This is a genomic window from Winogradskyella psychrotolerans (genome assembly GCF_018860545.1).
GTDB lineage: Bacteria > Bacteroidota > Bacteroidia > Flavobacteriales > Flavobacteriaceae > Winogradskyella > Winogradskyella psychrotolerans_A.
In genome coordinates, this window is record NZ_JAHKPN010000011.1 from 519043 (window position 1) to 576713 (window position 57671).

Genomic DNA, 57671 nt, shown 5'->3' on the forward strand with positions numbered 1-57671 from the left:
TCATGCCACCAACAGTTATTATGTGCCAAACGTAACAACCAAAGTATTGAGTTGTAAAACCAATTTACCACCAAATACAGCCTTTAGAGGTTTTGGTGGACCACAAGGTATGTTTGTTATTGAGTCTGCGATTGCAAAAGCTGCTTCTGAAATTGGTGTTTCTGCAAGACAAATTCAAGAAGCCAATTTGTTAGATGAAAATGACACGTTTTCCTATGGACAAATAGCAAAAAAAGTAGAAGCTAAAAACACATGGCATTCTGCTAAAAACATATTTAATAGTGACGCTTTAGAACAAGAGGTTTCAGACTTCAACAAAAACAATACAGCGTTTAAAAAAGGGGTATCGTTTATGCCCATTACTTTTGGTATTTCGTTTACCAATACACCAATGAATCATGCACGTGCTTTGGTTCATATTTATTTAGATGGAAGTATTGGTATTAGTACTGCTGCTGTAGAAATGGGACAAGGAGTAAACACAAAAATGATGCAAATTGCAGCTGATATTTTCTCGGTTTCTATAGAACACATTAAGATTGAAACTACCAACACCACAAGAGTGGCCAACACCTCACCTTCTGCTGCGAGTTCTACAGCCGATTTAAACGGAAAGGCCACTCTAATGGCATGTAATGCTTTATTGGAACGTCTCAAAAACGTGGCAGCTGCCTACTTGAAAGTGACACCTGAAGCCATTGTATTAAAAGACGAATTCGTTTACATGAATAACGAAAAAACAGATGTAGAATGGAAGCATCTGATAAGCATGGCTATGTTAGAGCGTGTCGCTTTAACTGAAAATGCACATTACGCCACACCAGAAATTCACTTTGATAAAACGAAGGAAAAAGGGCATCCTTTTGCTTATCATGTTTATGGTACAGCGATTACAACGACAACTATAGATTGCACGCGTGGGACTTACGAATTTGATTCTGTAAAAATCGTTCATGATTATGGCAAAAGCATGAGTGAAGGGATTGATTTAGGTCAGGTTGAAGGTGCATTAATTCAAGGTATGGGTTGGATGACTATGGAAGAAATTGCTTATAATGATGAAGGTAAATTACTCTCGAACGCGCTTTCCACTTACAAAATACCAGATATTTTTTCTGTACCAAAAAGCGTGGAAGTGATTCCTGTGGAAACCAAAGGACATGAATTAGCTATTTTAAAATCAAAAGCCGTTGGCGAACCGCCTTTAATGTATGGCATTGGTGCTTATTTTGCACTTCAAAATGCCATAAAAGCCTTTAATCCCAACTATGATTTAAAGTTTCACGCTCCAATGACTCCTGAAAAAGTCTTAATGAGTTTATACAGTTAAAAAGCCATGGAAGAATGTCTTATATATAGTAAGCGATGCTTTTTAGATGATGTATTTAAAGAAGCTACAATTCATGTAAAACATGGGAAAATTAATCGTATAAATGGAGGATATCATCAAGTTGAAAACATTCCGTTTTTAGACTATCAGAATCTCATCGTCATGCCTGGTATTATTGATACGCACGTGCATATTAATGAACCTGGTCGCGAAGATTGGGAAGGTTTTGATACAGCTACAAAAGCGGCAGCTGTTGGAGGTGTGACTACGCTAATTGAAATGCCATTAAATGCAAGTCCAGTTACTACAAACATCAAATCATTTAAATTAAAACAAGACGCTTCTAAAGGTAAGCTTCATGTGAATTGCGGATTTTATGGTGGTGTTATTCCAACAAACAAAAAGGATATTGAAGATTTAATAAAAGCGGGTGTTTTTGGAATTAAAGGTTTTCTATCCCATTCGGGAATTGATGAATTTCCTAATGTTTCAAAACTAGATTTGGAAGCTATTGCGCCTATTCTAAAACAATATGATATCCCTTTATTGCTTCATTGTGAATTAACTGACGATGATGTTCCTGAAGTGACAAATCCTAAAAATTATCAAGAGTATTTAGAATCAAGACCTCAACATTGGGAAACTAATGCTATTGATTTAGCTTTAGAGCTTCAAAAAGCCTTTGATATTAAAGTGCATATTGTTCATCTTTCGGCTTCAGAAGGTATTGAGCGCATTAAACTGCGTAAAAAAGAAACCAATAAACTGACTGTAGAAACCTGTCCGCATTATTTATATTTTAATGCAGAAACCATTCCGGATGAGTCACCCATTTTCAAATGTGCTCCACCCATTAGAGAAAAAGCTAACAATGACCAACTTTGGGACTTTTTATTAGACGATGGTTTTAACTTTTTAGCCTCAGACCACTCACCTGCTCCACCTGAACGTAAACAATTAGAAAGTGGAGATTTCTTTAAAGCTTGGGGAGGCATATCAGGATTGCAGTTTACACTTCCTATATTGTTTTCTGAAGGTAAAAAAAGAGGATTACCAACAGAAAAACTCATTTCATTGCTAACAAAGCAACCAGCAGAATTTTTAGGAATTAATGATAAAAAAGGTGCTTTAATCGCAGGCTTTGATGCTGATATTACAGTTTGGGATGACACTTTAGAAATTCCTATTTTAGAAGGCACTATACAACACAAGCATAAAGCAACACCATATATGAATGAAAAGCTCATTGGAAAAGTAATGCATACATTTGTGAATGGTGTTCAAGTAGTTGAAGACTCAAAATTAAAGACGCTTCAACAAGGACAATTACTACTTAAGAGGATATATGATTAAAATATTAATATTATTAACTTGGCTTACTATTTTTATAATTATAGTTGCTGGCACCTACAAAATTCAGAATCTCATCAGTGATTTTAAAGCTAAAGGCAAGGATGAAAAAGCAGAAGTCTTACAAACATCTCAAAATTGGTTTTACGCTTTAATTGTTATCGCTTCTATATGTGGTATTGGTGTTTTATATCTTTTTTTGAAAGGCACTATTTACGAAAGTCATTTTTTTGAATGGCTAAATTTAACGGTTCGCTTAATTCACATCACTTTCGGAATTGCTTGGATTGGAGCTTCATTCTATTTTGTGTTTTTAGAGAATGCCTTAAACAGAACTGAAAATGTAAGAGATGAATTAGCAGGTAACCTTTGGGCCGTTCATGGTGGTGGATTTTACTATGTAGAAAAATACAAATTAGCACCAAAAAAAATCCCGAAGCATCTGCATTGGTTTAAATATGAAGCTTATTTTACTTGGCTTTCTGGGTTTTGTCTGCTTTCAATCGTCTATTATTTTAATGCCAGCTCGTATTTAATAGATCCTGAAGTTTTAGATATTTTGCCTGTAACAGCTATTACTATTAGCGTAGCTTCATTAATAATTGGCTGGATATTATATGACCAAATTTGCAAACGTTTAAGCAATAATAAAGTCGTTTTTACCATGGCAATAACAGTTTTGGTATTTTTATTTGCTTGGTTTTATGCTCAAGTTTTTAGTGGGAGAGCGGCTTATATTCACTTTGGTGCTTTTCTAGGAACTTTAATGGCTGCCAATGTTTTTTTCATTATAATTCCTGGGCAAAAACGTATGGTCGCTGCAGCAAAGAAAGGCTTGCTTCCAGATCCTGCAGATGGAAAAGCAGCTGGATTACGATCGTACACTAATAATTATTTTACACTTCCTGTGTTGTTTGTGATGATTAGCAATCATTTTCCGAGTACGTTTGGAAATACCTACCAATGGATTGTTCTTATTGGTATTACTTTGGGAACAGCAGGAGTTAAACACTATCTCAATTTACGCGAAAAAGGACAGCTTTCTATTTGGGTAATGCCAATTTCTGTATTACTTTTATTTGGGATGGCGTTTATGACGGCACCTACACCTCCAAAATATGAAAACTGCCAAGAAATGGTTTCGTTTATAGACGTTCAAACCATTATTAATAATAGATGTACAGTTTGCCATTCTTCAAATCCAATAGATGCGATATGGAAAGTTGCACCAAATGGCGTGAAATATGATACGGCTGAACAGATTTATAATTTAAAAGATAAAATTTTTCAACGCGTCGTAGTAAGTAAAAACATGCCTTTTAATAATAATCAAACAGGAATGACCCAAGAAGAACGCGATATGATTAATTGTTGGATCAATCAAGGAGCACCAAAATAAAGCATATGATAACAATAGACCAACTTAATTCACTTTCTAATGAGGAAGCATTTTCTAAATTAGAGCAATGCTGTGTTTCCAAAACTTGGGTGAATGGTATGCTTGCAAGTAGACCTTTTGCGACGGAAAGTGAATTGATCACAAAAGCCGCATCAATATGGTATAACGATTGTGCATTAGACGATTTTAAAGAAGCCTTTACTGGCCATCCGAAAATTGGAAATATAGAAAGTTTAAAAGCCAAATTCGCTCATACCGCAAATTGGGCAGGAAACGAACAAGCTAAAGTTGCAGAAGCTAATACAGATACTATTGAAGCTTTAGCCAAAGCCAATGATGCATACGAAGCTAAATTCGGTTATATTTTTATAGTGAGCGCTAGTGGAAAATCGGCAGAAGAAATGTTAGCGATTATCAATTGTAGGTTGAATCATGACGAAGCCGATGAAATTTATGTCGCTATGAATGAGCAGCATAAAATTACCGTAATTCGATTAGTAAAACTCATTGAAAATCTTGCTGAAAACGCAGATTTAAGTAGTCATTTAACCACGCATGCTTTAGATACCTCTTTAGGAATTCCTGCAAAACATATGCTGATAACTCTAAAAGGTTTACGTAACAATCAATGGAAACCAATGAGTGTTGGCATTACGAATAACGATGGTAGGATTTCAGATGTGTTGCCTCCTGGTCAACTTTTAACACCTGGACATTACACGATGCTCTTTGACACAGCAAACTATTTTAAAAACAGTAATCAAAAAGGGTTTTATCCTGAAGTTTCAATTCAATTTGAAGTGACAGATACAAACCATTATCACGTACCATTATTAATTAACCCTTATGGTTATTCAACATATAAAGGAAGTTAATTAATCACACTAGATAAAAACATTAATTTAAAAATACAATATTATGGCATATACATTTAATCCACCAAAGCGTTACTTAATGGGTCCTGGACCATCCGATGCACATCCTAGAGTTTTAAAAGCTATGGCATCTCCTTTAATTGGTCATTTAGATCCACATTTTGTAACCATGATGGATCAAGTTAAGGATATGGTTCAAAAAACCTTTTTAACGCAAAACAATCTAACATTTGTAGTTTCAGCTCCTGGAAGTGCAGGCATGGAAACCTGTTTAGCCAATTTATTAGAACCTGGTGACGAATGTATTATTTGCATCAACGGTGTGTTTGGTGGACGTATGGCAGAAATTGCAGAACGTTGTGGAGCCACTGTACATAAAGTAATCACTCCTTGGGGAAAAGTCACTTCTGAGCAACAAATAAAAGACGCTTTAAAAGACTGCCCGAAACCAAAATTGGTAGCTTTAGTACATGCTGAAACCTCAACTGGTGCTTTACAACCGTTAGAAGAGATTAGTAAACTTGTGCATGCTGTTGATTCGCTATTAGTCGTTGATGCTGTAACCTCTTATTGTGGTGTGCCCTTAAAAGTTGATGAATGGGGAATTGATGCCATTTACACAGGCTCACAAAAAAACTTAAGTGCGCCTCCTGGATTATCTCCTGTTAGCTTTTCTCCAAGAGCAGTTGAAGTTCTTGAAAATAGAAAGACCAAAGTTCAAAGTTGGTTTTTAGACTTAAATCTCGTTAAAAATTATTGGGCTGGAGCTAAAAGAGCCTATCATCATACAGCTCCTGTTTCTGCCGTTTTTGCTTTACATGAAGCGTTAAATTTAGTAATGGAAGAAGGCTTAGAAAACCGATGGAAAAGACATTATGAGGTGCATGATTATTTACAACAAGAATTAGAAGCTCTAGGCTTTAAATATTTAGTGGACAAAGCACATCGTTTACCTAACTTAAATTCTGTTTATTTACCAGAAAGCGTAACAGATGAAGCTGCTTTGAGAACCAAACTATTAAACGACTTTAATATTGAAGTTGGTGGTGGACTTGGTGATTTTGCAGGTAAAATTTGGCGTATTGGAATTATGGGTGAAAGTTGTACGCATAACCATGTAAATATGCTAATTGGTGCTTTAAAAGAAATACTTTAGTAACATATTTTGTCATAATGAGCGCAATTGAAAATGAATTCTAGATTTTTAATTGCGCTCAAACTGACATTATAAATTGTTTTTTAGCTAGCAACGTTTTTTAACGTTAAAGCTAAAGTTTGCACTCCTTTATCTATTTCTTGAGGTGAACTGTATTCATCTGGACGATGACTTACTCCATCTTTACTAGGAATAAAAATCATGGTTGTTGGAAACAATTGTGCCATAAACAAAGAATCATGATAAGCATGACTCGTCATCACTTTCGTTGAATACCCTAAACCTTTGGCTGCTTTTTCCGCTGTATGCACTAAATTCTCATCACAAGTGGCAGGTGGATCGCAATTCAATAATTCTATTGAATATTTAATATGTCGCTTCTCGCAAATTTCAGCGATTTCTTGTTTTAAATCTGCAAGAGTTTTGTCTCTAGTTTTAATATTTGTATCCCGTAAATCTATTTCTAAGTATGCTTCTTTGGGAATACTATTGACTGCACGTGGAAGAATATCAAAAATTCCAGTCGTTGCCACAGTATCTTCACTTTCCGAATCTTTTGCAATGCGTTCAACAGCCATCATAATTTCAGCTCCTGCGACACCAGCATCTTTTCTAATCGGCATTAGCACAGCTCCTGCATGACCACCTTCGCCTATCAATTTTACAATCAATGTACTTGGTGCTGCAATCTTATCTACTATACCAATATCTAAGTTATCTTTTTCTAAACGTGGGCCCTGTTCAATATGTAATTCTATAAAGGCGTGATAGTAATCTTCAGACAGTTTCACCTCATTTAAATCGCCTTTAAATCCTGCTGCTTCTCTTATGTCATTAAAAAACCCACCTTCTTTATCTTTAAGCTTTAAGGCTTGTTCGGGTGTTAATTGTCCAGACATCATTCTGCTTCCCAAACAACCAATGGCAAAACGTGTTGGTTCTTCTGCAGTAAACAACACCAATTCTATAGAGCGTTTTGGTTTATAATCTAAACTTTTTAAATACCTAATAGCTTCCAAACCACCAAAAACACCAACGGTTCCATCATATTGTCCAGATAATGGAATGGCATCGATATGAGAACCTGTTCCTACAGGTGCTAATTCTGGTGCTGTGCCTTCCCAACGTGCATATGTATTTCCTATGGCATCAACTCTAACCTTTAAACCAATCTCTTCACACAAGCCTATAAAATAATCACGCGCGTCTAAATCTTCTTGCGTATATAAAACTCTGGTCACCGATGGAAATTCGCTTGATGAAAAGCGTGCTAAAGTATTGAGCTCTTGGTGTATTCTATTCATAGTTATTTATATTGTTGTTGGAAATCGGTTCACATTTTTATAATAAATATAGACGGCTGGTTCTGTTCCTAAAGCACCAAACCATTGTGGACAATAGGGTGCCATCCAAATGCTATCTCCTTTTTTAATAGGATACCATTTATCTGCTAATCGGTAAATCCCTTGACCTTCTAAATAAATTAAGCCATGCTCCATAATGTGCGTTTCAACAAATGGAAGATTGGCTCCAGGATTATAGGTAAAAATATTCACCGCCATATCCCAAGACAAATTATCTTGTTCTGGCAATAAATTTTGCATCAACAAATTAGGATCATCACAATAGATGTTTTGTTCAATTTTTGAATCGGAATTAATTATAATTTCCGGAACAGGAAAGCCTTCTAACGGTTCATAAACTTTATGAAAAGTTAATAGTTTCGTACCTGCTTCAGCTTTAGAAAACAGATAATCTTTTCCTATTGGTACATAAACATAAGATCCTTTTTTGAGATTTTCGTTTTGATTTTCAACCGTTACGTCACATGAACCTTCTAAAACATAGAAGAAAATTTGTGAGTCTTTAGTGCTGCCTTTCAATTGTCCTGAGGCTTCCATGGTTATTAAAAGCTGACAAAAATTGGCTCCCATGGCTTCGTTAATTACCACATTAACTTCACAATTATCCCAACCAGGAACTTTACTATTTACAAATCCATCGCCTGTTATCACAGCATGATCAGATTCTACAACTGACCTTGATAAGGCTGTTAGTTTTATTTTACTCATAACTATTTTAATTAAATTCTTTAATTAGTTCGTCCAAAAATTGATCTGAAACTTTTAGAGCGACTTCTATATCTTCTGGGCTCGCATATTCTTCTGGATTATGGCTAATTCCATCTGTACAACGCACAAATAACATAGAAACTGGTGCAACTTTGGATATCATAACCGCATCATGACCTGCTCCACTTGTGATTTCTATGGGTTTATCAATGCCCACTTTTTTAATACTTTTTCTAAGCAAGTCTTTTAAATGATTATCACAAATCACAGCCGGATTCATTTGCATGACTTTCCAACTCAGTTTGATATTTCTTTTTTTAGAAATCTCTATAGCTTTATGTTGAAGTTGGTCTTGTATTTCGATTAAAAAGTCGGAATCCGCACTTCTGATATCCAGACTATGACACACAAAAGCAGGAATGACATTAGATGTATTAGACAACATATTCATTTTCCCGACAGTACCTACCAATTTCTCTTGATGCTTTTTCCCGGTTTTTTCTACTTCTAAAATAAATTCTGAAGCTGCACAAAGCGCGTCATCTCTTAAATACATTGGTGAGGTGCCAGCATGTGCACTTATGCCTTCCCAAGTTACCTCTACTCTAATTTGACTCGCAATATTGCTAACCAAACAGATTGGTAAATTTTCTTTACACAAAACAGGTCCTTGTTCAATATGAATTTCATAATAACCTAACCAGTCTCCTTCAGGAATTTTATCATTAGAAATGGCTTCTACATTTCCGTAATATGTTTCTATGGCTTCAGATAACGTCACGTTGCAATCATCTGTTCTTAGCAACCAATCCGTATCAAAATTACCAGCCAAAACACTACTTCCTAGATAAGCCGTATTAAATCGTGAACCTTCTTCATCCGAAAAACAAACAATATTTAAATGAAAAGGTAATTCTGTGTTGTTTTCTTTTAATCGTTGTGCTATTTCAATTCCGAGTATAATCCCTAACGGGCCATCAAAATTACCTGCGTTATAAACCGTATCGTAATGCGAACCAATAACAAAGTGTTTTGCATTTTGTTGGTTGCTTTTTAACACCCCTCTTACATTGCCTAAACTATCGCAAAACACATGTAAACCTGCTGCTTTCATCCAAGACATTAATAGGTTCTTGGCTTCATTATGTGCAGGTGTTCCAAAAAAGCGAGATAAACACTTATCGTCATCGCTGATTAAGGACAATTGCTCTAATCGTTTTGTAATTCGTTCTGTTCTAATATTCATTTAGGTCTGAGAGATTCAATTTATAAAAATACTGTTATTCAAAATAGATACAAACTAAAATGTAGATTTCTTGGAAGGGCTTTTTTATGCTTCAATGACAATTAATTTTGGTAAACGTTAACCTCATCATAGCGTAACTAATGAGATGGTAAGATGTAGAAAGGTTTAATTATAACCTTGTAGGTATAAATCGACTTTTCACATCTACAAGGTTTTGGAGATCTTACAAGACTAATTCAGGTTTTCTAGATTTACTTTTGTGAGAATCCGATATTCTGTGATTGAATAGTGTTTCACAATGGCTTCAACCAAATAATTTCTAACTACAAGAATGAGATGCTTGTTTTTATCATTTAAACAATTAGGAATCAATCTCTCTGCTGACCAATGCAAACCTTCATTCCTTAATTCAAGCTTTCCAAGTTCATCTATAATGAGATATGTCGTCTTAGTTTCGGAATCCGCAGAAATTAAAAATTCATTCGCTTTATCAAAAGCAGATTTCAAAAATTTAAAGTTTCCTATTTTAATAATATCTTCAGTGTCGAGTTCCGTTTCAAGTTCAAATTCATTCTTAGATTTTACCTCTAGAAAATAACGTTTTCCTTCGGCATTATCTGGACATAACAAACCATCAACATCATTTCGGTTCTTACACCACTTCGATAAAGTTGTTGTTTTACCTGATCGAATCTCTCCTGTAAGAATATAAATCATTCCGAAGGCACTTTAAAATGAATACAATTAGAAATGCCATTGGCCATAAAATATTTGAACCGCGTATACCCTTTGAGGTGTTTGGTATCTTTCCAAGTATATGAAATTATCTGTCGGAAATAAGGAAACAAATCCATCGCATTGCTAATATCTTCTTGATATTTAGACTCCTTTTTTCGAAGAAACTTCTGAACTACTTTCAATAAGAAAGGGCCAATCACGACATACCAAAGCATTAAAATTAAGAAACTTCTCAAGACAATATAAATGGCTTTTTCCCATCCAAAAAGTGGACCTCCAAATATTGAAAAAGCTAAAACTATAATCGCAATCGTAACCAGCCAAACCCAAATGACTTTAGTTTTAAAGGCTACTTTTTTCTTGTGATTCTCAGAGGTTGCAGAATCTAATTCTAGGTAAAAGTCCGCTTCGGTTTTATTGGCAATAATTCCAATAACATTTTTAATAAAGACTCCTGCCAAAACACCACAAACCCCATAGACTAATAAATATAATGTCACTAAAAATGATGTTGTTGATGTGCTAAACATAAAATTAAGTTTACTCTGCACCCAAGCACCATAAATATTAACGGCCTCCCATAATTCTGTGCCATATACAATGGTCAGTATTATTAATTTTTGAAGCGCAGACTCTAGAAATGTCACCATTCCTAAGACCATCAAAGTGATACCTTTCCATGAAAAGTTAGAAAACAAAACGGCTCCGAGAATAGCTTGAAAACTAACAGCTACATAAGCTCCGAAAGGTGAATATGGACTCACGGCCATTTTTATAATCAATACAATCACCAAGGCTTTTAAGATGGCTTGCCATTTATTTTCGGCATAATAGGCTATTAAACTAATCAGTAAAATAGAGACACCTCCAACAATTAATCCTGTAAATGGAGAATTAAATACGTGTAAAAAACCACCTAAACCCGACTCGTTTAAAGCCCAAAGTGCTGTTAGTTTTTCTATGATGGATTTGTTGTTTTTCATGCATACTCCCCGTAAAAACGGGAATCTTTTTTAATTCTCAACGGTGTCTTTATAATGCACTTGAAGCAATTGAGCCACCACGCTAATCGCAATTTCCTTTGGTGTATCTCCTCCAATGTCTAAACCTATTGGACACACCACATTTGTCATTCCTTCAGGAATATGCATCTCATTAATCAACATATTATTGAATCGCACTTTTTTTGTTTTGCTTCCTATTAGTCCTAAAAATTTAGTTTCGTTTTGTAATGCCATAGTTATCAAATCAAAATCGATGGCATGATTATGTGTCAATACTAAAACATAACAATTAGGTCCCCATTTTACAGCATCTTTAAAAGTTTTAAAATTGGTTTCATTGGTTTGATGCGTTGTAATACTTTCGTCTAATTCTAAGTTAGAAAACCAATCTTGTCGTGAATCTATAAGGTTTACTTTAAAAGGTGTATCGACTAATAATTTTGTGATTTCAACACCGATATGTCCTGCTCCAAATAAAAATAATTCTGGTGATTGATTCATAGGTTCTATAATAAATTCCACTTTTCCGCCACAACACTGTTCAAATTCGGGTCCTAAGGTATACGTAGATTCAATAATTCTATTTTCTTTTAAAGCAACGATAGCTTCGTCTATGGCTTTAAATTCAAGTTTCCCTCCTCCTACCGTCCCATGGATATCTTTACCCTCAGTCACGAGCATACGCGAACCCACCACACAAGGAGTTGATCCTAAACACTTGGTCACCGTTATAAAGGCAACAGGTATTTGCTTTTGTTTAAATTCAGAAAGTAATTCAATCCAGTTTTGCATTTCTAATAAAAAAGAGAATTTAAAAGTAAGGTTTTTTTGATATAAATGGTATTATCCTCTAAAACTAGAGTCAAACCTTTTAATAGCAATCAAACTTTTAAAATTTTCTGTAATCTTTACAATTTAACTTCGACTTAATCATTATATTGATTTTTCAAAATCAAATGAAATATTATGTCAAAACCATATTACGACGCTGCGGATTTACGCAAATTTGGAAAAATAACCGAATGGAGTGAAGAATTAGGAACAAAATTCTTCGATTATTACGGAAAAGTTTTTGAAGAAGGCGCCCTTACTGCTCGTGAAAAATCACTCATAGCTTTAGCAGTAGCGCATACAGAACAGTGTCCATATTGTATCGACGCTTATACAAAAGATACGCTTCAACGTGGGATTACTAAAGAACAAATGATGGAAGCCATACATGTTGGTGCAGCTATAAAAAGCGGAGCCACTTTAGTACATGGTGTACAAATGATGAATAAAGTGAACAAATTAGATGGGTAAAAGAAGCCCCTTTTAATTTCCCCAAAGGGGAAAAATCAGCACTCAATTAATGAGCAAGCATTCAAAACCCGAAATAGATTAATGGCGACAGCAACAAAATCACTAAAAAAACAAGGCAGCGACTTAGCGCAAAGTAATAGACAACTCGAAATACTTTCAAACGGTATCTTTAAAAGTGGTGAATTACCAACTTTCAAGGATAAAATTTCTGAAACAAGTCAATTTCCACTTAAGGCTAAAAAACTAGAAATTTTACAAATTAACGTTGGTTATATGTGTAACCAAGTTTGCGACCATTGCCATGTAGATGCTGGTCCGGACCGAAAAGAAATAATGACTAGAGATACCATGAGACAATGTCTTGAAGTCATAAAAAATTCAGGTGCGCACACGCTAGATTTAACTGGTGGGGCACCAGAAATGAATCCTGATTTTAGATGGTTTGTAGAAGAAGCTGCCAAAGCGGGAATTAAAGATTTCATCGTGCGTTCTAACTTGACCATTATTAGAGCCAACAAAAAATATTATGACTTGCCAGAATTCTTTAAAAAACACAATGTACATGTGGTAAGTTCTATGCCACACTGGACGCGTGGAAAAACAGATAAACAACGTGGTGATGGTGTTTTTGATAAATCTATTAAAGCGTTGCAAGAATTAAATGCTGTTGGTTACGGCATGCCAGGAAGCGATTTAAAACTAGATTTAGTTTACAATCCGTCAGGCGCTTTTTTACCAGGTGACCAAGCTGCTATGGAAAAGGATTTTAAAAAGGCCTTAATGGAAGATTTTGGAATTGAATTTCATAATCTATTTGCCATTACTAATTTACCAATTGCTAGATTCTTAGATTATTTAATCGCTTCAGAAAACTATGAAGATTATATGTATTCTTTGGTCGAAGCTTATAATCCGGCTGCTGTAGAAAATGTGATGTGTACCAATACTATTTCTATTAGTTGGGATGGTTATTTATTTGATTGTGATTTTAATCAGATGTTAGAGTTACCCGTAAATAGTAAATCAAGACACATATCTGAATTTAACGAAGAATTATTAGAAGGACGAAACATCGTTATTTCCCAACATTGCTATGGCTGTACTGCTGGTGCAGGAAGTAGCTGTCAAGGGGTTGTAGCTTAAACCAATTCCTGCGAAAGCAGGAATCTCAGATTAAAATAAATTAAAATTTCTGCTTTAGCAGGAATAACCAATGAATAACAAAACCGCCATATTAATCTTTGCAAATTCAGCAGAAAAACAATTGACGTCAAAATCAGTTGCTTCTTCTGACTTCTTTAATTTGCTTGATTCTGATACTGTAAAAACAGTAAAAAAAGCGGGTTTACCCTATTTTCATATTTCTGAAAAAGAACAAATAGGACATTCATTTGGCGAGCGTTTTACCAACGCTATTGAAACCGTTTTTAATAAAGGGTTTCAAAATGTGATTACACTTGGTAATGACATTCCCAACCTTACCGCTAATCTTATTTTAAAAGCTAAAGATAAATTAGAGAATTCAGATTATGTTTTAGGACCTTCAAGCGATGGAGGATTCTATTTAATGGGTTTCAAAAAAGCACATTTTAGTAAAACAGACATCCAAAATTTACCTTGGCAAACGTCTAAATTAAGACGTTGTTTACATCAAGAATTACAACAACAAAACGAAAGTGTTTCTTATTTAGAAACGCTAACAGATATTGATGACACTTCAGATATAGAATTGGTCTTAAAAAGTTTTAAATCTTTAGATTTCAATATTAGAAAACTGCTTTTAAAAATTCTAAAAAAATTAAAAACAATTGCAATAGTCGCCTCTGTTTTTCATGGTAGAACCGTTTTCAACAAACACTACAATAAAGGCTCACCTGCCTTACTTCATATTTAAAATTGGGTTTTAATGTCATTAAGACCTAAAGATTTTTTCAGCTAAATAATCTCACATTTTAAAAAATAGCCATGCTTGTGGTCTACATATGAAGCACATTTACTTATGCTTACTGTTATGCTTTTGCTTTTTCAGTAATGCCCAAATTACAATTACCGGAACAGTTACCGAAGCCAGTTCAAAAACACCTTTGCCCTTTGTTAATATCACATCTAATTCAGGACAAGGAACGACCTCAAGCGATGATGGCACCTACACAATACTAGTTGACTCAACTACAAACAAACTCACCTACTCATTTTTGGGCTATAAATCACAAACTATTGAAGTTGGAAATCAAACTATTATCAATATTCAATTGCAGGAAGATTCTGCTGCTTTAGATGAAGTCGTAATTACCGCATTAGGTTTAGAACGCGATACCAAAGAATTGGGTTATGCTGTGCAAGCCATTTCTTCTAAAAAACTAACGGAAGTAAAAACAGTCAATTTTTTAGACAATTTACAGGGTAAATTAGCTGGAGTTACGGTAACCCAGGGTGCCACAGGTGTTGGTTCGTCTTCCAAAATTACGATTCGAGGCGAAGCGTCCTTTTCTAACAACAATCCTTTATTTGTAGTTGATGGTGTGCCCATAAATAATGAAACGGTTTTTAATTTTACAAATGAAGCTGCTGCCGGATTTCAAGAAATTGATTTCGGAAATGGTGGTATGGAAGTGAATGCTGATGATATTGGTTCTGTTACCGTTTTAAAAGGGCCAAGTGCTGCAGCATTATATGGCACAAGAGCATCTAATGGTGTTATTGTTATTGAAACCAAAAACGGAAAAAACAAAAGAGGTTTAGGTATTAGTTTTAATTCCTCACTTTTTGTAGACAGTGCTTTTAGATTGCCCGATTTTCAAAATTCGTATGGTCAAGGTAATTCTGGTCAGTTTGAATATGGTGACGGTCTTGGTGGTGGTATCAATGATAATATCACCTATTCTTGGGGACCACGTTTAGATGCTGGACTTTTAATTCCACAATTTGACAGTCCTGTGCAATTATCAAATAGCACTTTTGTAAGAGGTGGAGATACTGCACTTTACGATGGTTTAGACATCACAGCAACACCTTTTAAATCGAATCCTGATAACTTGAAGGATTTTTATAAAACTGGTGTTACCACTATTAATAATATTTCAGTTTCTAATGGGTTCGATTCAGGTAATTATAGATTATCTTTTACCGATTTGAGAAGTGAATCTATTATTCCTGGCGTGAATTTAGACCGACAAACCATTGCTGCTAAATTAAACTTTCAACCAAGTGACAATACCGAAATTAATTCATCTTTCAGTTATATAAATTCTAATAGTGACAATAGACCTTCTAATGGTTACGGCAGTGAAAATGCCAATTATTCGCTTGTAGCTTGGGGACCACGTTCTTTAAATATTCAAAATTTAAAGGATTATTGGCAACCTGGATTAGAAGGCACACAGCAATACTCATTTAACTATACTTTTTTTGATAATCCGTATTTCATATTAAATGAAAACACAAATTCCTTTAATCGTGACCGTATTTTCGGTAATATTTCCATTACCCAAGACCTAACTAAAAATTTAAGTGTTTCTCTTAGAACAGGAATGGATTACAGTACCGAAACTAGACAATTACGAAGAGCATATAGCAGTAATCGTTTTAGTAATGGTGCATATGCCGAGCACGATGTCATGTTTAGAGAAGTGAATACCGATTTTTTAATCAACTATAAAAATCAGTTTAATAATATTTCTGTAGATGTGTTTTTAGGTGGAAATAGATTGAACCAAATCGCAACTACCAAACAATCACAAACGGTTAGTTTGGCACAACCCGGAATTTACAATTTAAACAATGCAGCTTCACCTATTGAAGTCTTTCAATTTGAAAGTGAAAAGCGTATCAATTCATTTTATGGTATTACAAAACTGGGCTATAAAGACTTTTTATTCTTAGATATTACAGGACGGAATGATTGGTCTAGTGCTTTAGCCACACCTTTTTCGGTAGATGGCACTTCGTTTTTCTACCCTTCTATCTCTTCGAGTTTTATACTATCTAATGTTCTGAAATTACCAACTGTCATATCTTTTGCAAAACTGAGAGCGAGTGTGGCACAAGTTGGAAACGACACAAGTGCTTACCAAACTTCTGGTGCTTTTGTATCACAAACACCATACAATAGCGAACCTACGTTTAGCGACCAAGATTTTATTCCTAACTCTAATTTAAAACCAGAACGTACCACCTCTTATGAGTTTGGTACAGATTTACGTTTTTTAGATAACAAATTACGATTAGATTTTTCGTATTACAATGCCAACACTGAAGACCAAATCATTTCGTTACCTGTGGCTATTTCTTCTGGTTACAGTCAGCAAGTGGTAAATGGCGGAAAAGTAAACACGCAAGGTATAGAAATTATTTTAGGCATTACACCAATACAAACGGATAATTTTAACTGGAATACCACGTTTAATTTCGCTACAAACCGTTCAGTGATTAAAGATTTACCACAATCTGATGGACGCCTAACACTCGCTTACAGTAGAATTTATGATAGTTCTAACCAAACCGTTTGGTTTCAAGTTGAAGAAGGTGGACGCGTTGGCGATTTTTACGGAACAGGCTATCAGAAAAATGAAAACGGACAATTTTTAATTGATGATAACGGGAATTACATTGCTGATGACAACTTAAAAAAGCTAGGAAATTACAATCCAGATTTCACATTGGGATGGAGTAACAATTTCAATTATAAAAATTGGAATATGAGTTTTTTATTCGATTGGAGACAAGGAGGCGAAGTCGTTTCTAGAACACGTGCTTTAGGAAATGTTGGTGGTCAATTAGCAGAAACTAGTTACCGACCAGATGCCGGAATTGTTGCACATGGTGTCAATGTAAATACTGGACAAGCAAATACCGTTGCGATTACTTCAGAAAGTTATTACCGACAATTTTACGATAGAAATCACGAAGAGAATAACGTTTATGACGCTTCCTTTTTGAAGTTACGCCAATTCGCTATTGGTTATACTTTTGACTTAAAAGATGGATTTTTAGGTTTAAAAGAAGGTGCTGACATTAGTCTTTCATTAGTTGGAAACAACTTATTTGCTTTCACTGAAAATCCGCATTTTGACCCAGAACAATTAGCCGTTCAAGGCAATGGATTTGTAAGTGGTGTTGAAGACATGAGTTATGCTACAGCACGAAGTATTGGTTTTAAAGCCGTATTTAATTTTTAAAAAAGTAACATGAAAAATTTCACATATATACTTTCGGTTTTATTTATTGCAACAACAATGAGTTGTACCAAAGATTTTGAAGACATCAATACCAATCCAAACCAACCAAGTTCAGTCCAACCGAGTTTGTTGCTAAGACAGGTTATTTACGATTTTGGAGAAAACATGAGTTACGAAGGCTTTGTTGCTGGTGATTTATTAGCACAACATAGAACCGCTTTAGATTTCAATTTATTTGATAGACATGCTTTAAAATCACCACAATTAGGAGGTAATCCTTGGCCTATTTTTTATACCAATTTGAGAGATAATGAAATTATCCTAAATCAAGCTAGAACAACAGAAACCTTTGCTGTTTACGAAGGTCCTGCATTAATTTTAAAAGCCTATATGGCTGCTGGTTTAACTGATTTATTTGGAGACGTTCCCTATTTTGAAGCGTTCAATGGTGTTGAAGGTACCGTAACACCAGCATACGATTCTCAAGAAGACATCTATCTTAATGAAAACGGTATATTAGATAATTTAGATAAAGGTATTGCTGCCATTGAAGCCTATACTGATGTGATTCCATTGGAAGGCGATATTTTATTTGATGGCAATTTAACCGCTTGGATAAAATTTGCGAATGCCTTAAAAATTAAACATTTGGTTCGTATTTCGGATAAAATAGATGTTTCTAGTGATTTACAACCCCTTTTTGATGAAGGCAACTATATCACTTCCAACAGTGAGAATGCCATTTTCAATTTTACAAATACAGACCCAAACAGTTTTAGATTGGCACAATTACGCATTGGTGATTTCAACAATTTTGTCTTATCCGAAACAATGGAAGATATTTTGATTGGCTTGAATGACACGAGACTTTCAAGTTTATTTCGTCCGTTTTCAAATTCAAATACTAATGAATTTAATGGTTTGCTAAATGGAATCGATGCTTCCACTACCTCTATTGCTTTAGCAGATTATTCTTTAGCAAGTGCGGCTTTCAGAGAAGATACTTCAACTTTAGATGCTAATTTTATCACAGCTTGGGAAGTACAATTCGCCTTAGCAGAAGCGGCTGCCAAAGGTATTATTTCCGCAGATGCACAGATGTTATACAACGCTGGAGTTACGTTAGCGTTTGAGTATTGGAACACGGAACTACCTACAGATTACCTTTCTGGTCCTGCAGCTTATAATGCTTTTGGGTCAAACCCAATAAAACAAATCTTAACACAGAAATGGATAGCCAATGTGATTAATGGCTATGAAAGTTGGATAGAGTACCGAAGAACAGGTTTCCCTGAATTACAAACAATTTCGGCTAGTTTAAACGACGATTTAATTCCGATAAGAATGCCTTATCCTGCAGAAGAAGCAGCTTTAAATTTTGAAAATTACAGTGTTGCTGCAACCGCAACAGACAACAATAGTATAAACGTGCCGGTTTGGTGGAACGAATAAACATAGATGGATATAATTAACTGGCAATGGACATTGATAATTGCATCGAGTGTACTACTCTTTCTATTATCACCATTAGCGAAAACTACAGACGAATTTTTTAAGGCGGTTCATAAGAAGAAAGCACCAAACGCTTTAGTGCTTACCGGAAGCCTTATTATTTCTTGGATTTTTGCCAAGAGCATTACCAATGCCGCAAATCTAGGCTTAAGCTTTGGTATTGTTGGTGGTGTTGCGTATGCTGGTTATTACCTATCCTTTGCTGTCGCTGGTTTATTGATTTACAAAATGCGCGTTATTGGCGGATTTAAAAGTATTCATCAATTTTTAACTACCAAATTTGGAAAAGGAGCTATGGCTTTGTTTTCAATTTTAATTGCTATTCGTTTATTTAATGAAGTCTGGAGTAATACCATGGTTATTGGTAGTTATTTTGGTGAAACAGGAAGTTCTAACTACTACAAAGCCATAATCGTTTTCACCTTATTGACATTAGCTTATGCGATAAAAGGCGGTTTGAGTAGTTCTATTTTTACTGATGTGATTCAGATGGTATTATTTAGTATTCTACTTATGGTAATTCTATGGAATATCTTTTCAATAGACACTTTTAGCGTCAATGATGTCGTCACTTCTGGGACTTGGAGTTTTGAGTTGGGTTTAAACTTATTTTTCGCAGCCATTATTCAATCCTTTAGTTATCCGTTTCACGACCCAGTTTTAACAGATAGAGCCTTTATTAGTTCACCCAAAGTAACTCGTAAAAGTTTTTTATGGGCGAGTTTATTAGGTGCCATTTGTATTATATTATTTAGTGTTATTGGAGTCTATGCACAAACACAAGGTTTTAAAGGTCAAGCAGCTGTAGAAGTTGGTAAAGCCTTTGGAGTGGTTATTTTATTAGTCATTAATTTTATAATGATAACCTCAGCCGCTTCCACTCTAGACTCAACATTTTCGTCCTTTTCAAAATTATTAGCGATTGATTTAGGTATGGTTAACGATTTAACCTTTGGAAGAGCATCCATGGCTGCCATAGCGATTTTAGGCACACTACCTGTTTTTCTTGAAGCAGAAATTTTATCCGCAACCACCATATCTGGAACTATGGTTATTGGGTTAACACCTGTATTTTTATTCTGGAATATTAAAGTTCCAAAACTGAGTTTTTATCTCAGTGTTATTACAGGACTAGTATTTGGATTTTTACTCGTTTTTGAGGTATTCCCAGAAGCCTTAATTTTTACAGAAGGCAAGTATGCCGATTTACTTTGGGTTAATATTTGGGGAATTTTAAGTTGTAATATTTTATATTTCATACCGAAATGGTTATCTAAAAAAATGAGCGATTCACTTGTGTAAAAATTGTTATGAATAAAAACGTCGTTGACATAGGAAAACTTACAGGTAAAGTACTACTCTTTGGTGGTGTGTACAGCAACCTTCAAGCCCTTGAAGCACTAATTGCCGTGGCAGAATCTGAAGGTATTCCGCCTGAAAATTGTATTTGCACTGGCGATATTGTTGGCTATTGCGCCCAACCCGAAGAAACCATGCAAACCTTTAAAAATTGGAATGCCCGAAGCATTGTTGGTAATGTAGAAATACAATTACGTGATGATGAAGACGATTGTGGCTGCGATTTTAGAGAAGGGTCGCGATGCGATGGTTTTTCGCAACAATGGTATCCGTATGCCAAGAGTAAATTATCTAAAGATTCTCTTAACTATCTTGAAACGATTCCAGACCATATAAAATTCACCATTGGGAATCAGAAGGTGACTGTCGTTCATGGTTCGTATTTTAATGTTTCAGAATTTATTTTTAAGTCAACACCTTGGGCTACTAAACAATCTAATTTTGAAGCTACCGAAAGTGATATCATTATTGCTGGGCATTGTGGTTTACCATTTTCACATGAACAAAACGATAAAATTTGGATAAATCCTGGTGTCATTGGTATGCCTGCCAATGATGGAAAACCCAATGTTTGGTTTGCAATTTTGGATGATTCTGTAAAACCCTTACAGGTGAATTTTCGTAAGTTAGAGTACAATCATACACTAGCAAATCAACTCATGTTAAATGGATTACTTCCAGAATCTTATGCCAAAACAATCGTTTCTGGTCTTTGGGACAATATGGAAATTTTACCTGAGACTGAAAAAAAACAGCAAGGACAACCTATAGAATTGTAAGGTTACCTTAATTAATAGCACTAAAAAGGCATGCATAAAATCTTTACATTATCATTTTTACTCTTAAGCTTTTTGGTAAATGGCCAAGAATCAATTGAAAAGTTGCTAAAGACACATAATAAAGAAAGCATTCCGTATATCTCTGTACAAGAATTGGCCATGCCAAAAACAGACGCTATTTTATTAGATTCAAGAGAACTAACTGAATATGAAACGAGTCATCTCAAAGACGCTATTCATGTTGGTTATGATAAGTTTAATATTGAAAACATTACCACGAGCATAACTGATAAATCGACCACAATTGTGGTGTATTGTTCCTTAGGAATTCGCTCTGAAGATATCGCAGAACAACTCGAAAAAGTAGGCTACACCAATGTCTATAATTTATTTGGTGGTATTTTTGAATGGAAGAACAAAGATTTCACGGTTTACGATATTGAAAATAAACCCACTGAAAATGTACATGCATTTTCAAAAGAATGGAGCCAATGGCTTATAAAAGGAAAGAAAATATATGACTGATACACTTGTAATTGTATTTGTAAAAAATATAAAATTAGGAACCGTAAAAACCAGACTCGCTAAAACTATTGGCGATTTTGGTGCCTTTGAAGTATATACCGAATTGGTTAAGATTACCGAAAAAGCAACTGAAGCTTTAAACATGGACAAACGCATTTATTTTTCTAATACTATAGTGGATTCACAATGGGAACATGATTTTAAAGCAGTGCAAAAAGGAGTTGATTTAGGTGAGCGTATGATGAACGCTTTTAAAGACGGTTTTGAATCTGGCTATAAAAAGATTGTCCTTATTGGTTCTGACTTACCAGATATAAATTCCACACAAATTAAAAATGGATTAGAGGCGTTAACTACCAATGAAGTCGTTTTTGGACCTGCCGAAGATGGTGGCTATTATTTGGTTGGCATGTCTAAATTGATTCCCGAAATTTTCATCAATAAACCATGGAGTCAACCCCATTTATTGCAGCTAACGTTACAAGAGTTACAGAGTAATACAATTTCAGTTAATACCTTAGACACGTTAAACGATATTGATACGTATGAAGATTTAATTGCTTCAGACTTTTATAAATCGAATTTAAAATTACAAGAAAAAATACAGCAACTCAATGATTAAACAGATAACAGAAAGCACCGAATATTTACAAAGTAAAGGTTTTGAAACCCCTGAAATCGGCATCATTTTAGGAACAGGATTAGGCCAGTTGATTGACGAATTAGACATCATTGCAGAAGCCAGTTACAATCACATTCCTAACTTCCCAACGGCTACTGTAGAATTTCATAAGGGCAAACTGATTTATGGAATGCTTGAAGGTAAAAAAGTTGTGGTAATGCAAGGTCGTTTTCATGTTTATGAGGGTTATACACTTCAAGACGTCACATTTCCTGTGCGGATTATGGAGAAGTTAGGCATCAAAACTTTATTGGTTTCTAATGCTTCTGGAGCTATTAATCTCGATTATAAAAAAGGCGAATTAATGCTTATAGACGACCATATTAATCTTCAAGGTGGTTCGCCATTAGCATTTAAAGGCGTTTCAGAATTAGGCGAGCGCTTTGCAGATATGAGTGCACCTTATGATGCAGACATCAACTCGAAATTTGAAAATATTGCTAAAGACCATAACATCACATTACATAAAGGTGTTTATGCGTCTGTTGTTGGTCCTCAGCTTGAAACACGAGCAGAATACCGCATGCTAAAAACGATTGGTGCAGATGCCGTTGGTATGAGTACAGTACCCGAAATTATTGTGGCTAATCATTTAAATTTAAAAGCAGCAGCGGTTTCTGTTTTAACGGATGAATGTAATCCAGACGACTTAAAACCTGTTGACATTTCTGAAATTATTGCTATGGCAGGAAAAGCGGAGCCGAATATGATTACACTTTTTAAGGAATTGATAAAAACACTTTAAAAGTTGTCAGTTCTCAGTTTGCAGTATTCAGTCTCACTGATACGCAACTTTAGACTGAAGACTTAAGATTAAAACATTGAAGACTGAAACAATGAGTTACCTAGAAGCAACAAACAATTTATACAAAGAAGCCGCATTGACACCTGATGTAGGCTTATGTTGTACTACAAATCCGATTTGGGAATTACCAGGTTTAAAAATTCCTAAAATCATGCAGGAAATGAATTACGGTTGTGGTTCTACAGTCCATGCACGCGATTTAACGAACAACCCAAAAATGCTTTATGTTGGTGTTGGAGGTGGCATGGAGTTATTACAATTCTCATATTTCAACAGACAAAAAGGTGGTGTAATTGGAATTGATGTAGTTGATGAAATGTTGGAAGCCTCTCGTAAAAATTTTAAAGAAGCTGAAGCACAAAACGATTGGTTTCATTCTGAATTTGTAGATCTTAAAAAAGGAGATGCTATGCATCTTCCGGTCGAAGATAATAGTATCGACGTGGCTGCGCAAAATTGTTTATTCAACATTTTTAAAGCGGATGATTTAAAAAAAGCGATTGCAGAAATGTATCGTGTTTTAAAACCTCATGGTCGTTTAGTAATGAGCGATCCTACTTGTGAGCAACCCATGAATGACGAATTAAGAAACGACGATCGTCTGAGAGCCCTTTGTTTAAGTGGAAGTTTACCAATTGCAGACTACGTAAAAGCATTAACGGATGCTGGTTTTGGTACTATTGAAATTAGAGCCCGAAAACCATATAGAATTCTTGATCCTAAAAATTACCCAACAGATCAATTGATCTATATCGAATCCATAGAAGTCGCAGCTATTAAAGATCCAATGCCAGAAGATGGACCATGTGTTTTTACAGGAAAAGCCGCCATTTATTATGGAGACGACGACTATTTTGATGATAACGCAGGACATATTTTATTAAAAAATCAGCCCTTAGCAATTTGCGATAAAACAGCTGGAGCATTACAAGCTATAGGTAGAGATGATATTTATTTCTCTGAATCTACGTTCCATTACGATGATGGAGGTTGTTGTTAGGCGATAATCGCCATTTAATTATTTAAGGACTTAGCAGGTTTTAAAAATCTAGCAAGTCTAAATGCATAAAAAGAGATTGCTGCCTTCGCAGGAATGAGAAATGGAAAAATACCTAGACATATTCACAAAATCATATTCCAATTACTGGAACTACCTGAAATATGAACTCATTGATCTTAACCATTGGGACAATTTTTTCTATGGCCTTATTATAATTTCAATTGCCGTATGGCTCTTAGAAATAGCGTTTCCATGGCGAAAAGAGCAAGCGCTTTTTAGAAAAGATTTCTGGTTAGACACCTTTTATATGTTCTTCAATTTCTTTCTTTTAAATCTCATTATACTCATTGCTTTGTCGAATACGGTTTCGGAAGTATTCAATGATATTTTAGGAGTTGTTGGCTTGTCACTTTCAAGTTTTCAACTTTTTGATGTGAAAACATTACCTAAATGGTTAGGCTTATTTATCCTTTTTATCGTGTCGGATTTTGTGCAGTGGAATACGCATCGGCTTTTACACCGTTTTGAATGGCTTTGGAATTTCCACAAAGTACACCACAGCATAAAAGAAATGGGATTTGCAGGGCATTTACGATATCACTGGATGGAACCTATTGTTTATAAAACCATATTATACGTTCCGCTTGCTATAATTGGCGGATTTGACGCGCAAGATGTGGCCATCGTCTATTTCTTTAATATTGCTATTGGCCATTTAAACCATGCGAATTTGGGCTGGGATTATGGAATTTTAAAATACATTTTCAACAATCCAAAGATGCACATTTGGCATCACGTTAAAGAATTACCGAAAGGAGAACGGTTTGGTGTGAATTTTGGAATCACCTTAAGCCTTTGGGATTATTTATTTAAAACCGATTACATTCCACATGATGGCAGAGATATTGAAATCGGTTTTGAGGATGATGAAAACTTCCCCAAAGATTTTATGAGTCAATCTGCATATCCTGCATTTCAACGCAAGCGGAAAACGAAATAATAAAAAATATATGACATATTTATCAGTATTAATTATCACTTTAATATTCACTTTGCCGTGTTGTGGATTGCAACAAGTAACTCAAAATCCAATTCATAAAACCGAAGTCGCAGATTCATTAGAATTTCGTCAACATCTTACAAAGAAAGAAGGTGATCTGCATACATTATTTGATGAATTATTACAAAAATATGTTTCTAAAAACGGTAATGTAGATTATGTTGGTTTCAAAATGTCTCATGGTCAGTTACTTGGATATATCAGCATCTTGAGTCAATTATACCCAAGGTTAGACGAAATTTCTAGAGAAGAAAAACTCGCCTATTGGATTAACGCTTACAATGCTTTAACCATAGATTTAATTCTAAGAAACTACCCAACAAAAAGCATTAAAGACATTAAAGATCCTTGGGATCAACGCTTATGGAAATTTGGTGATAACTGGCAAAATCTAAATGATATTGAGCATAAGATTCTTAGACACATGGATGAACCTAGAATACATTTCGCTATTGTTTGTGCGTCTATATCGTGTCCGAAATTGCAAAATGAAGCTTTTACTGCTTCAAACTTGGACGCACAATTAACCAAAGCCACAAAAGAATTTTTAGCGGATTCAACTAAAAACAAACTTTCAAAAGACGACATAAAAATCTCAAAAATATTTAAGTGGTTTAAAAAAGATTTTGAGCAAAATGGAAGTTTAATTGATTTTCTAAATCAATATTCAGACGTTACAATTTCAGATTCGGCTAAGAAAAGTTACACGGATTATAATTGGGGTTTGAATGATTAAAACTAAGACTTCAAGTTTTTCGTAGATACCAATATGATAAGTATTATTATTCCTGTTTTAAACGAAGCTGAACGTATTGGTGATGTATTGACGCATCTTTTTGAGAATTCTGATGCTGCTCATATTTCTGAAATTATTGTAGTGGATGGTGGAAGTACGGATGGGACTCAGGATATGGTTAAAAACTTTGTTACTTCAAGCGATTCTAAACAACGTGAAGAATTGTATCGAGAAGCTAATGGGAATGTTCTCGATACAAAATTTCAAAAAAATAATTTCACTCGAACTGACATACAACTCATTCATTCAGAAAAAGGCAGAGCAAAACAAATGAACCTTGGCGCAAAGCTTGCAACTGGAAATATTTTATATTTTCTTCATGCTGATTCTTTTCCTCCAAAACATTTTGATCAACTCATTATAGATGAAATAAATAAAGGGAATAAAGCAGGTTGCTTTAGAATGCAGTTTGACAGCAATCATTGGTGGCTGCGTTTAGCGAGTTGGTTCACTCAATTTTCTTGGCGTGCTTGCAGAGGTGGAGACCAAAGTCAGTTTATAACCAAAACACTGTTTAACGACATTGGTGGTTATGACGAAAATTATATCATTTATGAAGACAACATATTAATTAACGAGCTCTATGCGCGAAAAGAATATGTGGTTATCAATAAAAAAATTATTACCTCAGCACGACTCTATCGTAAACAAGGAGTTTGGACATTGCAGTATCACTTCTGGATGATATATGTAAAGAAATGGTTTGGTGCTTCGGCTGATGATTTGCTGGCTTATTATAAGAAGTATGTGTGTTAAATTGTTCTGCAAAGTTTTAAAAACCTTGTAGGATAAAGGCACTTATTAAGAGGTTTATTTATGTCTCAGCAAACTCAATGAAACCTACAAGGAGTCCTCGTACCTCGGAAACACCTTGCAGGTTTGACTATTTTTTGTTCCGGCCCAACTCATCAGGATACAAATCCATAAGCTTATCGCTTTGAAAAACTTCTTTTGTATCAATATCAATAGCCGATAATTTTCCTGTAAACGTTGCGCCTGTATCTACATCCCAGACGTTAGCAGCATGCATAGGCTTATCTTTACCAAAATTAATGGTAGGTGTATGACCAATATAAATTTCGGAATAATGCTTCAACCGGTTGGGATAAAGTTTAGAGTTTTTCTCTATTCGTTGATCCATCGTTAATGCCATTTCCCAGAGCGTCCTATCAAAATAGAAGTTTTCTTTGTGCAATTCGCGTTCCACACCATGCATAGACGTAAATCCGGCATGCACAAATAATCGATTTTCTGAATCCATATGATATAAAGGCATGCTTTCAAAAAAATCGAGATGCTCTAATTTCTCTTCCTTAGAAAATCCATCATAACTTTCTATGGTTTCTTTACCTCCATTTTTAAACCAAACATCATTCACGGTACCATAAGCCAACCACTGTTCGCACCAAATATCATGATTACCTTTAATGAAAATACATGTGTTTGTTTTAGATAAATCAATGAGATACTGAATGACTTGTGCCGCTTCACTCCAACCATCCACATAATCCCCTAAGAAGATTAATGCATCATCAGAACTCACATTTGCGCGTTCTACGACCTGAATTAAACCTCTTAACCCACCGTGAATATCTCCTATTGCTAACGTTCGCATATAATTTCGATTTTCATCAAAGCTAAAATTTAATTTTTAATTAAGACAGACTTAATTTGAATTCTTAATTTTTCTTAAAGTTGTTAAACTTTAGATAAAACTAACTTAATAAAACATTAAATCGGGTTTCTAAACTCTACAAATCTAATACTTTGGCTGTCAATCAACCAACCCATACATCATCATGCAAATCAATCAAATCATCATTGCACTTGCGCTAATATTAGCGTCGCAATCTTACGGACAGCAAACCTTTTCTTCAACTTTACTAGATGCAAAAACAGAGTTACCCATCCCTTTTGCAACCATTCAGTTTAATTCTAAAACTGGAGTCATAAGTAATGATAATGGAGAGTTTAACATCAGTATTAATCGTGCTGTAAAAGCAACCGACTCATTAATGATAAGTTGTTTGGGATATGAAGAAAAACGCGTGCCCCTTTTAAATTTTAACTATTCCACGATTTATTTAACCTCAAAAACCTTCGATCTATCTGAAGTATTAGTGACTAATAAAACCTACACGATAGACGAAATCCTAGATAAAATAAAAGCAGGATTGGCCGTTAATTACAATTACAGTTACAATAAACGAAAACTGTTTTACCGGACATCTTACTACACAGCTATGGATAAATATGATGTTAATATAGAAACATCAACAATTCCCGAATTTAATCAGCAATTTATAGATAGCTTACTTCAGATTATGCCTAAAGAGAACAGTAATCATACTGAAATATTAGGTGAACTCTATGGTGAAATAGAAGCTGAATCGTTTCAAAAAATGGACATCCTTAAGGCCTGTCGTTTATATGATAAATCAAAGGATATTAACTTAGATAACTACGAAAAACGGTTCAACGAAATTTTCAGAAAGTATGTAAAACGCGATTCGTATTTTAAAATTAAATCGGGTTGGTTTAGTGTAAAAGAAGAGATGGATTCTTCGCTATTTGGAGATGACAATGAGAAAGAAGCAGCCGCAACTGATGCTATATTGGCGGAACAAAAGAAAAAAGATTCCATTCGGAAAATCGGTTTTTTACATTGGAAAAAGATGATGATTCATAATTTTGAAAACAATAATTTTATAGATGAGGACAATGACCTCAACTTTATACATAAATCACGACGCTATGACTTTGAAATAGCAGATTATGCGTATATCAATGATATGTTTGTGTATGTGATTCCTTTTAAACCAAAACGAAATGAGGATTTTGCTGGTACTATGTATGTCAACACAGAAGATTTCGCCGTGATACGAGTTGATTATAAAAATGTAAATCCACTTAGTAAGTTTTCTTTACTTGGCATTTCGATGCGGAAATACTTAAAAGAAGGCACTATAATCTTTCAGAAAAATGACAATGACAAATACACTTTAAAATACAGAGATGAAACTTTAGGGCAACAAGTAGGAATAAAGCGTCCTTTTAAAATTGTTGAAAAGAATAAAAATGTAAAAGGCCGACGTAAACAAAATGAACTCAAAGGTGATATTCATTTTATCGTTAAAAACATTGAAAAAACGGAACTCATCGTTTTTGAAACTAATGCTATTTCTGAATCTGATTTTAATACCTTTAAAGAAAAAGCATATGTTACACCAACCCAACTCAATCAATACGATCCTGAGTTTTGGAAAGGTTATAATATTATAGAACCTAATAAAGCGATTAAGGATTTTAAGGTGCTAGAAAGTGAGGACTAAATCAATATGCATGTAACCATTTTTCTAAAAAAGCATCCTTGTAGTCGCTTCAAAAGGACAGTTTGAATCACACTATTCTTGATAACGTACTTTAATAATTTGCTCCACAGGTTTATTTTGTGGAGTAAATTGATTGTCTTTCATACCACCAGCGTCATGGTGTTTTATAAACCATTTCCATAAGTAACCACCTGCAAACCACTCTTCATCCCAAACAGCCTCAAACAAAGCCTGCGTAGCATTACTTTGAGCTTCTAGATTTACAGACGTCATAGAACGATCGTATCGCCAAGGTTCTTTTCCTGAATAATCAACACTGCGGTAGCCAAATTCTGTGAATACAATTGGTCGGTTTAATTTTTCTGAAAATTCCTTTAAGCCCATTTTATGTTTTTCCCATCCTTTTAAACAATCTTCTATCGAAGGGGTTTGCATATCGCTCACCGGGAAATAAGCATCGATACCTATATAATCTAATTCAGCCCAAAAAGGTGTTCTCCAAAATTCGTCCCAATTGGCTGCGTAAGTTAATTTCCCAGTATAAACCGATCTGATACTTTTAATAAGTTGATGCCAATACTCTGGCCTGTTTTTAACGAATGTTTCAAGTTCGGTACCAATGCAGAATACTTCCACGTTTAATTCTTCAGCTAATTCGGCATATTCCAATATAAAATTAGAGTACGAGGTCTCAAAAACCTTCCAATCGGCTTCCGAATTCATTTCTAATAAGCCCGTAAACACACCATGACTAACCCATATTTGCGGTTTTATCATCACTTCAATATGCTCTTTGTGTAACGCTTCTATGTACTGTTTGGCACCAGCTCTAGTTTCCCCAAACCACTGACGATCGGTGTTATGTATAATTTCAGGATGATTTATATCTCTTATAAATCCAAAAGGCATTATGGCAGCAGCATTGGCATTTACATTCACCACAGGTTTGGTATGTGTACTATCAATAGCGTGTCTAGACGCCACAAAACTGACACCATTTATTTTTAAAGGCTTGTATTTTGCCGCTGAACAACTTATAAAAAAGACGCTAAAAAGGATGTAAAAAAGAGTTCGCATACTGTAAAATTATGCCTAAATTTAAAGAAATTCGGCTTTTTGAATAAGGTTTTAACAAAAGCTTCGACCTATAGCCTATTAATAACAACTTTTTAATGGAACATATTGTAATTATTGGCAACGGCATTTCTGGTGTTACGCTCGCAAGACATATCAGAAAATTATCAGACAAAAAAATAACGATCGTCTCTGCCGAAACCGATTATTTCTTCTCACGTACCGCCTTAATGTATGTGTATATGGGTCATATGAAGTTTGAACACACACAACCTTACGAAAACTGGTTCTGGAAAAAGAATAGAATAGAACTCAAAAAAGGGTATGTAAAACAAGTTGAAACCGCTAGCAAAACACTTCATTTTGCTGAAGGAGATACGCTTCAATTCGATAAATTAATTATTGCCACCGGAAGTAAACCGAATAAATTTGGTTGGCCAGGGCAAGATTTAAATGGAGTTATGGGTATGTATCATAAACAAGATTTAGAGGCTCTTGAAACCTATGCACCTAACAAAGACGTGTGTAAACGCGCTGTAATTGTTGGTGGTGGATTAATCGGCATTGAATTAGCAGAAATGTTGAATTCTAGAAGTATTCCTGTAACGTTTTTGGTTCGTGAATCTAGTTTTTGGAATGGTGTTTTACCACAAGGTGAAAGTGAAATGATTAATAGACATATCAAAAATCATCATATCGATTTACGATTATCTACCAACTTAAAAGAAATAAAGTCGGATGACAACGGAAACGTCAAATCTGTAATCATTGAAGAAACAGGTGAAGAACTCGACTGCAATGTGGTTGGATTAACCGCAGGAGTGACTCCGAATATAGATTTTTTAAAAAATTCTGAAATTGAATTAGGACGTGGAGTGAAAGTGAATCGGTATTTAGAAACGAACATCCCAGATATTTATGCTATTGGTGATTGTGCCGAGCAGCATGAAGCCATTGGCAACCGACGCCCTATTGAAGCCGTTTGGTACACAGGTCGTATGATGGGTGAAACTTTAGCACAAACCATTTGCGGAAATAAAATGGCATACAACCCAGGCCATTGGTTTAATTCTGCTAAATTTTTAGATATCGAATATCAAACTTATGGTTGGGTATTTGGCGAACGCGGACGACCAGAATACGAAAAACATTTCCATTGGAAACATGAAGACGACACCAAGTGTATTACCGTTGCGTTTCATAAAGACACCAATGAGTTTTTAGGAATAAATACTTTCGGAATTAGAATGCGCCATGAAGTTTTTGACCGATGGCTCACCGAAAAACGGGACATAGATTATGTAATGCATCATCTAAGCGAAGCTAATTTTGATCCTGAGTTTTATTCAAGATTTGAAAACGAAATTTTAAAAGCCTACACTAACCAATTACAAACTGCATAATAATGAGCAATAAATTAAATCACAGTATGTCATTGGCTAAACCTGATGCTTTAGACATTTCAGCGAAACAAAAAGTAGCACTTGCTATTGGAGTTATCGGATTATTCATCCTCGCATTAGCCCTTTTTAATACTAATTTCCCAAATAAAGCTGTCTTTTTAACCTTGTCTTTAGGATTAATAATTGGTGGTGTAATCGTCTATTCTAGAGAAGCCTACTTAACCAAATTAGAGGGTATAAAAAACGATGGAGTTTGGTTTAAATCCATTTCATCTCGTGGTGTATGGGGTTGGATCGTTGGAGTGATTTTAACAACATTCTATATCGTACTTTACTTCTTTCCAAAATACTTAGGTTTAGGGTCCGACGGAGAAGCCAACACCGGATTAATAGGTCTTTTTGACCCATTAAGTCAGCTATTAAGTGGCAGAAATGCGAGTCAATGGTTTGTATATGGCACACTTTACACCGTTGCAATTTTAGCTTTCGGCTATAAGTTTATATTGAAGTACAGACATAATCGCTATCAACAATTACGTACAATTTCAGTCATGTTTTTTCAATTAGGTTTTGCCTTTTTGATTCCTGAATTTATGTACGTTATGAATAATGACTTACCATACTACGACCTTAAAAGTATTTGGCCTCTTAATTATTACATTTTTGATGAATGGTCTGTTAATGGCTTTCTATCTAATGGAAATATTGGTTTAGCTTTACTTCTATTTGGAATCTTATCTATTTTTGTTTTTACACCCATACTAACCTACAAATATGGTAAACGCTGGTACTGTTCATGGGTATGTGGCTGTGGAGGCTTAGCTGAAACGGCTGGTGATTCTTTTAGACAATTATCGTCTAAAAAAATGTACGCATGGAAAATAGAACGCTGGTTAATTCATGTGGTATTAGTATTTTCTATTGTGATGACAACCGCTGTGGTTTACACGTATTTAGGCTATGACAAGAATGACTTTTGGTTAACTCGAGGTGTTTTTATCAGTTTAGTTATTGGATTTTTAACGCTAGTTTTTACGGCTGTTATGGTTTTTAAACGTAATGAATTAGGCAAAGACGCTAAATATGGAGCCATTGGCTTCTTTATTGTGATCGCACTTTTACTTATTATGCACTTTACAGGTACAACAGACCACCTATTTTATGTTAAAGCCGGAGCCTTGCGTTCTGCCTATGGTATTTACATTGGCTCTATCTTTTCGGGTGTAATCGGTACAGGTTTTTACCCTATTTTAGGAAATAGATCGTGGTGTCGTTTTGGTTGTCCGATGGCTGCCATTCTTGGATTCCAACAACGTTTATTTTCTAAATTTAGAATTACCACTAATGGCGGGCAATGTATTTCTTGTGGTAATTGTTCCAACAGTTGCGAAATGGGAATTGATGTCAGACATTATGCTCAAAAGGGTGAAAATATAGTGCGTTCTAGTTGTGTTGGCTGTGGTATTTGTTCTGCGGTTTGCCCAAGAGGGGTTTTAAAATTGGAAAATGATAGTATGAAAGGGCGTATCAATCCGACTGAAATTCTTTTAGGAAATGATGTAGATTTGATGGATTTGGTGAATGACAAGTAGGATTTAGTCTCAGTTGCTATCGCTGTAAAAAGACATAAAATCTGGCATAAATTTCAAGGCATCTAATGAATGCTTTGTATTTATTAAGCGTTACGACTACTCCATTTTACGTGAAATATTATAACACAGCGACTCACTGAGTTTAAACAGAGAGTGTGGAGTAAATGCTAAGCCTAAATTTAGAATCCATTTTATTATAGTACATATACTTAAAATTGTTCAGTATCACTTTATGACTCTGTGACATTACACACATTAATTCTTACTTTTGCACCTTCAAACGCACTAAATGCCCAACATAAAAGTTATTATTCCCGCTTATAACGAAGAAGAATCAATTCCTCTGGTTATAAAAGATATTCCTACAATAGTTGATGAAGTCATTGTAGTTAGCAACAATTCTACAGATAACACAGAAATCAATGCTAAAAATGCTGGTGCTACAGTGTTAATCGAAAATCGAAAAGGTTATGGTTATGCCTGTTTAAAAGGCATGGATTACATTTCTAAACTAAAAAATAAACCAGATGTTATTGTTTTTTTAGATGGAGATTACAGTGATTACCCTGAAGAATTAGTAAAATTAGTGCAACCTATTATAGAAGATCATGTTGATTTTGTAGTCGGATCTCGTGTTGAAACATTACGAGAAGAAGGCTCAATGACTACTCCTCAGATTTTTGGTAATTGGTTAGCAACAAGCTTAATGCGACTATTCTTTAAATCAACCTTTACAGATTTAGGCCCTTTTAGGGCTATTAAATATGATAAGCTTTTGGGACTTAACATGGAAGACAAAACTTACGGCTGGACCGTAGAAATGCAACTTAAAGCCTTAAAGCAAAAATTAAGCTATAGGGAAATTCCTGTTAATTATAGAAACAGAATAGGTGTCTCAAAAGTTTCAGGTACGATAAAAGGTGCTATCTTTGCAGGTATAAAAATCTTAGGTTGGATTTTTAAATACAGTTTTAAAAAATGATTCTCGAATCAATCGTTATTGTTATTTACACCATTGCCATTGTACTTATATTCATGTATGCTCTGGCACAATTAAATCTCCTGTACAACTACTTATCTTCGAAAAAGAAAAGACAAGATTGCGACACTTTTGATTTTTCAAATTCGGATGAAATTCCCCTTGTTACCATTCAACTTCCTGTTTACAATGAAATGTATGTTATGGAACGGTTGTTAGATAATATTGCGCTTTTAGAATATCCTAAAGACAAGTTGGAGATTCAGGTTTTGGATGATTCTACAGATGAAACAGTTAAAACTACGAAAGCACACATAGACGCATTAGCAAAAACAGGTTTAAATATTACGCATATCACCAGAACCGATAGAAGTGGTTTTAAGGCTGGAGCACTTAAAGAAGGTTTAAAAATTGCCAAAGGTGAATTTATTGCCATTTTTGATGCTGATTTTTTACCACAACCTAATTGGTTAAAACGCACCATTCCTTATTTTAAGAATGAAAAAATCGGTGTTGTCCAAACACGTTGGGGACATATTAACCGCGATTATTCTTTATTGACCAAAATTCAAGCATTTGCCTTAGATGCTCATTTTACCTTAGAACAAGTAGGTAGAAATAGTAAAGGGCACTTTATCAATTTTAATGGTACTGCTGGTGTATGGAGAAAAGCCTGTATTATTGATGCCGGAAACTGGGAAGGAGATACACTTACCGAAGATTTAGATTTAAGTTACCGAGCACAATTAAAAAATTGGGAGTTCAAATATTTAGAAGATGTTGAAACTCCTGCAGAATTACCTGTAGTGATTAGTGCCGCGCGTTCTCAACAATTCCGTTGGAATAAAGGTGGTGCAGAAAACTTTAGAAAAATGTTATGGCGTGTTATAAAATCGGACAACATATCAACTAAAACAAAAGTACACGGTTTACTACATTTATTAAATAGCACCATGTTTTTGAGCATATTTACTGTGGCTATTTTAAGTATCCCTATGTTGTATATTAAAAATGAATATGCGCATTTAAGAAACTACTTTTACGTAATGAGTTTCTTTGTTATGAGTACTATTATTTTCTTTGTTTGTTATTGGTTTATGTACCGCAGTATTTATGGCAGTGGATTTAAAAAATTCTTCAACTATATCGGGATGTTTTTCACATTCTTCTCCATAGCTATGGGCTTTTCACTACATAATTCTATTGCCGTTATTGAAGGCCATATTGGAAAACGTAGTGAGTTTGTGCGTACTCCAAAATTTAATATTAGCACGATTAGAGATTCTTGGAAAGGCAATAAATACATCATGAAAAAGATGTCACCTCACGTTATTATTGAAGGTATTTTAATGCTTTATTTTGCTTTTGGCATGTATAGCGCTTTTGTAGTTGGTGACCAAGGTGGTGATTTCGGTTTATTTCCATTTCACTTAATGCTTTTTATTGGCTTTGGCTATGTATTTTTTAAGTCCTTAAGTTCGAAAGTGTGATTTCGCTTTGGAAATATCACAAAATTCCATTTCTATTTTTCATTGTTAGTTGCATCTTATATGTATGGTTTGCTTACAATATAACCCGCGTTGAAACTATCCAACTGCTACTTTTATATATTGCATTATTTATATTTGCTTTTCAAATTATTCAGAAAACAGGCTTTAACTTCAAGCTATTAGTCATTTTTTCTATTGTATTTCGGTTGTTATTTTTATTTGCAATCCCGAATTTATCACAAGATTTCTATCGGTTTATTTGGGATGGACGTATGATTTTTGAAGGGTTAAATCCTTATTTATTTACACCTGATTCCTTTATTCAAAACGGAAAGTTTCCTATTCTACAAGCGCAAGAGTTATATGATGGTATGGGAAGTTTAAGTGCATCGCATTTTACAAACTATCCACCGATTAATCAACTTTGTTTCGCTATTGCTGCGCTATTCTCTAGTAATAGTATTTTGGGTTCTGTAGTCGTAATGCGCCTTATCATTATTGCAGCAGACATAGGAACCTTATACTTTGGAAAGAAACTTTTAGAACGTTTAAAATTACCACCTAATAGAATTTTTTGGTATATCCTAAACCCTTTTATTATTATTGAATTAACAGGAAATCTTCATTTTGAAGGAGTCATGATTTTCTTCCTAATATGGTCTTTGTATTTATTACATTCCGGAAAATGGAAATGGGCAGCTGTAGTTCTGGCGTGTTCTATTTCTGTAAAGTTGATTCCACTAATGCTATTGCCTTTGTTTTTTGGATGGTTTAAGAAGACTTCTGTAAATTTGAGTACCCTCGAGAAATCTAAAAATCCTTTCAAAATTGCTCTAGGTGACCAGCGTACACATTTAAATTATAAGAAGTTAATCATCTTTTATATCATAATTGGAATCACAATACTTCTACTCTTCCTCCCCTTCTTTTCAATGGAATTTATCACTAATTACTCTAAAACTGTTGGACTTTGGTTTGGAAATTTTGAATTTAATGCAAGTATTTATTATCTCGCTAGAGCTATTGGTTACGCCATAACAGGTTATAACGAAATTGCAATTATTGGAAAAATATTACCCACCATTTCGGTGCTTATTATATTAGGATTTTCATTCTTTAAACCCAATAACAGTTTACCAAAACTAATAACCTCAATGCTATTAGTCTTTACGTTATATCTCTTTTTAAGCACAACTATTCATCCATGGTATATTGCAACACTAGTCATTTTTTGTGTGTTTACAAATTACAAATTTCCCTTGGTTTGGTCCTTGGTGGTTATACTGAGCTATTTGGCCTATGCCAATGCTGATAATTCTGAAAACCTTTGGATTATCGCTTTAGAATATATTCTTGTGTTTTCCGTGTTTATTTGGGAAGTATTTATAAAAAAAAGACTGCCAGTTTCCTAGCAGTCTAACTTTAAGAATCGAAGTTTAACTATAACTTCTTTAAAGAAATAATCTTATACGTTTCGTAAACTTCAACAAAACCATTTTCATCTTCTTCTTCATGCTCAGTAATTTCATAAGTAATTTTAAAGCGCTTACCAATCATATCTTTAGATTTTAGATTGGCAGCTTTAAGAGCTTCCTCTATAATTTCAATAAAATATACTGTTTCCTCACTGTCTTCGTCATCTTCATCCGCATTAATTAGAAAAGCATAACCATCATCTACATCGTAACCATCAAAAATTGCATTCGTGGTTATTTTTTCCTTGTCTTGACTATTCTTATGAGATTTAGAATATGCATTTGCGCTTAAAACCATGACCATAAGCACAAATACGGTATAAATTTTTGTATTCATCGCGTTTAATTTTTATGCTGAATTTGTCAGCATGTATTAATTTTAGATTGTGGTTTTGGGAGTTTGCCACCTCAAGCCCAAATGCTTTTAGATTACAACCTCTTGGTCATAATTACTGTGGTCCGTTGTGAAGAATTTATTTTTGTGCTAATCTGAATTACGCTTTAAACATCTCCTTAGAATCTTTAAAACTTTTAAATTCTAACATATAATCGTTAGGATCTTTTATAAAAAATGATAAATGCTCTCCTGATTTATCCTTTAAAAATGTCGCTTGAGTCACCACTTTAAGCTTCAAATTATTCAGCTTTGTATAGAGCTCTTGCCATTGTTTCTCATTAACAATAACACCAAAATGGAAGGATGGTAATAACTTACCTTCAAATACATAATTGGGGCTATTGAAATTAAATTTTTCGACTTGAATAAATGTTAGTTGATGACCAAATAAATCTATATCCAACCAATAATCTCCAGTTCTACCTAGAGAAGCACCAATGTTTTTAACGTAGAAATCACTAGTATCATCTACATCCAAACATGGTAAAGACATGTGAAATGCTGTTTCCATAATTCAACCATTTAAAATTTATAAAAAATTAATACACAGTAAATTACAAAATAGTCTTAAGCGAGCAACTTAAGTTTAGTCAAAATCTTCGTCCTCAGCACCAGGTTCTAATTCTGGATCTACGACTGCATCCGGATCATCATCTTCAAAGTCTTCATAATCCTCTTCGTCATAATTTTCCATGGTTTGTTCTAGCTTCGTACTTACCTTAACCAAATATTTGGTATCTTCAGTAGTCACTTCTACAGCTTCAACTATTTCATTTTTTGCATTTTTAAACGAGATAACATTATCATCATCATACCCATCAGGATATTTGTCTACCAGAAGTGCTAAAATTTCTGGTGTCAATTTTTTAAAATCAACTATAACTCGTTTTAAATGTGCGTCTTTTGGTTTCATTCCTTAATAATATTTCTAAAGCTAATTTTTTTTAAATATAATACTTATTTATTTACTCGAATAACATCATAAACATCTTTTCTACGATCTTTTAAATTTTTTACAGCACCAAAGGAATGCAATTCTCGCAATAAGCCTAAGTCTACATCTGCTACCAAAATCATCTCTGTGTTAGGCGTGGTTTCGGCCTTAATACCATTACTAGGAAATGAAAAGTCGCATGGAGTAAATACGGCTGATTGCGCATATTGGATGTCCATATTATTCACATTCGGTAAATTCCCAACACTACCTGCTATGGCCACATAACATTCATTTTCTATAGCGCGCGCCTGTGCACAAAGCCTTACACGTGAATACCCGTTTTGTGTATCGGTTAAAAAAGGCACAAATAAAATATCCATACCCTCATCAGCTAACAAGCGTGATAACTCAGGAAATTCGGAATCATAACAAATTAAAATTCCAATTTTCCCTGCATCCGTTTCAAAAGTTTTTAATTGATGACCACGTTGCATTCCCCAAACTTTAGCTTCATCTGGAGTCACATGAATTTTCTCATAACGCTCTAAACTTCCATCTCTTCGGCATAAATAGCCCACGTTATACAACACATCATCAACCACCTCTGGCATACTACCTGTAATAATATTAATGTTGTACGAAATAGACAGCTGCTGCATTTTTTCAACAATGGTTTGTGTATAACCTGCCAATTCTCTAATCGCTTGCGGCTCGTGCAAATGGTTATACTTTGCCATCAATGGCGCATTAAAAAACTCTGGAAATACAGCAAAATCAGAGCGGTAAGCAGACACACTATCTACAAAATACTCCACCTGTTGCATTAAATCGTCTAAACCATTATACGGACGCATTTGCCACTGAATCAAGCCTAAGCGCACCACGGTTTTTACACTACTCGCTTTTTTATTGGGTTTGGTATAATAAATATTATCCCATTCCATTAAAACGGCATATTCGCTAGATGCGGTATCTCCTTCTAAATAGCCTTTTATAATTCTTATCGGATGAAAATCATTAGAGGTTTGAAAATTTAAAACCGGATCATGAATCTCCTTATGCTTTACTTTCTGAATGTATTCTTTTGGTGAATACTGATCCTTATACTTATGATAATTTGGCATTCTACCTCCAAAAACAATTCCTTTTAAGTTTAGGTTTTCGCATAATTCCTTTCGGTAATCATATAAACGACGCCCCAAACGTAAGCCTCTAAATTCTGGTTTTATAAAAACATCAATACCATATAGCACATCACCATCAGGATCGTGATTTTTAAATTTATCACCTTCAATAATGTCAGCGTACGTATGGTTATCATCAATCTTATCGTAATCCACAATTAAAGATAACGCACAACCTGCCAATTGACCGTCGATACGAATGACCACTTGACCTTCCGAAAAAATAGTAGTCAAACGTGCAATGTGATCTTTTTTCCAATAAGAATTTAAAACACCACCATAGGCTTCTAGGGTTGCCGATTTTAATTCCTCAAAATCGCCAACCGTTAGATAGCTTAATTCTATATTTTCAATTTTTTGTTCGTCCATGGTTACATATCTAAAAGATAAGCAAAAATTAAAGGCGCCACAATGGTCGCATCACTTTCAATGATGAATTTTGGTGTATTAATATCTAGTTTCCCCCACGTTATTTTTTCGTTTGGCACTGCACCTGAGTACGATCCGTAACTCGTTGTACTATCACTAATTTGACAGAAATAGCTCCAAAATGGTGTTTCTGGTCGTTCCATATCTTGATATAACATGGGCACTACACAAATAGGAAAATCTCCTGCAATACCTCCACCAATTTGAAAGAACCCGATACCATTTTCAGAATTATCAGTGTACCAATCTGCTAAAAATGTCATGTACTCAATCCCAGATTTCATGGTACTTGCTTTCAATTCGCCTTTAAGCACGTAGCTGGCAAAGATATTTCCCATGGTACTATCTTCCCAACCTGGGCAAACAATAGGTAGGTTTTTTTCTGCCGCCGCATACATCCAAGAATCTTTCAAATCTATTTCGTAATGCTCTTCTAAAACACCTGAGAGTAATAATTTATACATGTATTCATGTGGTAAATAGCGTTCTCCGTTTGCTTCAGCTTCTTTCCATATTTTAACAATATGTTCTTGGATTCTTCTAAAAGCTTCTTCCTCAGGAATACACGTATCGGTCACACGGTTTAACCCTTTCTCTAACAAATCCCATTCATCTTGAGGTGTTAAATCTCTGTAGTTTGGTACACGTTTGTAATGTGAATGTGCTACCAAATTCATGATATCCTCTTCTAGATTTGCTCCTGTGCAAGACACAATTTGTACCTTATCTTGGCGAATCATTTCTGCAAAAATCTTACCTAATTCGGCAGTACTCATGGCACCAGCCAAAGAGACTAACATCTTCGCACCAGAATTTAACTGATCTTCGTAACCCTTTGCCGCATCAACCAAAGCCGCTGCATTAAAGTGTAAATAATACTTCTCTATAAATTTTGAAATTTCTCCTTTATTAGTAGTCATCTTCTGTGTTGAATTTAGATTTTTTGTTTCCTGTGTTTTTTGAATCGTTAAAGTTACTTTCAAAACCATCTTCGATATTTTGATCTTGAAATTTGTAGCTCAACATTTTGTAGTACAATTTAGCCGCTAAGAAATCTGATGATTTATCATGTTCATTTGGGCATAATTCTACAATATCAAAACCAACTACATTCTTTTCTTCAAATACTTGTTTTAAGAACTCTAGTGTTTCGTAATATAATAGACCACCTGGCTCTGGTGTCCCTGTACTTGGCATAATGGAAGGATCAAACGCATCTAAATCGAATGTGATAAATACGTTATCGGTCATTTGATCTATCGCAGCATCCATCCAACTGTCATCTTGCGCCATGTCATGAGCGAAATACGTTTTGTCTTCATCCATAACGGTTTTCTCAAGAATATCCATAGAACGAATACCCACTTGAATTAAGTTAGTGGTTTGACTCGCTTCATAAACAGCGCATGCATGGTTACAAGCTGTACCTTCATAGCTTTCACGTAAATCGGCATGTGCATCAATATGCAACACTGTAATATCATCGAACATTTCATTGAATGCTCTAATAGTACCGATTGACACCGAATGTTCACCACCAAAAACAGTTACAAATTTGTTCTTTTTGATGTATTTTTTTGTGGCTTCGTGAACGGCTTCAACCATCGCTTCTGGCGACGCATTTTCTGTAACTGCATCCGCTAAGAATATACCTTGTTGATACACTTCAGAATCGGTTTCAATATCATAGAGCTCCATATTTGCTGAAGCATCTAAAAAAGCATCAGGACCTTTGTCAGCGCCTTTTTGCCATGTACTTGTACCATCATAAGGTACAGGAATTAATACGATTTTAGCCGTTTCTAATTTTGCTAATTCTTCTGGAATACCAGCGTAAGTTTTTGTTTTCATTTTATATTATTTTCCATTTGAATGGAAGTTGTTGTTTATTTACTTTATTCAATAAAAATAGTATTACACTTAAACTAAGCACAGAGTAACACTTCTTTTATTATAACTTCTTCATTTTTTTCTTGATAAAAAAACGAAGCAAAAAAATCAAAACTGAAAATTATTTTACTAAAAATTTCTTTCTCTTCGGCACAAAAATAAAGTTGGTTTTTTCATAGGATTAATCTTTTTAGCGATTAAAATTCAATTATTAATCAATTTTACAAATACGACGATTTTTGTTTAACCCTTCGTTTCAATTCATTTTATAAGTAAAATAATTTGTAGGTTGGTTTAGCATTTAGGTTCATTTTAGGTTAGTCTATTGTTTTAAATTTTCTAATCTAACAACTCATAACTATCAGTATCCTAAAATACCCAACAAGTTTTCACTCTTCTGTTGTTCTGCAAATACCTTAGTGCTCTGGTTTCCTTCCGCATCTTTTTGAATTAGAATATGTTTTGGCGTTGGTATTAAACAATGCTGAAGCCCTCCAAAACCACCAATAGTTTCTTGGTAAGCTCCCGTATTAAAAAAGCCAATATATAACGGTTTATCCTTATTGTATTTAGGTAAATAAATAGCATTTGTATGCTGCTCACTGTTGTAATAATCGTCACTATCGCAAGTAAGACCTCCTAAAAGCACACGCTCGTAGCTATCATTCCAACGGTTAAGCGGCAACATTATAAAACGCTTGTTAATTGCCCAAGTATCTGGTAAGGTCGTAATGAATGAGGAATTAATCATGTTCCATTTCTCACGATCATTCTGTTGTTTTTGGTATAAGATTTTATACAATGCTCCTCCACTTTCTCCTACTGTAAAACTGCCAAATTCTGTAAAAATGTTTGGTGTAGCCACCTCTTCTTCCTCGCAAACTAATTTGATCTGATTCACGATTTCGTCAACCATATAGGCATAATCAAAATCGAAAGCTAATGAGTTTTTTATCGGGAAACCTCCACCTATATTTAAACTATCTAAGGTTGGGCAAATTTTCTTTAAAGCCGTATAAACCTTCAAACATTTGTGCAATTCATTCCAATAGTACGCATTGTCTCTAATCCCTGTATTTATAAAAAAGTGGAGCATCTTCAACTCAACTTTTTTATTATTTTGAATCTGAGTTTTGTAAAAAGGTACAATGTTTTTGTAACCGATCCCTAAACGTGATGTATAAAATTCGAACTTAGGCTCTTCTTCGGATGCGATTCTAATTCCAACTTGGAATTTCCCCTCAATTTCTTCAGATAATAAATCGATTTCCTCATAATTATCTATAATAGGAATACAGTTTTTGTGTCCGTCATTAATAAGGTCGGAAATATTAGTAATGTAGCGTTCACGTTTAAAACCGTTACTTAATACAAACGTTTTGTCCGTGATTTTACCTTCCTCTTTAAGCGCTTTTACAATATCGATATCAAAAGCAGAAGACGTTTCAATATGAATATCATTAGTTAAAGCTTCATCTAAAACGTGTTTAAAATGCGAACTTTTAGTGCAATAGCAATAATTGTACTTGCCTTTATAATCATGCTTTTTAAAAGCATCTGCAAACCAAGTTTTAGCGCGTTGTATGTTATTAGATATTTGTGGTAAATAGGTGAATTTTAAAGGAACACCATGGTCTTCAACCAATTTCATTAGGTCGATATCATGAAAATGCAGCTCTTTGTCCTCAAGTTTAAATTCGTCTTGTGGAAAGTGAAAGGATTGATCGATGAGATCAATGTATTTATTATTCATGTTGTAAATTAAATATTCAAGTATAAATTAAAAAATATAAGCGTAACTCCTGTTAAGGTTACGTTATATTCATACCTGAATCTGGCTTTGTGTAGTAGGTACAAATCCATATATATGCTGACTAGCAGCAATCGCAGAAGCGGAAGTTAGCTCTAAAATTCGGTTACTTATCCTATAAGCTGCTCTTGAATATGACTTCCTAATTTTCAAGAACCCGAACATAAAAACATGTTTCAATTTGTTCAGCTAAAATTGGTTTTAAAATCCTTTAAGATCTGCACCAATTTCAATACAAATGTATATTATTTTTTAATATGTTGTATTTTTTTTTATTTTTTTTACACACCGTTATTTTTATTATTCAAAACGTGCTAAAACCTAGAATATAAGCGAGATATCAGTTTGTCTTAATAAAAAAAGCATCCACGATCTGGATGCTAGATTTCTAATACGTTGTATGGCATGTTGCTACGTACCAAGTCAATGTGAAGATGTGCCTTACAACACTTTACACTTCAAAAATAACAGATACCTTTATACTTTACGTTAAATGAAGATTTAGAATACGTTATTAAACCGTTGTAAAGGACCGTTCAATACACCCTCAATATTAACTTAGAATAATGTGAAAGTACACCTCTAATTCAACGCACTTTCACATCATTTAAAGCGACAAGATGATTCCGTAAAATATAAAGTAATTTTCTTTATATCCCTATAATTATTAAGTTATTGAACTCGTCAATCTCTATTTCAATGCTTTCACATGGAAGAATACTTAATTGAATTTTTTGACCGTAAATATCAGTATTTGTTGCAACTACAATAATGTCACCATTGGTAAGTTCTAACCAATCTGTTGCTCCAGCAGCAGATAAACTTTGGGTGTGTAATTGGCTATAATCTTGACCATAGATAATTAAATCGAAATCAAGTGCACTTTGGTTAGTTATTTTAACTTGAGGTAAATCATCGACGCAATTAAGGGTTTGAGGACTTAAATCATCTTGAATTTCTAACACATCCGAAGAATCCGTTGTACAATTTACCATAAGTAAAAGCACTAAAATGAGTCTTACATTTTTCATAAGTAGGTTATTTTTATCTATTTGGGACTGCAATATAGAAAAAACAAACAAAACCTCGATAAAAAGTGTATTTATTCGACGAACGGCAATTATTATAATTAATGAAGTAAGGCGATGACGCCAAGTATTACAACATCTTCAAGGTATTTACCTCTTGTTCAGTAAGATGCTTCCAATGACCACGAGGAATGTCTTTTTTTGTTAAATGACCAATCGCTACACAATCAATTTTTACAATATCGTAGTTAAGATGATCAAATATTGCACGTAAAATGGTATTACCTGTATTTTTAATTTTAATACCAACTTGGCTTTTAGATTCACCTTGAATATAGCTGATCTCCTCAACAGCAACTAATTTACCTTCTATTTTAAAACCGTCTTGAATCTTTTTTAAATCTTCAAATTTTAAATTCTTATCGAGTTCTACTTGAAATAATCGCGCAACTCCATTTTTAGAATTTGTAAATTTTTGAACAACGATATCATCATTAGTAAACAATAGTAAACCTAAAGAGTTTCTACCCAGACGACCAATTGGCTTAATGTTTGCGTTAGTGGCGTTGGCTACTAAATCCATAACCGTTCTGCCTTTACCTTCAGCTGTAGTAGTTGCAAAGCCCTTTGGTTTATTCAATAAAACATAAACTGGTGCCTCTGGAGTAATACGTTGGCCATCAAAACGTACTTCGTCTGTACGTTTTACTTTGTAACCCATTTCGGTAACCACTTTACCGTTTACCATAACCAATCCTATAGCGATATTCTCATCGGCTTCTCGTCGAGAACACATACCACTATTGGCAATATATTTATTTAAACGCATCTCATCTGGATTAGACGATTTAGAAGGTTTAGAGACCTTCTTTGCGGATGACGATTTCTTATTAAAAGGAGCGTTTCCTCTAGCATAACTATTCGTTTTGCTATTAGCATTTCCTCTTCCTGAAGTCTTTCCTTTTCCTTTGCTATCTTGATTTCTGCTCATGTTTCAAATTTTTGCAAAGGTAAACAATAGTTTATATCTAGTGCTTAATTATTTAAGTTGTTTACTGCTATGATTTTTAAAACTTAAAAAAACAGAGTGTATTCCTTTTAAATTCTGTTTAAAACAATTGTAACATCAATTAATAAAATTGAAAAAACACCAGTTACAATAATGAATTTAAGAATATTATGAAGTATTAAGTAATGGGTTTTAGTATTCGATTTTAATAGAATAATAAGATAAATTAACAACAAAGCGATACTCAGATAAAAGAAACAATACATATGACCAATCCTAAAAAACAAGACGAGTACAATCGCCGAAATGATCGTAAAAACTCCAACAATACTTAACATTAACTTTGAAACCCTTTCACCATACACCACAGGAATTGTTCTATAATTTAAAGCTAAATCCCCTTTTATGTTTTCTAAGTCCTTCGTTAATTCTCGCATAGAAATTAATAAGAACAAAAATATACCATGTGCAAAAACTACCAATTCAAAATTCTGATAGTAAATAAAAATCGCAAAAAATGGTGTTACTGTTAATATCGCAGACACGATATTACCAACCATCGGTAATTTCTTTAAACGATGAGAGTAAAACCAAATAGCAAAAATGTAAATTGAAAAAAACAAAACTGCTTTAAACGACACATAACTCGCAAATACGACTGCTAAAAAGTTGAGCACAAAATAAAACGATAGTTTGGTGTTTTGACTCACTAAACGATCCAACATAGTTTTTCTGGGCTTGTTGATTAAATCTTTCTCGGAATCGTAGAAATTATTAATAATATAACCACCAGCTATAGTTGCCGAAGATGCTAAAACCAACATTAAAAGATTGAGGTCTAAAAGTACTGATTTAACCGGTTTATCGTGCGCAAAAATATAAACAGAAGCTAAGTATTGGGCAATAACCACAACTAAAATGTTATAACCTCTGACTACTGAAAATAGGCTGAAAAATTTAAGAAGAATGTGTTTCTGCCGTCTTGTTAACATTATTTTGATGCTGTAAAATTCCGAAATACGACTTCAACTCAGTGCAGTTCCTCAATAGCAAACTTTAGAAGTTATAAACGACCTCCAATTTTTGGCCTTTCAATGCTTCTCTTGCAACGTCAATGTTTTCAGTAAATCCTAAGATGTAACCTCCTCCACCAGATCCACAAAGTTTTAAATAATAGTCGTTACTATCTAATCCTTTTTTCCATAACTCATGAAACTGAGACGGAATCATAGGTTTAAAATTATTCAAAACAACTTTAGATAACTGCTTTGTATTTTTAAACAAGGATTTCATATCACCTTTTAAGAAATCATCTACACACGCATCTGTGTGTTTAATAAACTGATCCTTAAGCATACTACGGAAACCTTCATTTTTCATGTTTTCCATAAAAATGCTCACCATTGGTGCTGTTTCTCCCACAATACCACTATCTATTAAAAAGACTGCTCCTTTTCCATCTGCCTGTTGCGACGGAATACCTGTAGCTTCAATATTATCTTTTGAATTTATTAAAATTGGTAGGCTTAAATAGCTATTTAAAGGATCTAAACCTGAAGATTTACCATGAAAAAACGATTCCATTTCCGAAAAAATAGTCTTTAATCGTAACAGTTTTTCACGGGTTAAATTTTCTAAAACTGTAATTTTATCACTAGCATATTTATCATAAATAGCAGCGACTAATGCTCCACTACTTCCTACTCCATAGCCTTGCGGTATTGAAGAATCAAAATACATACCTGAATTTAGATCGCTTTCTAATTTATCGATATTAAAAACGACTAAATCTGTGTCTAATCCTTTTAAATACGTCGCAAAACGCTTTAAACTGTTGTTAGAATTTAACGCTTCTTCACTTGGATTCTCATCTCTTTTTAACGCTCCATTATAAAAATTATAAGGAATAGATAAGCCTTTAGAATCTTTGATAATTCCGTATTCACCAAACAAAAGTATTTTAGAATAAAATAGTGGTCCCTTCATATAATATTAGTCATAGCTTTAACAAATATACGGATTAAAATCATAATTGGTTGGCACCATGTCCGATTTGGTCGCAAATATAATGTGCATTTTGACAATAGTTAGCTAATTCATTCTTAATGAATTGTAGGACAGTTTCAGTTTCAGTTTCAGGATATAATACATGAACATTGGCTCCAGCATCAAGTGTAAAACACACTTTTGAATCTGTTTTTAATCTATATGCCCAAATTTTATTGATGATTTCTAAAGTATTTGGTTTCATTAATATGAAATACGGCATGCTCGTCATCATCATAGCATGAAGTGTTAAGGCTTCACTTTCTACAATTTTCACAAATTCATTTAAATCACCTGAAGCTAAAATAGTTTTCAACTTCGCTAAATTATCATGCGCTTGCGAAAAACGTTCTTTTGCAAATGGATGGCCATACATTAACTGATGTCCCACTGTACTGCTGACTTGTTTTTCACCTTTATCGACTAATAATATCGTGTCTTGGTAATTTTTAAAATTTGAATGCACATCTCCTTCAAATTTTACTCCGTATAAATCAGAACTTGCTGCAACACTTTCATTTTCTCCCCAAACAACGAGTTCACCTTCTATACTTCTACAGGCACTTCCGGAACCTAAACGCGCTAGAAATGATGCTTTTTGGTTGAAATATGTGTTATCTCCAGATCTTTCGACTGCGCTTGATGTGACATTATCTTTTAATTTTTCTTCAATACTCATTAAACATAAGGCTATAGCACTCATACCTGAAGCCGAAGATGCAATACCTGAGCTATGTGGAAATGTATTTGATGTTTCAATTTTAAAATGATAATCCTTCAAAAAAGGCATATAGATTTCAATACGCTCAAAAAAGGTCTGAATTTTAGGTTTGAACGCTTCATTTTTTTCTCCTTCAAAATAGATATCGAAACTAAACTCCTTTGTTTTCTTTCTAGTATACGTGATTTCCGTGACTGTTTTACAATTTGAAAGCGTAAAACTAATGGACGGATTCTCAGGAATTTGATGTTTCTTTTTTCCCCAATATTTTACCAACGCGATGTTACTTGGTGATTCCCATTTAACGGAACCCGTTTCAACATTGGTGTGGTAGGCTTTGAGAATAAAGTCTTGTTCTGTCATGGCATTTTAAATATCCGACAAAGATAAGAGTTTTACTATTGTTTTATAATTTCTAGCTGTAGCATTGACATTAAGTTTCTTTTCAAAAAAATTAAGATTAAATTTTGATCTCCCATAGCCTTTTTCGCAGTGCAAATAAATGCAATCGTTAAGAATTACATAGTCATCATTAGGATACTTTTTTTTAGACGCTACGTCTACCAATTTTTGATCAGGTGCTTTACTTAACATCACAAAATAACTCTCCACTTTTCTGTCTTCGGAAAAGGGACAATTATTATATATGGTTCTTAATTCTTGTTGCGACTTTATTATAACTGGAACCTCAAAACCAAATTGATTTAAAATCAAGCTTTGAATTTGGTTTGTTAAGAAGTTCGTATCATTTACTGAGGACTGAAAAATAATGTTCCCACTTTGAATATAAGTTTTAACATGTTGTAATCCGGAATTTGTCAGTAATTCTCGTAATTCCGCCATTGGCACTTTTTTGTGTCCACCAACATTAATTCCTCTTAACAGTGCAATGTATGTCATCATATATACTTAGATTAATGACTCAAAAATAATATCTAATAACTACAATACTTAAAAAAAAATCGAAAGAAGTACGAGTTCTCACAAATTAGAAACATTCCAAAAAGGTCTACAAAATGCAAATAAATCCGTTTAAATAACTCTACTTTGATAAAAAAATGTAGTTTTACAGCACTAATAGTAATATTACATGTGTTTTCCCAAATTGAACACTGTTATCGTCTTATTTATAACCCTTATTACAAGCTCTTTTGCACAATCACAAGAGTCTCTTATAAATACCGTTAGCAGTACTTGCACTTTTAATAGTCAAAAGCTAGATTTACTCGTAAGAAACGATAGTCTTTATCAGGCTACAGTTCTCATCAACGATGCTATACAGTTTTCAAAGCAATTCAATTCCAAAGAAACTGAAGCTAAATCTTATAATGCTTTTGGATTAGTACTTACTAAGATGTCTAATTTTGCTAAAGCCGAAAATTACCACAAAAAGGCTTTAAAAATTTACGATTCCCTTAAAATAGACAAAGGCTTAGACCTTGCCTACTCTGGTTTACTTAATACGTATGTTATGGGAAAAAACTATTCAAAATTTGATAGTTTATATCCTAAAGCTCAAGACATTTCTAGCAAACTTAATAGTGAAATATACTTTATAAATCTTGAGTATAAAATAAAAAAGGAATACTATAGTTTTGAAAATGCGAGTATGCTTACATCTAGCAACATTGCTTTAACAGATTTAAAAAACTCTGATTTTAATACCTTAAATTATTCTAAAAGTTACCGAACCGAAAATCTAAAAGAGAATTTATTTCAATCTTATAAATACTATAATGCCATAGCACGCATTAAATTATCAGACTATAAACCAGAAGATTACGAAGCTTTATTTTTAATTGATGAAGATAAACTTGCAGCTTCTATTTCTACAGACTTTAATTCTTACAGAAAATTAGCCTCGTTAAACTACTATAAGTATCTCTATTACACCAATAGCAAGAAAAATTTAGATTCTGCCACCAAATATCTTTTAAAATCTGATACTTACAAGTACAGAGCGCTAAATAATATGGAGCAAAAGAATATTCGAAATGGTGAGTTAGTAAATAAAATTATAAATGCCGAGCAGAAGTTAGCTTTAGCAAATGAAACACGTAAAAAAGAAGAATTAAACTCACAAATATTCTTATTAAGCACAATTATTACGAGTATTACTTTAATTATAATACTCACGGTATTTTACTTCTATTTTAAGGCCAGAAAAAATATTGTAAAAGTTAATAAAGCTCTAAAAGACTCTAACACTAAACTTATTGCCATTGATAAAGATCGGTTAGAATTTTTCTCAATATTAAGTCACGAATTACGAACACCAATTTATGGCATTAGTGGTTTAGCTACACTTATCAATCAAGAAAATGATGATTCAAAAAAGCAATCGTATTTAGATTCATTGATATCATCTAGTAATTACCTATCTATATTAATAGACAACATACTTCAAGCCAATAGATTAAAGTTTGAAAAAAGAAATCTTAGATTAAAACCAAGTAAAATAGAAGACATCGTTAGTCATGTTATGAGTACCGTTGCCATAGCAGCTAAAAATAAAGATTTAGACCTAAAAGTTCATATTGATGATTCTGACGAAAATGAACATATCTTAATCGATAAAGTAGCCTTTAGTCAGATATTAATTAATTTAGCGTACAATGCTATACGGTATACCAAAGAAGGATATATTGCGATTAATGTATTTGAGAAAAGCAGAGATGACAAAAATATTACACTACGTTTCGAAGTAAAAGATACTGGTATTGGTATAAAAGATGAACATCGCTCTGTGGTTTTTAGCGCTTTTGAAAATAAAACATTTTTAAATAAAAACAGTAGTGGTTCTGGTTTAGGATTATATATCGTAAAGACGCTATTACAAAGTCATAATTCAGATATTGATTTTGTTTCCACCCCTAATGAAGGCACTTGTTTTTTCTTCGAAATAACGTTTCAACTTTCAATTGTAATAGAAAACCAACTCAAAATAGCCGTACTACCGAAAAGAGAGATGCATGTTTTAATCGTTGATGATAACAAAATCAACCTATTAATCACAAAAAAGAATATTGAAAAAATAGAAGGTTATAGTTGTCAAACCATATCAAATGGTAGAGAAGCTATATCTATTGTAAAGGAAAAAGATTTCGATTTAATTTTAATGGATATTAACATGCCTGATATGGATGGTTATGAAGTCACAAAACATATAAGAATGTTCAATTCTCATATTCCTATTTTGGCTCTAACGGCATTAAATTCTAATGAAATTTCCACAAAAGCAGAAGCTGCTGGTATAGATCAAATAATTACGAAACCCTATATATTTGACGATTTTAAAGCCATTATTACATCTTATGGCAATAAGCATAATCAGCGTAACATTATAGATGTAGAAGCAATATAAGCAGAGGTCCAAGCATTCTGAAAGTTAAAACCACCAGTTACGGCATCCACATCAATAACTTCACCCGCAAAATATAAATTTGGAATACGTTTACTTTCAAAGGTTTTAAAATTCACCTCTTTTAAATCTACACCTCCTGCCGTTACAAACTCATCCTTAAATGTACTTTTCCCAGTAACTTGAAAAATGGCCTTAGTCAATTGTTGAGTTAAAGCCTCTAATTGCTGTTTATTCAAATCTGCCCATCGCATTGTCTCATTTATATCTGAAGCTAAAACCAATTGTGTCCATAATCGTTTTGGTAAATCAAATTGCGCTAATTTAACAACCGTCTTTTTAGCATATTCTTGTTTGAAATCTTTGAGTTGTTCTAAACAAGCTTCTACATCTAACTGAATAAAATTAATTTCAATTTTAAAATTATAATTCAATTTCGCCAATTCTACAGCTCCGAATGCTGATAGTTTTAAAATCGCTGGTGCACTCATACCCACATGTGTAATTAACACTGGACCATTAGATTCTAAATCGGTTCCAACCACTTTAATATCTACGTTTTTTGCAACAACACCAGGAATATCCTTGATACGTTTATCATTAATATCAAACGTAAATAATGATGGAACAGGTTGAATAATAGTATGACCTAAATCTTCGAGCAAATTCCAGATTTTAGGATTACTTCCTGTGGCGATTAATAGTTTTTCAGATTGAAATTCGCCTTGTGATGTTTCAATTAGAAAATTGTTTTCTAAGGCCTGAATTGACTTTACGGAATGATTATAAAGCACCTCAACTTTGTGTTTTTCTGCTTCATTCAAAAAACAATCAATAATCGTTTGCGATGAATTTGAAACCGGAAACATTCTCCCATCCTCTTCTATTTTTAATTCCACTCCACGTTCTTCAAACCACGTAATAGTATCACCTGTCATAAACGTATGAAAAGGGCCTAAAAGTTCTTTTTCTCCTCTTGGATAATTGAGCACCAATTCTGATGGTATAAATTCAGCATGTGTCACATTACAGCGTCCACCACCAGAAATTTTCACTTTTTGCAAACCTTCTTTGCCGCGTTCTAAAATCGCAACCGATAATTCAGGATGCTGTTCTGCGATGTTAATGGCCGCAAAAAAACCGGCAGCTCCACCACCAATAATTATAATATCTTTTTGTGTATTCAAACTATTATCTTAAGAAGATTTTGTGATTTTTAATTTGTGTTATTTAATGACGAGTACTACTTTGAGTCAAAGTATAAAATTACAATGATATACATCAAAAGACTAATATTTCTTTTATTTATTGTGAGCTCCTGTCAATCTACAGGACAGCTAAAAATTGAGAACCGCATTGCTAAGGAATTAAAAGAAGTATCGGCTGCAGAAACAGGTAACGACTCTGACATCATTTGGGTGATTCAAGATGCAGGCAACGACAATAACCTCATAGGATTAGATAACAACGGAAACATCGTTAGGAACGTCTATATCAGCAATGCCAAAAACAAAGACTGGGAAGATTTAACGTCAGACAACCAAGGTCATATCTACATAGGCGATTTTGGAAACAATAATAAAAAACGCAAAACATTTAAAATCTATAAGGTTAATGACAACGATTTAAATGCACGATCTGCTGTCGCTGAAGTCATTGAATTCTCCCTTCCTAAACATCAAAAATCTGAAGATTTCGAGTCCTTTTTCATTTACAATAACTGCTTCTACATTTTTAGTAAAGAGAATAAAAAGTTTGTTGTTTTAAAAGTTAAAAATAGTGTAGGAACACAGGTCGCTGAAGTACATTCTGAATATAAACTGAAAGGCAAAAACAATAAAATTACCTCAGCTGATATTAGCGAAGATGGTGAAACCGTTATTCTTCTCAATCACGATAAATTGTGGAAAATCACTAATTTTGAAAATGATGCGTTTTTCTCTGGCAATATCACTGAAGTAGACTTTGACCACGACTCACAAAAAGAAGGCATTTGTTTTAAAACGGACGCAACGGTTATTATTACAGACGAAAGAAGACATTCAGAAGGAGGCTATATCTATTCTTTCAATTTGAATTAACCTATATTTCATTTCCCGAAGTATTCACTTGTCGTAACTTTAAAACAAAAGCATTTATAACTTCAATATCGGCTTCATTTTTATGATTGTCTAAGGCATCTTTTTCGAGATTCTGTATTTCCTTAACAATGATTTCATTGTAGTTTTCAATTAACACATCATTGTTTTGTAGTAAATATTGTAGCATTAAAAAAAGCTTCTGTACAATAATAATATCGTGCTTACAATAGGTTCTAAGCGATGCCATTACGTTATAAAGCAACTGCTCAAAACTTACCGTTTTTATAGATATAAGCGCGGTATCATCCTCATTAAAATAATAACTTTTATCTTTCTTCGTCATCCGCAATGCGAATAATTCAGTGAGATAATCGATACAATTAATACAGGTTCCTGGATCGTTAATACCAGGTGACATGGCTTTTAGAGCAATTTCAGTGATTTGTTTAAAAGCAAGCACGTAATTATCTTCTATTAGTTCACTATTAGAAAATGTTATGGTTTTAGCTAATTGTTTTTCTAAGTCATCATCGCTATGACCTTTATATTTCAGAATTGGGATACCTTTTAAAACATAAGCTCCTTTAATAGGCACAATCTCAATTTTTAACTGATGCTCTTCTGCTAAATCGGCTAAAGAATTTAAACTTACATCTTGCATATAACCTGTTGAATCAGCCATAACGTGGTTCCAATTTGAAGTATCTTCAAACGCTGTGTCATTATGTTTTTCGTCTTCAATCAATTTGTCTAATCGGACCTTAGCTTTCTTAAAGATTTTATCCATTATGGTATTTACCTGAATTTCTTGTGAAATAGAATGGATAAAATAAATGAAAGACCCCAAACTCAAAGTCATAAACACAATGCTTAGCAACACAGAAAAACCAGGCAGTTGGTATTTGTCACCTTGAGGTGTTATGGACACCAAGGTGAAAATGCAATACAATAATGTGGAATTATAAATCCCTAAAATAATTTGATGTCGTCTATTGGAAATCAATCCCGGAAGCAATCTCGGTGAAAAGTTACTTGACGCCTGATTCAATAAAATCATTACCATTGAAAAACTAAACACCATTATTGAAATTAGGCCTGCAATAAATGTGGTGAGTAAACTTCTAGCGGTTTCCGTATTATTAACCACTAAAATTGGTGCATGTTCAACGAGGTATTTAGAGATACCCTTACTTTCTAAATAAATCATGAAGAATGCAAAAAGCATCCCAAAAAGACTAATAATTGAGGGATAAAAAGCAATATTACTTTCTAACTTATCTAATGATTTTAGGATTTTGTAAATGTACTTCTTCACGCTTAAGAGTTATAACACTAGTCATCATTGAAAAAAATTTTCAATTCAGCCTCAAGAAACACCTTTATAAGTGAATCACTTAACCCAAACGCATTAGGTTTTAATCGGTATCATTTTGTCCACAAACTATCTGTGAAGTAATGTTTACAATCTAAGAAGTTATTTTCTACAGTAAACTCGGCATGGTTTGCTAACTCGCTAATCTCTTCTAAGGCATATTTTTTAGACAATTCGGTCCAGATTAATTCATCATAATCCAAATGAACAACCTCGTTTATGGCCTTAAGATGCACCGTTTGTTTTCTAAGACTAACGATGTAGCTTTTTACATTTCCAGTGGTTGGATTGTAATAGCAGTAAAAATCAAAATCATCAATTTTAAAATCAGCATCTAATTCTCTATTAATTCTAATTAATAAATTCAGATTAAACCGTTTGGTAATACCATGCTTATCATAATACGCATTATGAATAATAATTGGATTTTTCTTCAAGTCAAAACCAATTAACAGCTTGTCACCAGTTTTCATGTTTTCGTTAAAAAGCTGCAGCAATTCTTTGGCTCTATGTTCTAGATAATTTCCAATATTACCACCCAAGAACAATAACAAACTAGGGTAATCACTTTGCTTATTCTCCTTTAAAATTTCAAAGTAATCACCGACTTTAGGATGTATTTTTAAGCTTGGTAATTTTTCTTTGAGTCGCTGTGTGAGGATATCAATGGCTTCTTGAGAAATATCTATTGGTACATAGTGAAAATCTACCTCGTTTTGCACCAAATATTCTAAGAGTTTAAATGTTTTAAAACCATCACCCGCTCCCAATTCTACAATATTAAAAGGCCCTGAAAACTTTAAGGCTTCAATAATTTGTTTGGATTGCATAGACAAAATCTCAAACTCTGAATTGGTTGGATAATATTCTGGCATATTCATTATTTCTTGAAATATGCGACTGCCATTATCGTCGTAAAAATACTTAGATGGCAAGTGTTTATTTTTGGCAGTTAAGCCCTTAAGCACATCATTTGCGAAGTTATCTGTCATTTATCTTGCTAATCTAATTCCTGAAAATAGCCAACGCATGTCTGGCTGAAAAAAGTTTCTATAAGTTGGTCTGCAATGGTTTTTTGAAGTCGCTACTGAGCCACCTCGCAATACCATTTGATTCACCATAAATTTACCATTATATTCGCCAAGCGCACCGTCTACCTTGGTATAATTAGGATAAGGTAAGTACGCACTATTAGTCCATTCCCAAAGCTGGCCAAAACTAAATTTATGTGAGGCTACTTCCCATTCAAACTCGGTTGGTAAACGCATCCCCTTCCATTGTGCAAAAGCATATGCTTCGTAAAATGTGATATGAGTTACCGGCAAATCACCATCAACCTCAACAAAACCATTAAGTGTGTAGTGCATCCATGTTCCATCGACCTGATGCCAATATAAAGGTGCTTCTAAATTGTTATTTTGAACATAATCCCAACCCTCAGCATGCCAATGATTAAAATCTTTATAACCACCTGCAGCTATAAATTCAATATACTCTGAATTGGTGACGAGTTGATTTGAGACTTCAAAATCATGAAGATACACTTTATGCCTTCCTAATTCATTATCAAAACAAAAGCCCTCACCTTTATGACCAATTTCGTAAACGCCTTCTTTAATTTGAAGGAATTCTTGTGGGTCATTGTCGGCTTGTAACTGGATTTTATAATCCAAAACAGGAAATGACGGTTGATTGCCGAAAATATATTTGATATCGTAAAGTAATAACTCTTGATGCTGCTGCTCGTGCTGTAAACCAATCTCTATAATATTTGAAATGTCTTCAGAAGTTCCATTAGAAATAAATTCTGAAAGTTGTGCGTTTACATAAGCTCTATAATCGAGAACTTCTTGCAATGTTGGCCGTGTCATTAAGCCACGTTCAGCTCTCATGA

Annotated in this window: 52 protein-coding genes (2 of these 52 only partly in view); 27 read left to right on the forward strand and 25 right to left on the reverse strand. The window is 34.0% G+C overall.

Annotation, left to right across the window (positions count from 1 at the left end):
* The 5 genes in view from KO515_RS05620 to KO515_RS05640 are tightly spaced (at most 43 nt apart) and all read left to right on the forward strand, a layout consistent with a single transcriptional unit that may run on beyond the window.
* Positions 1 to 1330: the 3' portion of a xanthine dehydrogenase molybdopterin binding subunit gene (locus KO515_RS05620; protein WP_215935390.1), read on the forward strand. It extends 992 nt beyond the left edge of the window; 1330 of the gene's 2322 nt are visible here — the last part of the coding sequence; the start codon falls outside the window, past its left edge; its stop codon occupies positions 1328 to 1330.
* Between the two features lie 6 nt (positions 1331 to 1336).
* Entirely contained in the window at positions 1337 to 2683 is a 1347-nt protein-coding gene (allB, locus tag KO515_RS05625) for an allantoinase AllB (protein WP_215935391.1), read from the forward strand.
* Positions 2676 to 4079, forward strand: a complete 1404-nt coding sequence (locus KO515_RS05630) for a urate hydroxylase PuuD (protein WP_215935392.1) — start codon at positions 2676 to 2678, stop codon at positions 4077 to 4079. The genes allB and KO515_RS05630 overlap by 8 nt, the downstream gene beginning before the upstream one ends.
* A gap of 5 nt (positions 4080 to 4084) precedes the next feature.
* Positions 4085 to 4954 (forward strand): 2-oxo-4-hydroxy-4-carboxy-5-ureidoimidazoline decarboxylase, encoded by an 870-nt coding sequence (gene uraD, locus KO515_RS05635; RefSeq protein ID WP_215935393.1) that lies wholly within the window; start codon positions 4085 to 4087, stop codon positions 4952 to 4954.
* Positions 4955 to 4997: 43 nt separating this feature from the next.
* Positions 4998 to 6110: a pyridoxal-phosphate-dependent aminotransferase family protein gene (locus KO515_RS05640; protein WP_215935394.1), complete on the forward strand. Its 1113-nt coding sequence runs from the start codon at positions 4998 to 5000 to the stop codon at positions 6108 to 6110.
* Positions 6111 to 6193: 83 nt separating this feature from the next.
* Here KO515_RS05640 and KO515_RS05645 read toward each other — a convergent pair whose 3' ends face one another.
* The 6 genes from KO515_RS05645 to xdhC form a co-directional block, all read right to left on the reverse strand.
* Entirely contained in the window at positions 6194 to 7414 is a 1221-nt protein-coding gene (locus KO515_RS05645; protein ID WP_215935395.1) for a M20 family metallo-hydrolase, read from the reverse strand.
* A 6-nt stretch (positions 7415 to 7420) separates the two neighbouring features.
* Positions 7421 to 8182, reverse strand: coding sequence for a (S)-ureidoglycine aminohydrolase (gene allE / locus KO515_RS05650; protein WP_215935396.1), 762 nt, complete (start codon positions 8180 to 8182; stop codon positions 7421 to 7423).
* A gap of 7 nt (positions 8183 to 8189) precedes the next feature.
* The gene (locus tag KO515_RS05655) at positions 8190 to 9428 is read right to left on the reverse strand and encodes a M20 family metallo-hydrolase (protein WP_215935397.1); all 1239 of its coding nucleotides are present in this window, start codon (positions 9426 to 9428) and stop codon (positions 8190 to 8192) included.
* A 231-nt stretch (positions 9429 to 9659) separates the two neighbouring features.
* A complete protein-coding gene (locus KO515_RS05660; RefSeq protein WP_215935398.1) occupies positions 9660 to 10145 on the reverse strand; it encodes a nucleoside-triphosphatase in 486 nt (161 codons plus the stop codon).
* A complete protein-coding gene (locus KO515_RS05665) occupies positions 10142 to 11149 on the reverse strand; it encodes a hypothetical protein (protein ID WP_215935399.1) in 1008 nt (335 codons plus the stop codon). The genes KO515_RS05660 and KO515_RS05665 overlap by 4 nt, the downstream gene beginning before the upstream one ends.
* 30 nt (positions 11150 to 11179) lie before the next feature.
* Positions 11180 to 11962, reverse strand: coding sequence for a xanthine dehydrogenase accessory protein XdhC (gene xdhC, locus KO515_RS05670; RefSeq protein WP_215935400.1), 783 nt, complete (start codon positions 11960 to 11962; stop codon positions 11180 to 11182).
* Between the two features lie 174 nt (positions 11963 to 12136).
* Here xdhC and KO515_RS05675 point away from each other — a divergent pair, with 174 nt between their 5' ends.
* From KO515_RS05675 to KO515_RS05740, 14 genes are all read left to right on the forward strand, one after another.
* A complete protein-coding gene (locus tag KO515_RS05675) occupies positions 12137 to 12472 on the forward strand; it encodes an arsenosugar biosynthesis-associated peroxidase-like protein (protein ID WP_020895861.1) in 336 nt (111 codons plus the stop codon).
* An 81-nt stretch (positions 12473 to 12553) separates the two neighbouring features.
* Positions 12554 to 13615: an arsenosugar biosynthesis radical SAM (seleno)protein ArsS gene (gene arsS, locus KO515_RS05680; protein ID WP_215935401.1), complete on the forward strand. Its 1062-nt coding sequence runs from the start codon at positions 12554 to 12556 to the stop codon at positions 13613 to 13615.
* Between the two features lie 70 nt (positions 13616 to 13685).
* Entirely contained in the window at positions 13686 to 14366 is a 681-nt protein-coding gene (locus tag KO515_RS05685) for a TIGR04282 family arsenosugar biosynthesis glycosyltransferase (RefSeq protein ID WP_215935402.1), read from the forward strand.
* A gap of 88 nt (positions 14367 to 14454) precedes the next feature.
* The gene (locus KO515_RS05690) at positions 14455 to 17649 is read left to right on the forward strand and encodes a SusC/RagA family TonB-linked outer membrane protein (protein WP_215935403.1); all 3195 of its coding nucleotides are present in this window, start codon (positions 14455 to 14457) and stop codon (positions 17647 to 17649) included.
* Positions 17650 to 17658: 9 nt separating this feature from the next.
* Positions 17659 to 19101 (forward strand): SusD/RagB family nutrient-binding outer membrane lipoprotein, encoded by a 1443-nt coding sequence (locus tag KO515_RS05695; RefSeq protein WP_215935404.1) that lies wholly within the window; start codon positions 17659 to 17661, stop codon positions 19099 to 19101.
* 6 nt (positions 19102 to 19107) lie between these two features.
* Positions 19108 to 20463 carry a sodium:solute symporter family transporter gene (locus KO515_RS05700; protein WP_215935405.1) on the forward strand — a complete coding sequence of 452 codons (1356 nt, stop codon included), beginning with the start codon at positions 19108 to 19110 and terminating at the stop codon, positions 20461 to 20463.
* Positions 20464 to 20471: 8 nt separating this feature from the next.
* Positions 20472 to 21299, forward strand: a complete 828-nt coding sequence (locus tag KO515_RS05705; protein WP_215935406.1) for a metallophosphoesterase family protein — start codon at positions 20472 to 20474, stop codon at positions 21297 to 21299.
* Positions 21300 to 21329: 30 nt separating this feature from the next.
* Positions 21330 to 21824 (forward strand): rhodanese-like domain-containing protein, encoded by a 495-nt coding sequence (locus KO515_RS05710; RefSeq protein WP_215935407.1) that lies wholly within the window; start codon positions 21330 to 21332, stop codon positions 21822 to 21824.
* The gene (locus KO515_RS05715; protein ID WP_215935408.1) at positions 21817 to 22446 is read left to right on the forward strand and encodes a TIGR04282 family arsenosugar biosynthesis glycosyltransferase; all 630 of its coding nucleotides are present in this window, start codon (positions 21817 to 21819) and stop codon (positions 22444 to 22446) included. Before KO515_RS05710 ends, KO515_RS05715 begins: the two co-directional genes overlap by 8 nt.
* Positions 22439 to 23251 (forward strand): purine-nucleoside phosphorylase, encoded by an 813-nt coding sequence (locus KO515_RS05720; protein ID WP_215935409.1) that lies wholly within the window; start codon positions 22439 to 22441, stop codon positions 23249 to 23251. Before KO515_RS05715 ends, KO515_RS05720 begins: the two co-directional genes overlap by 8 nt.
* Positions 23252 to 23342: 91 nt before the next feature.
* On the forward strand, positions 23343 to 24311 hold the full coding sequence (gene arsM / locus KO515_RS05725; protein WP_215935410.1) for an arsenosugar biosynthesis arsenite methyltransferase ArsM: 969 nt from the start codon (positions 23343 to 23345) through the stop codon (positions 24309 to 24311).
* A gap of 100 nt (positions 24312 to 24411) precedes the next feature.
* Entirely contained in the window at positions 24412 to 25311 is a 900-nt protein-coding gene (locus tag KO515_RS05730) for a sterol desaturase family protein (protein ID WP_215935411.1), read from the forward strand.
* Between the two features lie 10 nt (positions 25312 to 25321).
* On the forward strand, positions 25322 to 26107 hold the full coding sequence (locus tag KO515_RS05735) for a DUF547 domain-containing protein (RefSeq protein WP_215935412.1): 786 nt from the start codon (positions 25322 to 25324) through the stop codon (positions 26105 to 26107).
* A gap of 33 nt (positions 26108 to 26140) precedes the next feature.
* The gene (locus KO515_RS05740; RefSeq protein ID WP_215935413.1) at positions 26141 to 26923 is read left to right on the forward strand and encodes a TIGR04283 family arsenosugar biosynthesis glycosyltransferase; all 783 of its coding nucleotides are present in this window, start codon (positions 26141 to 26143) and stop codon (positions 26921 to 26923) included.
* Between the two features lie 127 nt (positions 26924 to 27050).
* Here the strand turns inward: KO515_RS05740 and KO515_RS05745 are convergent, their stop codons facing one another.
* Positions 27051 to 27782, reverse strand: coding sequence for a metallophosphoesterase family protein (locus KO515_RS05745; protein WP_215935414.1), 732 nt, complete (start codon positions 27780 to 27782; stop codon positions 27051 to 27053).
* A 184-nt stretch (positions 27783 to 27966) separates the two neighbouring features.
* Between KO515_RS05745 and KO515_RS05750 the strand changes: the two genes are divergently transcribed.
* A complete protein-coding gene (locus KO515_RS05750) occupies positions 27967 to 29499 on the forward strand; it encodes a carboxypeptidase-like regulatory domain-containing protein (RefSeq protein ID WP_215935415.1) in 1533 nt (510 codons plus the stop codon).
* Positions 29500 to 29571: 72 nt separating this feature from the next.
* Here KO515_RS05750 and KO515_RS05755 read toward each other — a convergent pair whose 3' ends face one another.
* On the reverse strand, positions 29572 to 30576 hold the full coding sequence (locus KO515_RS05755; protein ID WP_215935416.1) for a glycoside hydrolase family 113: 1005 nt from the start codon (positions 30574 to 30576) through the stop codon (positions 29572 to 29574).
* Positions 30577 to 30671: 95 nt separating this feature from the next.
* Between KO515_RS05755 and KO515_RS05760 the strand changes: the two genes are divergently transcribed.
* The 5 genes from KO515_RS05760 (at position 30672) to KO515_RS05780 (ending at position 37449) form a co-directional block, all read left to right on the forward strand.
* Entirely contained in the window at positions 30672 to 31976 is a 1305-nt protein-coding gene (locus tag KO515_RS05760; protein ID WP_215935417.1) for an NAD(P)/FAD-dependent oxidoreductase, read from the forward strand.
* A gap of 2 nt (positions 31977 to 31978) precedes the next feature.
* Positions 31979 to 33568: a 4Fe-4S binding protein gene (locus KO515_RS05765; RefSeq protein ID WP_215935418.1), complete on the forward strand. Its 1590-nt coding sequence runs from the start codon at positions 31979 to 31981 to the stop codon at positions 33566 to 33568.
* A 289-nt stretch (positions 33569 to 33857) separates the two neighbouring features.
* On the forward strand, positions 33858 to 34550 hold the full coding sequence (locus KO515_RS05770) for a glycosyltransferase family 2 protein (protein WP_215935419.1): 693 nt from the start codon (positions 33858 to 33860) through the stop codon (positions 34548 to 34550).
* A complete protein-coding gene (locus tag KO515_RS05775; protein WP_215935420.1) occupies positions 34547 to 36037 on the forward strand; it encodes a cellulose synthase family protein in 1491 nt (496 codons plus the stop codon). Before KO515_RS05770 ends, KO515_RS05775 begins: the two co-directional genes overlap by 4 nt.
* Positions 36034 to 37449 (forward strand): mannosyltransferase, encoded by a 1416-nt coding sequence (locus tag KO515_RS05780; RefSeq protein ID WP_436800005.1) that lies wholly within the window; start codon positions 36034 to 36036, stop codon positions 37447 to 37449. The genes KO515_RS05775 and KO515_RS05780 overlap by 4 nt, the downstream gene beginning before the upstream one ends.
* Positions 37450 to 37477: 28 nt before the next feature.
* Here KO515_RS05780 and KO515_RS05785 read toward each other — a convergent pair whose 3' ends face one another.
* The 13 genes from KO515_RS05785 to KO515_RS05845 all read right to left on the reverse strand — a co-directional run bounded on the left by KO515_RS05785 (position 37478) and on the right by KO515_RS05845 (position 49866).
* Positions 37478 to 37849, reverse strand: coding sequence for a hypothetical protein (locus tag KO515_RS05785; RefSeq protein ID WP_215935421.1), 372 nt, complete (start codon positions 37847 to 37849; stop codon positions 37478 to 37480).
* A 157-nt stretch (positions 37850 to 38006) separates the two neighbouring features.
* On the reverse strand, positions 38007 to 38420 hold the full coding sequence (locus tag KO515_RS05790; RefSeq protein ID WP_215935422.1) for a VOC family protein: 414 nt from the start codon (positions 38418 to 38420) through the stop codon (positions 38007 to 38009).
* Between the two features lie 75 nt (positions 38421 to 38495).
* Positions 38496 to 38822, reverse strand: coding sequence for a hypothetical protein (locus KO515_RS05795; RefSeq protein WP_215935423.1), 327 nt, complete (start codon positions 38820 to 38822; stop codon positions 38496 to 38498).
* 44 nt (positions 38823 to 38866) lie between these two features.
* Entirely contained in the window at positions 38867 to 40399 is a 1533-nt protein-coding gene (locus KO515_RS05800; protein ID WP_215935424.1) for a carbon-nitrogen hydrolase family protein, read from the reverse strand.
* A gap of 2 nt (positions 40400 to 40401) precedes the next feature.
* Positions 40402 to 41379, reverse strand: a complete 978-nt coding sequence (locus KO515_RS05805) for a deoxyhypusine synthase family protein (RefSeq protein WP_215935425.1) — start codon at positions 41377 to 41379, stop codon at positions 40402 to 40404.
* The gene (gene speB, locus KO515_RS05810; protein ID WP_215935426.1) at positions 41369 to 42310 is read right to left on the reverse strand and encodes an agmatinase; all 942 of its coding nucleotides are present in this window, start codon (positions 42308 to 42310) and stop codon (positions 41369 to 41371) included. The genes KO515_RS05805 and speB overlap by 11 nt, the downstream gene beginning before the upstream one ends.
* Before the next feature lie 400 nt (positions 42311 to 42710).
* Complete coding sequence (locus tag KO515_RS05815) at positions 42711 to 44102, reverse strand: arginine decarboxylase (protein WP_215935427.1); 1392 nt, start codon at positions 44100 to 44102, stop codon at positions 42711 to 42713.
* Positions 44103 to 44809: 707 nt separating this feature from the next.
* The gene (locus tag KO515_RS05820) at positions 44810 to 45190 is read right to left on the reverse strand and encodes a YbjP/YqhG family protein (protein WP_215935428.1); all 381 of its coding nucleotides are present in this window, start codon (positions 45188 to 45190) and stop codon (positions 44810 to 44812) included.
* Positions 45191 to 45317: 127 nt separating this feature from the next.
* Entirely contained in the window at positions 45318 to 46178 is an 861-nt protein-coding gene (locus KO515_RS05825) for a pseudouridine synthase (protein ID WP_215935429.1), read from the reverse strand.
* A 107-nt stretch (positions 46179 to 46285) separates the two neighbouring features.
* Complete coding sequence (locus KO515_RS05830; RefSeq protein ID WP_215935430.1) at positions 46286 to 47188, reverse strand: geranylgeranylglycerol-phosphate geranylgeranyltransferase; 903 nt, start codon at positions 47186 to 47188, stop codon at positions 46286 to 46288.
* Between the two features lie 64 nt (positions 47189 to 47252).
* Complete coding sequence (locus KO515_RS05835; protein ID WP_215935431.1) at positions 47253 to 48182, reverse strand: mevalonate kinase family protein; 930 nt, start codon at positions 48180 to 48182, stop codon at positions 47253 to 47255.
* A gap of 40 nt (positions 48183 to 48222) precedes the next feature.
* Positions 48223 to 49326, reverse strand: a complete 1104-nt coding sequence (locus KO515_RS05840; protein ID WP_215935432.1) for a diphosphomevalonate/mevalonate 3,5-bisphosphate decarboxylase family protein — start codon at positions 49324 to 49326, stop codon at positions 48223 to 48225.
* 6 nt (positions 49327 to 49332) lie between these two features.
* The gene (locus KO515_RS05845; protein WP_215935433.1) at positions 49333 to 49866 is read right to left on the reverse strand and encodes a DUF1697 domain-containing protein; all 534 of its coding nucleotides are present in this window, start codon (positions 49864 to 49866) and stop codon (positions 49333 to 49335) included.
* Positions 49867 to 50068: 202 nt separating this feature from the next.
* Here KO515_RS05845 and KO515_RS05850 point away from each other — a divergent pair, with 202 nt between their 5' ends.
* The gene (locus KO515_RS05850) at positions 50069 to 52327 is read left to right on the forward strand and encodes a response regulator (protein WP_215935434.1); all 2259 of its coding nucleotides are present in this window, start codon (positions 50069 to 50071) and stop codon (positions 52325 to 52327) included.
* Here KO515_RS05850 and KO515_RS05855 read toward each other — a convergent pair.
* Positions 52294 to 53511, reverse strand: coding sequence for an NAD(P)/FAD-dependent oxidoreductase (locus tag KO515_RS05855; RefSeq protein ID WP_215935435.1), 1218 nt, complete (start codon positions 53509 to 53511; stop codon positions 52294 to 52296). The two genes, KO515_RS05850 and KO515_RS05855, sit on opposite strands and share 34 nt — an antisense overlap.
* An 84-nt stretch (positions 53512 to 53595) precedes the next feature.
* On the opposite strand from KO515_RS05855, the gene KO515_RS05860 reads away from it, so the two are divergent.
* Entirely contained in the window at positions 53596 to 54405 is an 810-nt protein-coding gene (locus tag KO515_RS05860; RefSeq protein WP_215935436.1) for a hypothetical protein, read from the forward strand.
* A 1-nt stretch (position 54406) separates the two neighbouring features.
* Here the strand turns inward: KO515_RS05860 and KO515_RS05865 are convergent, their stop codons facing one another.
* The 3 genes from KO515_RS05865 to egtB form a co-directional block, all read right to left on the reverse strand.
* A complete protein-coding gene (locus KO515_RS05865) occupies positions 54407 to 55720 on the reverse strand; it encodes a DUF2254 domain-containing protein (protein WP_354668266.1) in 1314 nt (437 codons plus the stop codon).
* A 110-nt stretch (positions 55721 to 55830) separates the two neighbouring features.
* Entirely contained in the window at positions 55831 to 56769 is a 939-nt protein-coding gene (locus KO515_RS05870) for an L-histidine N(alpha)-methyltransferase (RefSeq protein WP_215935437.1), read from the reverse strand.
* On the reverse strand, positions 56770 to 57671 hold the 3' portion of the coding sequence (egtB, locus tag KO515_RS05875) for an ergothioneine biosynthesis protein EgtB (RefSeq protein ID WP_354668267.1). 265 nt of this gene lie beyond the right edge of the window; the window shows 902 of its 1167 coding nt (coding positions 266–1167); its start codon lies off the right edge, out of view; its stop codon occupies positions 56770 to 56772.

Coding starts and splice junctions, on each gene's coding strand:
- KO515_RS05750 (WP_215935415.1), top strand. CDS start 27,967: ATGCAAATCAATCAAATCATCATTGCACTTGCGCTAATATTAGCGTCG.
- KO515_RS05685 (WP_215935402.1), top strand. CDS start 13,686: ATGAATAACAAAACCGCCATATTAATCTTTGCAAATTCAGCAGAAAAA.
- KO515_RS05645 (WP_215935395.1), bottom strand. CDS start 7,414: ATGAATAGAATACACCAAGAGCTCAATACTTTAGCACGCTTTTCATCA.
- KO515_RS05705 (WP_215935406.1), top strand. CDS start 20,472: ATGAATAAAAACGTCGTTGACATAGGAAAACTTACAGGTAAAGTACTA.
- KO515_RS05790 (WP_215935422.1), bottom strand. CDS start 38,420: ATGGAAACAGCATTTCACATGTCTTTACCATGTTTGGATGTAGATGAT.
- KO515_RS05845 (WP_215935433.1), bottom strand. CDS start 49,866: ATGATGACATACATTGCACTGTTAAGAGGAATTAATGTTGGTGGACAC.
- KO515_RS05860 (WP_215935436.1), top strand. CDS start 53,596: ATGATATACATCAAAAGACTAATATTTCTTTTATTTATTGTGAGCTCC.
- KO515_RS05825 (WP_215935429.1), bottom strand. CDS start 46,178: ATGAGCAGAAATCAAGATAGCAAAGGAAAAGGAAAGACTTCAGGAAGA.
- KO515_RS05700 (WP_215935405.1), top strand. CDS start 19,108: ATGGATATAATTAACTGGCAATGGACATTGATAATTGCATCGAGTGTA.
- KO515_RS05775 (WP_215935420.1), top strand. CDS start 34,547: ATGATTCTCGAATCAATCGTTATTGTTATTTACACCATTGCCATTGTA.
- KO515_RS05815 (WP_215935427.1), bottom strand. CDS start 44,102: ATGAATAATAAATACATTGATCTCATCGATCAATCCTTTCACTTTCCA.
- KO515_RS05770 (WP_215935419.1), top strand. CDS start 33,858: ATGCCCAACATAAAAGTTATTATTCCCGCTTATAACGAAGAAGAATCA.
- KO515_RS05795 (WP_215935423.1), bottom strand. CDS start 38,822: ATGAAACCAAAAGACGCACATTTAAAACGAGTTATAGTTGATTTTAAA.
- KO515_RS05730 (WP_215935411.1), top strand. CDS start 24,412: ATGGAAAAATACCTAGACATATTCACAAAATCATATTCCAATTACTGG.
- KO515_RS05630 (WP_215935392.1), top strand. CDS start 2,676: ATGATTAAAATATTAATATTATTAACTTGGCTTACTATTTTTATAATT.
- allB (WP_215935391.1), top strand. CDS start 1,337: ATGGAAGAATGTCTTATATATAGTAAGCGATGCTTTTTAGATGATGTA.
- KO515_RS05800 (WP_215935424.1), bottom strand. CDS start 40,399: ATGGACGAACAAAAAATTGAAAATATAGAATTAAGCTATCTAACGGTT.
- KO515_RS05710 (WP_215935407.1), top strand. CDS start 21,330: ATGCATAAAATCTTTACATTATCATTTTTACTCTTAAGCTTTTTGGTA.
- KO515_RS05665 (WP_215935399.1), bottom strand. CDS start 11,149: ATGAAAAACAACAAATCCATCATAGAAAAACTAACAGCACTTTGGGCT.
- KO515_RS05655 (WP_215935397.1), bottom strand. CDS start 9,428: ATGAATATTAGAACAGAACGAATTACAAAACGATTAGAGCAATTGTCC.
- xdhC (WP_215935400.1), bottom strand. CDS start 11,962: ATGCAAAACTGGATTGAATTACTTTCTGAATTTAAACAAAAGCAAATA.
- KO515_RS05720 (WP_215935409.1), top strand. CDS start 22,439: ATGATTAAACAGATAACAGAAAGCACCGAATATTTACAAAGTAAAGGT.
- KO515_RS05675 (WP_020895861.1), top strand. CDS start 12,137: ATGTCAAAACCATATTACGACGCTGCGGATTTACGCAAATTTGGAAAA.
- KO515_RS05760 (WP_215935417.1), top strand. CDS start 30,672: ATGGAACATATTGTAATTATTGGCAACGGCATTTCTGGTGTTACGCTC.
- KO515_RS05755 (WP_215935416.1), bottom strand. CDS start 30,576: ATGCGAACTCTTTTTTACATCCTTTTTAGCGTCTTTTTTATAAGTTGT.
- KO515_RS05745 (WP_215935414.1), bottom strand. CDS start 27,782: ATGCGAACGTTAGCAATAGGAGATATTCACGGTGGGTTAAGAGGTTTA.
- KO515_RS05765 (WP_215935418.1), top strand. CDS start 31,979: ATGAGCAATAAATTAAATCACAGTATGTCATTGGCTAAACCTGATGCT.
- KO515_RS05835 (WP_215935431.1), bottom strand. CDS start 48,182: ATGAAGGGACCACTATTTTATTCTAAAATACTTTTGTTTGGTGAATAC.
- allE (WP_215935396.1), bottom strand. CDS start 8,182: ATGAGTAAAATAAAACTAACAGCCTTATCAAGGTCAGTTGTAGAATCT.
- KO515_RS05695 (WP_215935404.1), top strand. CDS start 17,659: ATGAAAAATTTCACATATATACTTTCGGTTTTATTTATTGCAACAACA.
- KO515_RS05820 (WP_215935428.1), bottom strand. CDS start 45,190: ATGAAAAATGTAAGACTCATTTTAGTGCTTTTACTTATGGTAAATTGT.
- arsS (WP_215935401.1), top strand. CDS start 12,554: ATGGCGACAGCAACAAAATCACTAAAAAAACAAGGCAGCGACTTAGCG.
- KO515_RS05805 (WP_215935425.1), bottom strand. CDS start 41,379: ATGACTACTAATAAAGGAGAAATTTCAAAATTTATAGAGAAGTATTAT.
- KO515_RS05840 (WP_215935432.1), bottom strand. CDS start 49,326: ATGACAGAACAAGACTTTATTCTCAAAGCCTACCACACCAATGTTGAA.
- KO515_RS05735 (WP_215935412.1), top strand. CDS start 25,322: ATGACATATTTATCAGTATTAATTATCACTTTAATATTCACTTTGCCG.
- KO515_RS05715 (WP_215935408.1), top strand. CDS start 21,817: ATGACTGATACACTTGTAATTGTATTTGTAAAAAATATAAAATTAGGA.
- KO515_RS05640 (WP_215935394.1), top strand. CDS start 4,998: ATGGCATATACATTTAATCCACCAAAGCGTTACTTAATGGGTCCTGGA.
- speB (WP_215935426.1), bottom strand. CDS start 42,310: ATGAAAACAAAAACTTACGCTGGTATTCCAGAAGAATTAGCAAAATTA.
- KO515_RS05660 (WP_215935398.1), bottom strand. CDS start 10,145: ATGATTTATATTCTTACAGGAGAGATTCGATCAGGTAAAACAACAACT.
- arsM (WP_215935410.1), top strand. CDS start 23,343: ATGAGTTACCTAGAAGCAACAAACAATTTATACAAAGAAGCCGCATTG.
- KO515_RS05690 (WP_215935403.1), top strand. CDS start 14,455: ATGAAGCACATTTACTTATGCTTACTGTTATGCTTTTGCTTTTTCAGT.
- KO515_RS05830 (WP_215935430.1), bottom strand. CDS start 47,188: ATGTTAACAAGACGGCAGAAACACATTCTTCTTAAATTTTTCAGCCTA.
- KO515_RS05785 (WP_215935421.1), bottom strand. CDS start 37,849: ATGAATACAAAAATTTATACCGTATTTGTGCTTATGGTCATGGTTTTA.
- uraD (WP_215935393.1), top strand. CDS start 4,085: ATGATAACAATAGACCAACTTAATTCACTTTCTAATGAGGAAGCATTT.
- KO515_RS05870 (WP_215935437.1), bottom strand. CDS start 56,769: ATGACAGATAACTTCGCAAATGATGTGCTTAAGGGCTTAACTGCCAAA.
- KO515_RS05740 (WP_215935413.1), top strand. CDS start 26,141: ATGATAAGTATTATTATTCCTGTTTTAAACGAAGCTGAACGTATTGGT.